Source organism: Heminiphilus faecis (assembly GCF_008728965.1).
Taxonomy (GTDB): Bacteria; Bacteroidota; Bacteroidia; order Bacteroidales; family Muribaculaceae; genus Muribaculum; species Muribaculum faecis.
In genome coordinates, this window is sequence record NZ_VSMC01000008.1 from 1 (window position 1) to 57,671 (window position 57,671).

Consider the following 57,671-nt stretch of genomic DNA (forward strand, 5'->3'; position numbering starts at 1 on the left):
TGGAACGCCTCGCCACCCTTGACTTTGTACATAAGGGGCAGAACCTCTTCATTACCGGCTCTTCAGGTACAGGGAAAAGCTATCTGGCATGTGCCCTTGGCCACGAGGCATGCAAAAGGGGGTTCCGTACTTTTTATGCCAATGCGCCAAAACTACTTGGCGCACTGAAGGTTGCCAAAGTCAAAGGTACACTTGAGACTGAGCTCAAGAAGATTGAGCGTTGTCAGTTGCTCATCCTTGATGACCTGTTCCTTGTACCTCTTGATACCAAGGAACGTCCAATCCTGCTCGAAATTATAGAGGACAGGCATGAAAGGAAATCCACTATCATAACCTCGCAGTACCCATCGTCCAACTGGTATGACATGGTTGGTGACCCGACAATAGCCGACGCCATCCTTGACCGAATCATTCATACGGCACATACCATAGAGTTGTACGGTGAAAGTATGCGCAAGTTAAGATCTAATAAAAAATAGAGAATTAAAAGGGTAAAATAAAATTGACCCCTAACACCAGGACTTTAAAGGGTCAATCATATTATGGCCAAGGTGGGTAAATTCTGTTTGGCCAAAAGGGTCAAAGTAGAGTGGCTTTTCCATATGGGCGAAACTTTACTTTTACAGAAGCCATTAGAGTATTGGTTTTGTTTGAATATGATAAGAGTCTAAAAAAGCGCGTCACAGCTTAATCTGGAGATTTTTCATGCCAAAACCGACAGAATATCCCTCCGCCACGCGTCAGGTTATGGCAAGCAACTCGTGCTGACCCACTAATTACAGGTAAGCCTTCAGGAAAAATCGTCATGCGATCAATATATGCATCAATATGCAGCCATTATTTTCAGGCTTGCCATATCGGCTTTTTCAACTCCGTAAATATCCGATATCGATTACCCCATTACTATACAATACTTATTAATATGATATAGAAAAAGCATCGGCCGCTAAAATACGGTTGTTCTGCCAAAAAGTCTTATTACTCCTCATTTCCACGCACTAATCACCTTATAGCAGCACCTGAACCCGTAAGTTATGAGGAATTCAAATAATTGTAACATTTTAATTGGCAGCATAACTTTTAATCACTATCTTTGTACGATTTTTTAGAACACTGACTAACTATTTTATGGCAAAACCTATTAAGAAAACCATCGAGCTCGGTGACGGACGTACCATCACCCTTGAGACAGGCAAGCTGGCCAAGCAAGCCGATGGAGCGGTAGAGTTGCGCATGGGCAATACAATGCTCCTCGCAACTGTTGTTTCGGCAAAGGAAGCCGGAGAAGGGGTTGACTTCATGCCCCTGCAAGTTGAATACAAAGAGAAATTTTCGTCTAACGGACGTTTCCCCGGCGGATTCCTAAAACGCGAAGGCCGTGCTTCGGATTATGAAATCCTTACGTCACGACTCGTTGACCGCGTACTCCGCCCTCTCTTCCCTGACAACTATCACGCCGACACGTTTGTGAACATCATCATGTTCTCGGCCGACGGCGAAGACATGCCCGATGCACTGGCCGGTCTGGCTGCTTCAGCAGCTCTCGCCGTCAGCGACATACCTTTCAACGGCCCCATCTCAGAGGTACGTGTGGCCCGCGTTGACGGACAATTCGTCATCAACCCCACTTTCGCACAGCTCGAGAAGGCCGATATGGAGCTTATGGTCGGCGCCACATATGACAACATCATGATGGTGGAAGGCGAAATGAAAGAAGTATCGGAAGCCGATCTTCTCGCCGCCCTCAAAGCCGCTCACGAAGCTATCAAAATTCAGTGCAAGGCTCAGATGGAGCTTGCCGAAGAAGCCGGCACTACCGTAAAACGTGAATATTGCCATGAAGTAAACGACGAAGACCTGCGCAAGGATGTGCATGACAAGTGCTACGACAAAGCTTATGCAGTAGCCAAGGCCGGATGTGCCGACAAGCACTGGCGTCAGGACTCGTTTGACGCCATATGCGACGAGTACATCGAGTCTATCCCCGAAGAGGAACGCGAGGCAAAGGCTCCTCTCGTAAAACGCTACTATCATGACGTAGAGCGCGAAGCCGTACGCCGATGCATCCTAGACGAAGGTGTGCGTCTTGACGGCCGCAAGACCACCGACATACGCCCCATCTGGATCGAGACCGACTACGTTCCCGGACCTCACGGATCGGCGGTGTTCACCCGCGGCGAGACACAAGCCCTTGCCACTGTGACACTCGGCACAAAGCTCGATGAAAAGATACTCGACGATGTGCTCAACCAAGGACGCGAACGCTTCCTCCTCCACTATAACTTCCCTCCTTTCTCTACCGGTGAGGCCAAACCGCAGCGCGGAGTAGGACGTCGCGAAGTAGGACACGGCAATCTTGCTCACCGCGCCCTCAAGAGCATGCTCCCCGACAATTTCCCCTACGTATGCCGCATAGTAAGCGACATTCTTGAGTCCAACGGCTCTTCCTCAATGGCCACAGTATGTGCCGGCACACTGGCACTTCTTGACGCCGGCGTGAAAATGAAGAAACCCGTCAGCGGTATAGCCATGGGGCTTATTACCGACACTGACGGAGCTAAATATGCCGTTCTTTCCGACATACTCGGCGACGAGGACCACCTCGGCGACATGGACTTCAAGGTTACCGGCACACGCGACGGTATCACTGCTACACAGATGGATATCAAGGTCGACGGACTCTCTTATGAAGTGCTTGAGAAGGCTCTTCTTCAGGCTCGCGACGGTCGCATGCACATACTTGACAAGATTCAGGAAGCGATCGCCGAACCGCGCGAAGACTATAAGCCTCACGTACCGCGGATAGTCACCATGACAATACCCAAAGACCTCATCGGCGCTGTCATCGGCCCGGGCGGAAAAATCATTCAAGGTATTCAGGAAGCCAGCGGCGCTACAGTATCAATCGATGAAATCGACAATGCCGGTTACATCGAAGTCGCAGCCAACAACCGCGAAGCCATGGACAAAGCTCTCGAACTCATCAACGCCATCGTGGAACTTCCCGAAGAGGGCAAAGTATACACCGGTACCGTGCGTTCTATCCTTGATTTCGGTGCGTTTGTCGAGTTCATGCCCAACCGCGACGGCTTGCTTCATATATCTGAAATCAGCTGGGAGCGTCTTGAGAACATGGAGGCTTCGGGCCTGAAAGAAGGTGACACGGTAGAGGTCAAGCTTATCGAAATCGACAAGAAGACCGGCAAGTACCGCCTGTCCATGCGCGCCTTGATGGAGAAGCCCGAAGGATACGTAGAGCCCCAGCGTGCTCCCCGAGGTGACCGCGGACCCCGTCGTGACGACCGTCGTCGCGATGACCGCCGCCGTGATGACCGTCGTGGCCCCCGCCGTGACGACCGCCGTCGTGATGACCGCAACGAAGACTGAAATTTGCCATAAAATGACAATCTGATACGAAAAGGACTGCGCTGTGCGCAGTCCTTTCTATTTATCTATAATATACTCCGGCAGCAAAAGCCCGGCAAATATGTTAAAGCATAATCATACGGTATTAAAGCGTCAGCAATACCGACAACGCTCCCGCAACCGATGACACGGCAACGAGCCATGCCGCACGATACGACAGTCGCAACCCGTACCTGCCGAAATACACCGCGCCTACTATGCACATATATATAGCATACCATATGATATAGGCGTAACCGGCACCGTCAAGGCCGTAACGACCATACAGCACCACACTCGCGAAAAAGTACACCAAAGCACTCGTAACCTCGGTCAGCATATATACAAGACCGTCGCCACGCGCCACTATAACGTAAGCCATACACCACCCTACCGCACGAAACGGCATTCCGGCCACAGCCCAAGAAATATAGGTCTCTATGCAATAAAAATCGGGAGTATAAAGCAACCATATTATCATATGGCGAAAAACGATAAATAAAACCACTGCCGGAACGAGCAATACCGAAATAACCGCAATCTCATGACTGACATAAACCGATGTGGTCCTGCCCGACCGTACCGACGATGCTATACGAGGATAAAACTCCATGCCTATAGCTGCAAAAAGAACAGCCACATAACGGTTGACCAGAGTATATCCGGCCTGAAAATATCCGGTCTCCGCCATGCCTCCTCTTGTATTTATATAAGCTACTATGGCATATTGCGCAAGCACCGCCATAAAAGACGACACTGTCATCCATGCACCGAGCTTTATGAATCCGGCGCCCGCCATCATCGTATCACGACAAGACATATGTACTTTTTCAGGCCGCTCGCGTATAAATAAAGCTGCTACAAGGGTAGCGAGAGAATACACTGCAATCGACGGCACGACAGAGTCTAATCTGAAAAAATAAAACAGCGGCACCGACAGCACAAGGCCGCCCACGCCTCCCCACAGCGAAGCACGGGCAAGACGCCGCAACAGACCGCTTCCCTGCATAATAGCAAGCTCACCGCCAGCAAGCGACGATATCAACAGCACCACCGACAGCCACATGAAACCACCGCAATGGGCATCGTCGCCAAATGTCCACCGACTAAGCATCGGAGCCGACACAAGCGTCAGCAATGCTCCCGAAAGTCCCAGAAACCAAGCCCAGCGGCGCACGACCGCAAATATGTGCGCACGGTCCGTCAGTCGAGCCAAAGCGATGTCGCGCACAGCAGTACTGCGCATGTTAAATTGCGTAACTGCTGCTATAAGCTCTACGGCGGCGTTATAAAGGCCAAACAGTCCCACTCCTGCCGCGCCTATCCACAGCGCTACAAGTTTTATTCTAATAAGTGAGCAGAATATTGTCACGGCCTGCGCTCCTCCAAAAACACCGATGGTCGAAAGCACACGCTTCGACATGGAGTGCCGTGCTACAGGTCTCATCATCTTACCCAAGCCGACGGATTGAGTTTCTGTGTCTCTTTTCGGAGTTCGAAGTGCAGTATCGAGCGGTTATCGTCATCAGGATCGGAGTATATGCGCCCTATAGTCTGTCCCTGTTTAAGCGCATCGCCCTTCTTGACAAGTATGTCGGTAAGATTGGCATAGATTGTCAGATAGCTTCCGTGGCGTACCATGACTATGGTATTGAAACCGGGCTGACGGAATATAGCCGACACAGTGCCTCCGAATACAACGCGTGCATTGCCTCCAGCCGGAACTTCTATATCAATGCCGCTGTTGTCAGTCACCACATGAGGCAGGTCGGGATGCTTGTGCCGTCCGAAAGGACGTACTATCTTATATTTACCGCTTACCGGAAAGAGCAACCGTCCTTTGTTGCTTTCAAAACTGCCGGTCAGCTTACGGTCGGCCTCTGCCGTGGCGTAATTGGCGGCCGGTGATGCTTTAGGCTTCGGCGCAGTCTTGGCGGTACTGCTTTTGGTCTCGCTCTCTTTAGCCTTATCTTTCTTGGACTTTTCTTGCGCAAGCTGCTTCTCCTGCTGCCGGCGTCGTTCTTCCTCGGCCTTACGCCTTTCAGCTTCCTGACGCCGCTGTTCCTCGGCTATCAGCCTGTCAAGTTCGGCATCAAGCGCACGGGCCTGCGCCTCTTTTTCCTTAAGTACTTTTTTAAGGCTCGCTCCCTCTTTCTTTAGCTGCGCCACCAGTACCGATGTCTCTTTCTGCTTTTTCTCAAGATCAGCCTTGGCCGACGTCATCTTAGCCATAGCCGCACTTTTGTCAGCCTGTAGCGCAGAGTATTGCTTGCGTTGACCGTCAAGCTGTGCCTGAGCCTCCTTTATATCAGCACTTTTTTTATCTTTCCACGCTGAAAATTCACGCAGATATCTCACCCTCCTGTAGGCTTGGGTAAAAGAGTCTGATGCAAATATAAAAGCCAGTGCCGACATAGAACCGCTGTTGGCTTTGTGCATGCTCTTTATCGAGTTGGCATAGCTTGCGCGCATCATCTCAAGACGCTCGTCAAGTATTCTTATCGAGTCACTGATAACCGCTATTGAAGCATCTATAGAGTCGATCTGCACTGATATCTCGGTTATCGACCTGTTATGTTGCGTTATCTCGGCATTGAGGGCATTAAGAGCGCTAAGTGTACGTCCGGTCTTTTTAGCATTGGCTTCTATCTGCTCCGCCGTGAGTTTTATCGCTCTCTGCGTAGCTTTCTGCTCTTTTTTCACACTGCTCATATTGCGCTGTTTCTTGCGCGCGGCCGAAGCGTCGCCGCCCGCGAGCAGCAATGCCAGCATGAATATCATCAAATGCCTCAACATACCTTTTTTCCTCTTACTCCGAAATACCCTTTTTCAATATATCAGCCACTTTCACGCGCCGGTATCCCGACGGAGCGGTCCATCGGGCATCGACACCTTCATTCCATTTGGCACTCGCCCACTTCCACTGAAGCGACACCTGCACCCGGTTCTTTCCGGCAACGTTTACATCAACCGCCGACGCAAGCTCTCCAGCCGAAGCCCAATATCCGCAATCATCGTATTTTACCGTGCACATAACATCGGAACCGGTCACGGCTATCATCAGCGTCCTCACTATGTCATCATAACCCACGGCAAAACCGTAATGAGCCTTTGACGGCTGAGTTTTCGGTATGGCGAGCCATTCACGCGCCTCCCCTCCCGATGCCTCGATATCGAAACTACCGTAGCCGGCTCCGCCGGGCTTATCATCGCCCAGCATAAACATGCGCCCTATCAGCATGTCCTGAACATTCTCTATCGACAGCGGCACATGAGAGGAGACTATGGAATACGGCTCAGCCATGTAGGTCTTGCCCGGCTTAACCTTCATAAACATTGAGTCAGGAGTTATATATATACGCCCCACCTCGAATCCGAACATACGCATACTTATGTCGATCAACTTGCCGCGCACCATAATGACCCGCCCCGACACCGACACATTCTGTGGCGAAGATATAGCCATACTTACCGGTACACTCACGTCGGTCCACTCTCCGTATGACTTCACCAGCCGCTCGTAATGCTTACGCAATGAGGCGCCCTCGGGAAGCTCTGACGATGACTCGACGCGCATCGCTTCACGCGAAGAACGGCATCCCGACGCAACCGCGGCCAAGAGTATAGCAATAAATATTAAATGTGATGATTTTTTCATTTACAGTTTCGTTGATCCGCAGTCGGTTATTCGTAAAAGTATGCTTTATGCTTCACCTTCTTTTTAAGAAGCTCGTTATCGGGATCAAGGGCAAGAGCTTTTTTCCAGAATTCTATAGCGCCCTCATACTCCTTGTTCATAAAATAGATGTCGCCTGCATGATGAAACAGCTCCTCTGACGGCTCCGGTGAATACTCGATAGCCTTGTCAATATAAGCCATAGCCTCCACATAGTTGTTTTTCTTGAACATTATCCAAGCATAAGTGTCAAGAGATGTGGCATTTTCCGGATCCTCCTTTATTGTCACGGCACTCATGCGCTCGGCTTTATCAAGGTCTTTGCCAGCTTCGGCAAGGTAGTAGGCGCAATTGTTCAAGGCCAGAAGATTGGACGGATTGATAGCTATAGCCTTGTCGTAGCACACAAACGCAGAGTCGGCATCGCCTTTGGCATAATATGCGTCGCCTATTGATGACAGAACTTGCGACACGGCTTCATAGTCGGCCGAGTCAGTATACTCCAGCGACCTGTTTAATGCAGCCAGCCCTTTGTCATACTCCTTAAGCTGCGTATAGGCTGACCCGAGCACAAGATTGATAAGAGGACTTTGCGGATGATAGCGCACGGCACGTACTCCCTCTTTCACCGCTTTCTGAAAATCATTGTTCTGTATGTCAAGACTCATAAGCGTACGCCAACGGTCCTCCGACGCCGGATCTATATCCACGGCATAACCCATCTGCTCAGCCGCCTGCTCATAGTCCTCTATCGCTATCAGGTAAGAACAGTACAGGTCGTGTATGGCCACCTCATGTGGATGCTGTTCAAGAAGAGTGGCAAACAGCTCCTGAATGCGTGGCTGTTGCGCCGGGTCCTCATACAGAGCACGTATGTATCCGGTAAGCAGTTCAAGTTTAGTGTCGAGTTCAAGGCTTTCCTGTTTAAGGGCCTGAAACACCTCACGGTCATAGCTCACACTGTCATCGATTGACTTGTAAAAGTTGGCGCGCGAGTAATAGGCAAGCCCCGATGTAGGGTCTATCTCACACGCACGGTTATAGTACTTCAGGGCCGAGTCACGCTCTGAAAACATGGCATATATGTCGCCGGCAAAAACATTGTTTTCAGAGCTTCGCGGTGAGGATGCCAGAAGCTCCTTCACCTCGCCGAATATAGAGGCTGTATCCTGCGACACGAAGTAAGCTCTGATCTTCCTTGTGGATATAGGTATGTTTTTACCCTGAGCTTTCTCTATGCGCCTATAAACATCGATTGATTTGGCCACATTGGATGAATCCTGCGACGCCACCAGCGCCTCGGCCAGCTTATAGGCCACATCGGGTTTTGCAGGAAACACACTGTCCATCACCGACCACACCCGCAGAGCCTCGTCGCGACGCCCGAGCTGGTCATTGATAGAACCGTATACATAATTACAATAAAAATCCGCTGGATTGCTGTCAAAGTGGCTTTTCATCATATCATAGCCGCGTTGAAATGTCACAGAGTCCTCACGGGCTATCATGACGCTGTAGTAACCGAGATAAAATGCCACATCGGTATTGGACGGGTCAAGTTCGTAGGCTCTGCGAAGCAAATCATAGTAAGCGTCATCATCATCCTTTTCGTGATGGCGCAAAGCCTCCATAAACAGATAGTCGGCTTTCAACTCGTCGGCACGGTGATTGAACGCCACATTCTTGGCCGTGCCCGAAAGCACCGAAAAGAGCATCATTACCGCAGCCGGCAAAATAAGTATGTTTCGCAGTCCGGAAGTCATATTGCAAATGTATAAAGTCAGTTAACACCGGTATGTCCGAACGCTCCGTCACCACGTTTTGTCTCGTCAAGGCGCTCCACGGGTTCCCAGTCGACACGGGTATATTCTTTTATGACCATCTGGCATATGCGTTCTCCGTTATTGATTACAAAAGGCTCGTCGCTAAGATTTATCACTATCACGCCAATCTCTCCGCGATAGTCGGAGTCGACGGTACCGGGAGTGTTGACGAGCGATATGCCGTGCTTCAGAGCCAGTCCTGAACGGGGACGTATCTGACATTCGTAGCCGTGAGGCAACTGTATGTACAGTCCTGTAGGTATAAGAGCTCGCTGCAGCGGCTTCAACGTCACAGGCTCCTTAAGGGCCGCCCTGACATCCATACCCGCCGACGAAGGGGTCTCATAAGCGGGCAATTCGTTACCCGACCTGTTTATTATTTTAACCTTTATAGTATCCATTTTCTCAATAAATAAACCGTTATGCGAAAATAATCAAAAAGCGGCATTAACCCGCCCTTTTATCGCGTTTTTTATTTAAACGCCATGAACCGGCGTTAAGTTTACCCGTAAATGCACGCAAGGACACACCGTAAAGGGTGTGTCCTTGTATTGTTATGTAGCGTGCGGTTACTTATTTTTCGCTTACCTTGTTGTAGCGTGCGTTAAGTCCCTTGATGACTTCGTCGGTGATGTCAAGTTCGGGGTTGAAATATACGCCGGCAGCCTTATAGAGTATCATGTCATAGTGCATTTTGGCGTTATATTCCTTTATGAAAGCTGCTATTGAGTCGCTGAGCTGCATCTGCTGCTGAAGCATCTCCTGCTGGGCCTCGCGCTGAAGGCTGGCAAGGTAATTTTCGGCATCGGCCTGCTTCTTGTTGAGGTTTTTCATGTCTTCCTCATAGCTTGCCTGCGACAGGTAGCCGTTGCTGTTCACTTTCTGCTGGATGGAGTTGGCAAGCTTCTGCAACTCGGCTCCGCGTGTACGCTGGGCATTGTCTATTTTGCTTATCGAGCGCAACTGTGCTTCGCTGAAGTCCTTTGCAAGATTATAGTGAGCCGCGATAGAATCGGCATCAATATAACGTATGTTTAACGAACCTGTTTTTTCAGAAGATGCCGGTGTTGCGTTCTGTTTGTCGGCGGGGGCGTTGTTGGAGCATGACATAGCTACTACTGCCAACATGAGCATAAGTGACTTGGCACAAAGTGCGAGTTTCTTCATTGTAATATGTTAATGTAATTTTTAGTTTATTTTTCTTTCTTGTCACGTAAAGCCGGTATATCGTGGGCGTGCCCTGACGGAAACCGTCCGCCTTTAACAAATAATACTTTTACTCCTAAAAGCACCATTGCAAGAGCAAGCAATATTATTGACAATACTACGAGTTTCACTATGTCTTTACGTTTTTACGGTGCAAATATAAGAAAGGAAAATAAATTTTGGTAATATCTAAATTTTATTTTGTAACTTAGGGTGCGAAATGTGAATTATTTAACAATTTTATACACATTCCGGCCGAGATTTAAAGCATCATCTTAAACAATAAGTATATTTTTTATGACAATCAAGGATCTGAAACCGACTCTCATCTGGTCGATATTTGACCAGATAACAAAAGTTCCCCGTCCATCGAAAAAGGAGGAAAAGATACGCGAATTCCTGCTCGATTTCGCAAGCAAACATAATATCGCCGTAAAGACCGATACCGTAGGAAACGTGGTCATGAGCAAGCCCGCCACTCCGGGCTACGAAAACGCCCCCACAGTGATTCTGCAGGGCCACATGGACATGGTATGCGAATCCAACGATAAGAACTTCGACTTTGAAAACAACCCCATCACCACCATCATAGAAGGCGACTGGGTACACGCCGACGGCACCACTCTCGGAGCCGACAACGGCATAGGCATGGCTGCATCGCTCGCCGTAATGGCCGACGATTCACTTGAGCACGGACCTGTGGAGGCTCTGTTCACTGTCGATGAAGAGACCGGCATGACCGGAGCCAACAATCTTGGCGCCGACATGATGAACGGCACAATACTGCTGAACCTCGACTCGGAAGATGACGGCGAGGTATTTATCGGATGCGCCGGCGGAGTTGACACAACGGTAACGTTTGAATACAAGCGCGAAATGGCTCCGGCCGACAATCACTGGTTCCACATCGACCTGTCAAACCTCAGCGGAGGACACTCCGGAGGCGACATTCACGAAGGACGCGCCAACTCCAACAAGCTCCTCGCCCGCTTCCTCTTCAGACTTACATGCGACGAAACCGTGACCCTCGCCGAGATTAGCGGCGGTAACCTGCGCAACGCCATACCGCGCGCGGCACATGCCGTGTTTGGCGTACCCTCATCCAAGAAAGAAAACGTCATCGTGGCCTTCAACGAGTTTGTGGCCGCCGTTGAAAACGAGTACAAAGCCACCGACCCCGGCATGAAGATCACCATCGAAAGTGTCGACAAACCGCAGTACGCCATCGACAGCACCACAAGCCTCAATCTTATACGCGCACTCTACGCATGTCCTCATGGCGTAATCTCGATGAGCCATGACCTTGAAGGCCTCGTGGAGACTTCGACCAATCTTGCCGCTGTCAAGATGCAGCCCGACTCCACCATCCTCGTCACCACAAGCCAGCGCAGTTCGGTAGAGTCGCGCAAATGGGACATTGCCCGTCAGGTAGAGTCAGTCTTCCTTCTCGCAGGCGCAAAAGTCACCCACGGCGACGGATACCCCGGCTGGACCCCCAACATGAACTCGACCATCATGAAGATCGCGAGCGACGCATACGAGGAGCTGTATGGAGTCAAACCTGCCATAAAGGCCATTCATGCAGGTCTTGAGTGCGGTCTTTTCCTCACCAAGTATCCTCACCTCGACATGGTATCGTTCGGTCCCACTCTGCGTGGCGTACACTCTCCGTCAGAGAAGATGCACATACCGGCAGTAGAAAAGTTCTGGAACCAGCTCACCCTTATACTTAAAAAAGTAGCCGAGCTCGGCAAATAACAATTAACATAAAGCGCCACAGCTCCGGCCATTACGTGGCTGAAAGTTGTGGCGTTTTTTATATGGATACAGGCCATGCCACACTTCATAGCCAGCCTTGCCGTCATATCGGCGTTATCGCTACAAGCCGACCCCGACACATCGGTTGTGTCAGGCATGCCCGACAGTATGGCCGTAACCGCCTGCTCAAAGGCAAAGCCACAGAACGACTGCTCCGGCCTGCGGCTGTCGGAAGAGGACTACCGCAAAGCAGCCGAAAAGCTCGGTGTCGAGACAGCCGTCATAAAAGCCGTAGTGGAGATAGAGGCCGGGCGTAGCCATAACGGCTTTCACGCTCCCGGCATGCCGCTCATCAATTTTGATCTCGCCATGTTCAAGAGAGCGGCGGCAAGAAGAAGCATAAAACTGTCAAAGTATTCACGCAGCCATCGCGAGGTTTTCGCCCGTCCCAACGCCCGCCGTTACGGTTCACGCCAAGCCGCCCAGCACGCACGGCTGGCAGGAGCTATGTCAATCGACTCGACAGCTGCCATTGACGGCACTTTCTGGGGCATGTTTCAGATTGGAGGCTTCAACTGGAAGAAGTGCGGAGCCTCGTCACGCGAGGATTTCGTCATGCGCATGTCGCGGTCAGAGCACGACCAGCTCGACATGTTTGTCAATTTCGTCATGAGCGAAGGCATAGACCGCTTTCTCCGCAAAAAAGACTGGGCCGGCTTCGCCCGACGGTACAACGGGCCATCTTATAAAAAACGCCGCTATCATACACGCATGGCCAACGCTTACAAACGCATACGTAAAAATAGCGCAGACTGATAAATCATAATAAACCAATATAACAACGCAATGAAACCTGATTCAAAAATTTATTTCACGACAGCAATGTGTGTGCTGCTCGGCATAGTGCTTATACTCGGCGCATTCATAGCCATACCGTACTACAATGTATGGCAACAGGAGATGTCGGGACGTGCCGAATTTGCCAAAGCCGAGCAAAACCGTAAAATAAAAATCGAAGAGGCCAAAGCCAATCTCGAAGCCGAGAAGCTAAACGCACAGGCCGAAATCGAACGTGCGCGAGGTGCGGCCGAAGCCATACGCATCGAGAACGGAAGCCTCACACCCACGTATATACAGTACCTATGGGTACGGCAGCAGAACGACCTAAACAACAAGACGGTCATATACGTGCCCACCGAGACCAATCTGCCTATACTGGAAGCATCAAGGCTGCCTAAGCCCTGACACGCTCACACCCGCGGAAGAAACTTAGCCATATCATCCTCCGACATGCCGCGACGCCTCATGTAGTCGTCGCGCTGTCGCGAGTCGATGTCTCCTGTCACAAAATAGCGGCTGTCAGGGTGCGACAGCATAAGTCCTGTCGTAGAAGCGGCTGGTGACATGGCCCCGTTTTCAGTCAGGGTTATGCCCATAGCGGCATAATCAATTATGCGGTCAGCAACAAATACAAGCGACTGATCGGGCAATGACGGATATCCGATGGCCGGACGTATGCCTTTATAGTACTGACGAAGACGATTGCCTTCATTGTCATCCTCGTCAACGGCATACCCCCAGAGCGTTCTGCGTACAGTAAGGTGCATAAGCTCTGTGGCGGCTTCGACAAGACGGTCGGCCACAGTCTGCATAAGTATAGCCTTGTAGTCGTCGCCATCGTCGCGATAACGTCTTATACAATCGGCTATCACAGGTCCGGAAGTGACGGCAAACACGCCTGCAAAGTCTTTCAGCTCACCGCCATCCCCCACAGGACATATGTAATCGGACAACGCCACACACTCTCCTCCGGCACCGGGGCGTTGCTGACGCAAAACCGGCATCCCGATTCTCTCGCCGTTATAATCCACAAATATCGTATCATCGGAAGAGCCGGCCGGCAATAGCACCACTTTGGCCGACAGCTTCACATCGTCACGCTCCAGCACATCAAGCATACGCCCGGCCTCTTTCAGCAACTGCATGGCTTCGGCGGCCTTGTTTACCTTATCGGCGGGAACCGACGCAAGCCACTGCGCGCGGCAATGATCGCAGCCCTCGATATCCATGACAGACGCATAGGAAGCATCAAGCTTCCACGCCGACAGAAACGGCCTCCAGTTTATAAACCGACGCACCTCACCAATACCGAACGTCAGTTCATGCACACCCGGCATAACGGGACGACAGCACGGATAATCAAGTTCAGGCTTACGCCGACGCGCCTCATCAAGTGACAGCAGCGGTTCATGAACACCGTACTCCTCTCGCAGCCGCGACTGTTCGGAACGGACCTCCTCCATCATGGCTCCGCGTGTATGAGGATTAAGAAGACGCTGTACTACCGACGGCATCATGGCGGCATCGCGCGTGTAAATGACCGGACCGCTGTAGCACGGCGCTATCTTGACCGCCGTATGAAGGGCCGAAGCCGTGGCCCCCCCTATGAGCAGCGGTATCCGGAGTCCGCGAGCTTCCATCAGACGGGCCACGTGACACATCTCGTCAAGCGACGGAGTTATAAGTCCGCTGAGTCCCACGAAGTCGGCATTCTCCTCGACGGCACGCGCCACGATATCCTCACCGGGCACCATGACCCCCATATCGACCATGTCAACCCCGTTGCAACTCATTATCACACTCACTATGTTCTTGCCTATATCATGTACATCGCCCTTAACGGTGGCTATGACCATGCGCCCCGACGACGACACCCCCGAACGGCTCTTCTCCTCTTCTATAAAGGGAGTAAGCCATGTCACGGCCAGCTTCATCGTACGGGCGCTCTTTACCACCTGCGGCAGAAACAGTTTTCCTTTGCCAAACAGGTCACCGACTCTGTTCATACCGGCCATAAGCGGACCGTCAATCACACCTACCGCCGATCCGCACTCTTTCATAGCCTCGTCAAGATAACGCTCCATGCCTTCATAAATACCGGCGACAAGCATGCGTTCTATTCTGTCGGCAGCGCATATATTCTCATCAGCCACCGGTGCGGTTTTACTGCCGGTGATTTTTTCGTCTTTCAGTTTTTCGGCCTCGGCAATCAGGCGGTCGGTAGCCTCGGCATCGGTGTTGAACAGCACATCGTCGACAGCCTTGCGTAAAGACGGATCTATATCCTCGACATTCATGATGGCGGCCGGATTCACAATAGCCATATCCATACCCCGCCCTATGGCGTGATAGAGAAACAGCGAGTGCATGGCCTCACGCACATAATTGTTACCGCGGAATGAAAACGACAGATTGCTGACGCCGCCGCTCACCTTGGCACCGGGAAGATGGCTTTTTATCCATGCCACACTGTCGAGAAAGTCGGCGGCATAGGAGTTGTGGGCCTCTATGCCTGTGGCCACGGCAAGTACATTGGGGTCAAACACGATATCGCATCCGCTGAATCCGATAACCTCAGTAAGCAGACGATATGCGCGGCCACAGACCTCCACACGCCGTTGATACGTGTCGGCCTGACCGGCCTCGTCAAAAGCCATAACCACCACGGCAGCTCCCATCTCCTTTATGTGGCGCGCCTTTTGCAGAAATGCGGCCTCGCCCTCTTTTAGGCTTATAGAGTTGACTATCGGGCGTCCTTGCACACACTTCAGCGCCGCGGTTATGGTGTTCCAGTCCGAAGAGTCTATCATCACCGGCACCTTCGCCACGTCGGGTTCGACTCCGAGCCGGCTTATAAACCGGGTCATCTCATGAGGTGCATCAAGCATGGCATCGTCCATGTTCACGTCAACGATGGCGGCACCGTCATCGACCTGACGACAGGCTATGCCTACCGCTTCATCCATACCGTTCTCTTTAATCAGCCGCAGGAACTTACGGCTGCCGGCCACATTGCACCGCTCGCCCACGTTTACGAAATTGCGCGACGGCGTCACTGCCAGCGGCTCAAGGCCGGCAAGCAGCATCTCGCTCTCTCCCCGGGGTATAGCGCGAGGTTTATGGCGCGATGCCGCTCCGGCTATCGCCGCTATGTGGGCCGGAGTGGTACCGCAGCATCCGCCTGCTATGTTGACGAGGCCTCCTGCCAGCATAGGCTCTATCATCTTCGCCATATCGGAAGGAGTCTGGTCATACTCTCCCATTTCATTCGGCAGTCCCGCATTGGGATATACAATCACCGCATAAGGTACCGAAGCGAGCGCCTCTACATACTTGCCCATGCTGTCGGCGCCGAAACTGCAGTTGAGCCCTACAGCAAGCGGTTCGGCATGCGATACGGTGGCGACAAAGGCCTCCGGAGTCTGACCGGCAAGAGTGCGGCCCGACTCAGTAAGCGTCATCGACACAATGACCGGCACACGGCGCCCGACAGCCTCCATGGCCCGACGTGCGCTCCACAGTGCGGCCTTGGCATTCAGGCCGTCGTAAGAAGTCTCCATGAGCAGAAGATCGACACCGCCCTCTATGAGAGCGCCACACTGCACAAAATAGGCATCGGCGATAACGTCCCATGTCAAAGCTTCACAACTGTCATTAAAACCCTGCGACAGAGTAAGCGACTTGCTCGTAGGCCCGACACTACCGGCTACCCAACACCGTTCTCCCCCATTATCAGACATCCAGCTGTCTGCGACCTTGCGTGCCACCAGAGCGGCACAACGGTTAAGCTCCCCTGCATAATCCGATAATCCGTAGTCGGCAAGCGACACGGCATTGGCATTGAACGAATCGGTCGCTATAATCCTCGCGCCGGCGTCAAGATACTCCCTGTGTATCGACTCGACCAGCTCAGGACGCGTAAGCGCCAAAAGGTCATTGCAGCCTTTAAGCCGGCACTCCCACGTGGCAAAACGCTCGCCGCGAAACTCCTCTTCACTAAGGCCGTGGCGCTGTATCATAGTGCCCATTGCTCCGTCGAGCACTACAATACGCTCTTCCAAAGCCGCCGACAAAGCATGCGCACTCTCATCATATGGTAATTTCTCAATATCCGTCATCAGAAAAAAAATGATTGTAACTTTCCTTATGCAAATTTATAAAATCCGGTGTATTATAATCCTGTTTTTAACGCTTCCGGGCAAAAAAAGCACGCATCAGCGATGCACATTCGTCAGCCAATACACCGGTCACAACCACCGCTTTGGGATGAAACGGAGGCCGCGACACAACCGTGGAATAACCGCGTTTCGGATCAGATGCGCCCACCACTATGCGTCTTATCTGGCTCCACCCTATGGCTCCGGCACACATGACACACGGTTCGACGGTGACATACAGAGTACTGTCGGGCAGATATTTGCCCCCGAGCGTATTGGCTGCGGCGGTGATAGCCTGCATCTCGGCGTGAGCGGTGACGTCATTAAGCGTCTCCGTCAGATTATGGCCGCGTCCTATGACACGACCCTTGTTTACCACAACCGCGCCTACAGGCACCTCATCCATATCAAATGCCGTACGCGCCTCCATCAGGGCAAGTTCCATGAAGCGCCGGTCATCTTCGTTATAGTTCATAATAAGTTAAGTTTCATGCCTTCAGAGGCAATAATCGTATCGGGAAATATGGCTTGCGCCTCTTCAAGATGTCCGGCCTCGTCAGTATAGCGTTTCGAAAAGTGTCCGAGCACAAGTTGGCGAGTACCTGCAAGCCGGGCTATGCGCGCAGCTTCGGCAGCGGTCGAATGGCCGCGTCCATGAGCCTTGTCGGCATACTCCGAAGTGTATGTAGCCTCATGATAGAGTGTATGAACACCCTCCACCGACTTTGCCACACGTTCGTCATAGACCGTGTCAGAACAGTAGGCATAGCTCACCGACGGATCGGCCGGTGTGGTAAGCAGTTCATTGGCTATAGTGCGTCCGTCGGGAGTCACATAAGGGCTACCCTCCTTAATAGCACGGTATTCCTTTACGGGTACATTGTGGAAACGCACCATGTCGCCCCGAAGATGACGCAGTTTAGGCTTCTCGGCAAACATGAATCCGCAGCACGGTATTCTGTGATAAAGCGGAAAAGAGGTCACCGTAAGAGCATCGTTGTCAATAAGCACAGATGTAGCTTTAGGATCAATTATGTCATATCTTATGTCAAACGGCATCTCTTTACAGAAAAAACCGAGCATACGCCGAAATATCTCCATGCCCTCCTTAAATGTATGGATTACAATCTCACCTCCGTCCTTGCCTGTAAGCGCCAGTGTCGATATAAAACCCGGAAGTCCGAGGCAGTGGTCGCCATGCAGGTGCGAGATGAAGATATGGTTCAGGCGTGTGAACTTCAGCCGCTGACGCCTTACTGACAACTGCGCGCACTCGCCACAGTCGATCATAAACAGATTGTCGCGAAAATCCACAACCTGACAACTCGGCAAATGCCGCAGTGTAGGTGTAGCCGAACCGCAGCCAAGATAATTTATTCTAAATTGTGCCATATCGCAAAGTTAATGTTTTATTTTAACAATGCAACATTGATGAGAGTCAAATGGTTGCAACCCGCTTTAGATAAGGAGTTTTCGACAAATCGAACCTTATTTCAACTGCGCGCACTCAAAATATATTAACATTATTTAGGTTAAACTTCGAGAATTTTCAAGTTAATCATTTGCATGATTACAACAAAAGCCTTACCTTTGTTACGTTTTTTCATAGGATTAGATTTTTAAGGTTTACAGCGCTACGGACGTCGTGAGATGACCGTAGCGTAATTTTTTCCCGGGACTCCTGCCAACATATAGGAAACGGACCGGCGGATTCATCCGGTTGGTAAGGCAGAAAGACCGGTCGAAATATAAAAACAAGCCACGCAGACTGCCATACGTATCATACGGCCAACGGACCTTGAGCCGAGGGAGGCCCGGACTCCATGGGCGCCGTATTGCCGGCTATGTACTGTTCTAGGTACTCCTTGTACAGGAAGAGCGGTATGCGGTCTATGCCGTTGCAGGCAAGCAGCGACGACACTCGGTCGACCTCCGACTTGAGCTGACCGTGCGTAAGGCTGCAGCGCTTGGCAAGATGGCGTATGTACTTACGGTCCTGCTTCACAAGACGACCTGCTTCGACGACGGAGGGTGCCCGGTACACCCCAGCAGCGGCCTCGCGGCGACGGCGCTGATAGGATGCGGCCTTGGCCCGGCGGTCTATCACCGGTTTAAGAAGATTGAACACGCATTGTGCTATCGGATGCAGCCCGGCAGGACCGGCACCAGTCTTCTGATACTCCCTGATGGCATCGGTAAGCGGCTGATGAAGTTCTGCGGGAAGCATGGCTATGGACTCGCTCCATGCCTTGTCAAATTTAGGTGTGCGTTTCATAATATGATGATTGGTTAAAGTGTTGTTTTCCCGCAAAGATAATATGACAGGCCACCGTTTTTATGCACAATCGGGTATTAACACTTTGTCCCGGGCCCAAACGACTGTCATGAGGCATATTAAACCGTCATTTAACGCATGTTAATGCAGAAAAAACTCAATAACAATTAATATACTGTATTAACGGCTTTTCACGTAAACGAATTACGTATTTTTTGGCGATTAACGGATTAATATGTAATTTTGCCGTAATAACATTTATATTATTGAATAGAGAGAATTAAATTTATATTTCCCTATAAAATAGATTACACAATTATGAGTAAAGAAAAGAAATTCTTGACCTGTGATGGTAATCAGGCTGCAGCCCATGTGAGCTACATGTTCTCGGAAGTTGCCGCTATATACCCCATCACTCCGTCGTCGACAATGGCTGAATATGTCGACGAGTGGGCTGCCGCAGGCCGCAAAAACATCTTCGGTGAAACTGTACTGGTTCAGGAGATGCAGTCTGAAGGCGGAGCCGCCGGTGCCGTTCACGGTTCACTTCAGGCCGGTGCTCTCACCACTACTTACACGGCATCGCAGGGTCTTCTTCTTATGATCCCCAACATGTACAAGATCGCGGGCGAACTGCTCCCCTGCGTATTCCATGTTTCGGCTCGTACATTGGCTTCTCACGCGCTCAGCATCTTCGGTGACCATCAAGACGTAATGTCGGTGCGTCAGACCGGATTTGCCATGCTTGCCGAGGGTTCCGTACAGGAAGTTATGGACCTCTCAGGCGTAGCACACCTCGCCACATTGAAATCACGCGTGCCTTTCGTCAACTTCTTTGACGGTTTCCGCACATCGCACGAAATACAGAAAATCGAAATGCTCGATAACGACGATCTTGCTCCTCTGGTTGACCATGAAGCAATCGCCGACTTCCGCGCACGCGCCCTTAGCCCCTCCAACCCCGTGGCCCGCGGTATGGCTGAAAACGGCGACGTATTCTTCCAGCACCGCGAAGCGTGCAACAAGTACTACGACGCGGTGCCCGCCATCGTCGAAGAGTACATGGACAAGATATCCGAAATCACCGGTCGCAAATACGGCTTGTTCAACTACTACGGAGCTCCCGATGCCGAACGCGTCATCATAGCCATGGGTTCTGTCACCCAGTCGGCTCAGGAAGCTATCGACTACCTCGTTGAGCAAGGCGAAAAAGTAGGTCTTGTATCGGTACACCTCTACCGCCCGTTCTCGGCAAAGCACTTCCTCGCGGCAGTACCCAAGACTGCAAAGCGCATAGCCGTGCTTGACCGCACCAAAGAACCCGGAGCACAGGGCGAACCCCTGTACCTTGACGTGGTAGACTGCTTCAAGGGTGTTGAAAACGCGCCCGTTATAGTAGGCGGCCGCTACGGTCTCGCTTCAAAGGACACAACTCCGGCCCAGATACTTTCCGTATACGAAAACCTCAGCCTCCCCGAACCCAAAAACGGCTTCACCCTCGGCATCGTGGACGACGTGACATACCTGTCACTCCCGATGAAGGCCGAAGTAGCTCTCGGCGACAAGAGCACTTACGAAGCCAAGTTCTTCGGTCTCGGAGCCGACGGTACGGTAGGAGCCAACAAGAACTCCGTAAAAATCATCGGAGACAACACCAACAAGTATTGTCAGGCTTACTTCGCTTACGACTCCAAGAAGTCGGGCGGCTTCACCTGCTCACACCTGCGTTTCGGCGACAAGCCTATCCGCTCCACTTACTTGGTGACAACCCCCAACTTCGTGGCATGTCATGTACAGGCTTATCTGCACATGTATGACGTGACCCGTGGTCTGCGCGACGGCGGCACATTCCTCCTCAACACCATCTGGGAAGGCGACGAACTCGCCAAGAACCTACCCAACAAGGTTAAGCGCTACTTCGCCGAGCACAACATAACGGTATACTATATCAACGCCACCAAGATAGCTCAGGAGATAGGTCTGGGCAACCGCACCAACACCATACTCCAGTCGGCATTCTTCCGCATCACAGAAGTGATACCCGTTGACCTCGCCATCGAGCAGATGAAGAAATTCATCGTAAAGAGCTACGGCAAGAAAGGTCAGGATGTCGTTGACAAGAACTACGCTGCCGTAGACCGCGGAGGAGAGTACAAGGTACTTCCCGTAGATCCCGCATGGGCACAGCTCCCCAACGATCCGGAAGTGGCCAACAACGACCCCGAATTCATAAACAAGGTAGTACGCCCCATCAACGCTCAGGACGGCGATCTGCTCCCTGTATCGGCATTTACAGAAGCCGACGGCACATGGCAGCAGGGCACAGCCAAGTACGAGAAGCGCGGTGTGGCCGCTTTCGTTCCCGAATGGAAAGAGGAAAACTGTATACAGTGCAACAAGTGTGCCTATGTTTGTCCTCACGCCGCCATACGCCCGTTCGTCCTCACTCCCGAGGAGATGCAGGCCGCACCTTTCGGCGAAGATGCCACTATACCGGCTATCGGCAAGACATTTACCGGCATGCGCTTCATGCAGGCCGTCGACGTGCTTGACTGTCTCGGATGCAGCAACTGCGTTGACGTATGTCCCGGCAAGAAGGGCGTGAAAGCTCTTGAGATGAAGCCCCTCGAGACACAACTCGACATCCAGAAAAACTGGGATTACTGCGTTGAGTCTGTTAAATCAAAGGCTCACCTCGTCGACGTTAAAGCCAACGTCAAGAACTCGCAGTTTGCCACTCCGCTCTTCGAATTCTCGGGAGCATGCTCCGGCTGCGGCGAAACTCCGTACGTAAAACTTATAACCCAGCTCTTCGGCGATCGCGAGGTAGTGGCCAACGCTACCGGATGTAGCTCAATCTACTCAGGCTCGGTGCCCTCGACTCCCTACACAAAGGACGAGAACGGACGCGGTCCGGCATGGGCCAACTCCCTCTTCGAGGACTTCTGCGAATTCGGCCTCGGTATGACCATCGCCAACGAAAAGATGCGTGCCCGTCTTGACAACGACGTGCGTGCTCTGCTCGACTGCCCCAACTGCAGCGACGCCATCAAGTCGCTCGCCACTCAGTGGCTCGACGAAAAGGATAACGCCGACCGCAGCCGCGAGATAGCCGACGCTCTCGTGCCCCTGATGGAGCAGTGCGGTTGCGACGCCTGCAAGAAGGTACTCCAGCTCAAACACTACCTCATCAAGCGCAGCCAGTGGATCATCGGCGGTGACGGTGCATCATACGACATAGGCTTCGGCGGTCTTGACCACGTCATAGCATCAGGCAAAGATGTCAACATCCTCGTACTCGACACCGAAGTATACTCCAACACCGGCGGTCAGGCCTCTAAAGCCACTCCTATCGGCGCAATCGCCAAATTTGCCGCATCGGGCAAGCGTATCCGCAAAAAAGACCTCGGTCTTATAGCCACAACCTACGGCTATGTTTACGTAGCACAGGTGGCTATGGGCGCCGATCAGGCCCAGACCCTCAAAGCCATACGCGAGGCTGAGGCTTACGACGGACCTTCGCTGGTCATCGCTTACGCACCCTGTATCAACCACGGCATCAAAGCCGGCATGGGCAAAGCACAGCAGGAAGAGGCCAACGCAGTAGCATGCGGTTACTGGCAGCTCTGGCGCTATAACCCCGCCGCCGAGCTTGAAGGCAAGAACCCCTTCACTCTCGACAGCAAGGAACCTAACTGGGATGCCTTTGAAGACTTCCTCAAAGGCGAGGTACGCTACGCTTCCGTAATGAAGCAGTATCCCGCCGAAGCAGCCGAGCTCTTCGCTGCCGCCAAGTCCAACGCCCAGTGGCGCTACAACAACTACCGCCGTCTCGCCCTCCAGCAGTGGGGAGTCGACCCGGAAGTAGAAACCCTTGAAAACAAATAAGCCATACAGCTTACCCAACTCCGACAGCGAGGCAGTGCCGACTCCGGCACTGCCTCGCTCCGTTTTACACCCAACGCATCACCAACCGTCCACTACCGTATAAAACATGCTTTAAAAGCATATTGAACATAATCAAAAATACAACCCGTATTCATTCGGAATCATAATTTAAAAGTAAGAGGATTTTTTAATTTACCTTAATAATATATTGCGCGTATTAAAATTTGTCATTATCTTTGCGATTACAGATCGCATCACAGAAGCCCTGATCCGGGGTTAAGCGAGGCGGGAAGTAATTGACATAATAAAGCGTTTATCCGCGCTGATTCTTGACGGACAGAAATTCTCGCAAAATTTCATTATCAAAGTCAAGTGTCGAGCAACGGTAGATGCCCGTGGATATGTAATTATCTTGTATTCGGTAAATACATCTCGCGAGAGATGCTACCGGATTCTTTGATTGCATATATTGGCGTGGGCTTCTGCGTTGCCGTCCGACTTTGATAGGGCAATGCGAGAAGCCTCTGTTCGTAGGACGGTAACTGATACAGACTCTCACGCTTTTTTTGTAACCGGTTGGACCGTGAGTCTTCCAACAAAATTTTCATAATCCTCTATGAGAACGATTATTTGGGGACTGCTGTCAATAGTGATGGTACTTGCATCAGACAACTGTTATGCACAGTCATCAAAGGAGCAACGCAAAGAACGTCAGGAATTGGCAAAAGCATCAAAGAAAGAGCTTAACGAAAAGGCAAGCAAGGCAGCACGCAAAGAGGCCAAACGCCTCTCGAAAGAAGGCTGGAAAACCGCTCCCGGAGCGCTACCTCTGGAAAAACAGTTAGACAAATCGTATATGATGCAGTATCAATATGATCCCGACGGTTTTCCGCAGTTCATAATGGCCGAGGCCATGAGTGTAGGAGGAAACTACGATGCTGCAAAAATGCAGGCTCTCGAGCTCGCCAAGCAGAATCTCGCAGGCCAGATACAAACCGAGATAACCGGACTGATCGAGAACACGGTAGCCAATGAGCAGATGGACCAGAGCGAGGCCTCATCAGTTACCCGCAGCGTAATGGCAAGTAAGAATCTGATATCGCAGAGCATAGGCAGGGTTGTTCCGGTAACGGAGACCTATCGTGTAGTAAACGGCAATAACCGGGAGGTCCTCATACGTATAGCCTACAGTCAGGCTATGGCAAAAGCAGCAGCCAAAAAGGCTGTCAAAAAGGATCTTGAAGAACGTGGCGACTCGCTCCACAACAAACTGGACGAACTGTTAGGCTGGTAATTCAGGAGTATGAAACGCGTCGTCATTTACTCATTATTCATGGCGTTGTCATTTCTACCGGCCATTGCCGGACGTACAGCCACCGTGTCAGTAGAATACATCTACCACATACCCGAGAACGTGTCTCCGACAGAGGCCCGCGAAATTGCTTTCCAGCGTGCCCAAATTCAAGCCATCGCCGATGAGTTTGGCACAACAGTCACTCAAACGACATCCGTGACAATCGATACAAGCAACGAGGAAACCACTTCGGAATTCCTGTCGATAGGCGGCAGCGACCTTAAAGGAGAATGGGTTGAAACCATAGGCGAGCCCGTCTACGAGTATATTACCGACGGAGATGCACTGGCTGTCCGGGTAAAAGCCAAAGGACGCATACGTGAATTGAAGGATTTCCGCATTCCTTTCGACGTAAAGATACTCCGCAACGGCATAGAAGACAGTCATGAAAGTGATAATTTCTTGTCAGGCGACGATATGTTTATGTCATTCAACGCGTCAGCGCCGGGTTATCTGAGCATATATCTTATTGACGCAAACAGACAGGCTTTCTGTCTGCTGCCGTACTCACAACAGGAAAACGGACTGTTTCAGGTAAAAGGCAATAAGAAATACCTGTTTTTTCATCCCGACTATTCGGCCGACATCGAAAAAATGGTGGTCGACCAGTTGACTTTGGATACTTCGGTGGAGCGTGAGCGGAATAAAATCGTCGTATTGTTTTCACCGAATAAATTCTATAAAGCCGCCGACAGCGCCACATCTGCCGATGTTCCGAGAAATTTAGGTTATGACGATTTCAAGAAATGGCTTGTAAACCTGAAAAAACGCGATGTCGACCTATCTGTTACAGAAAAATCCATTGTCATATGCCGTCATTGACGTAACAAGCCTTATCCTGTCAAAAACAACCGGCATATGTGCAAGTAAAAGGCTCATTGCAATATGTCGGACATTACTTCAAACAATCCTGAGCCTCCATTTAATCAATCATTATCAGTCATGAAAAAAATGATGAAATTTGCGTTTGCCTGCATTCTTGCACTTGGTGCGGCAAGCTGCGCCACAACAACACCCGTCGCCGCCACATCAAACCCCGTAGGCAACAAATGCGGTATCGCCAAAACCACCACCGTTCTGTCCATATTCGGCGGTTCAGCCGACTGCGGCATAAACAAAGCGGCCAAGAATGGCGGCATCACACGCATATCGCACGTCGACGCGTTCCAAAAAAACTACCTCGGCATCGTCACCATCTACGGTGTTAGAGTTTATGGCGAATAATTACAAATAATCATACAGATAAAGATATGGCCTGATTACAAAAATGGCCATGTCTTTATCTGAATCTTTTTCCTTTCCATAGCCCATATGCTGATTAAGTTACTACCGCTGCTGGTTTCCGTAATGGTATGCCTCAATATGCAAGCACAGTCGGCCGACGGCCGCTATATCAGCCGCATGACTCAAGACGGCACTTTATATTTCATCAATCCGCAAAAACTGTCCAAAACCGAAGGGATAAAAAACTTTGAATATGACATGACTTTGCTGAGCTGGACCGACTCTGCTACCGTTAATTTCACATTCCGCTCCGGACTGATGGCAAAACCTGAAAACCTTGCAATACGTTCGGGAAATAATGTATTCAGATGTGATGCTTTCAAACCTTTATTTATAGATATAAAAAAGAACAAATACGAAATACGTATCACATCCAGATTTCCGATATCCGTACTGGCCACGATACTCGACAATCCCGACCCTCCGATATTCGACTTCACACAGGATGGCATACATAGACATGCCGCATATTCCGAAGGAGCATGGCGCAAAGACAGAAAAAAACTTAATGACATCTACCGTATTTATCTATACTCAAAATGAAACATTGTACTATAACCGGACTGATACTGACTGTTCTTGCCATCTGTCTAACGCAAATAGACGCACAGGCGGCAAAAACAGTCAAAATCAAACTGACAGGCACAGCCTTTGAAAACATACTGATGACAGTAGGACAATCAGGACGCACCGAAGTCATTTCACAGATGCCGTACATACTGGAAGTGCCCAAAAGCGAATTGCCGCTAAAACTCAAATTCCAGTCGGAACATTATCTTTATTTCGACATAGATGTACCCAAAAAACCTTATGACACGACAGGTCATGTATATCTGGTAAAGGTCAACGAAACAGCCACCAACTGGAACTACAATAATCTCGCCGCGAATTCTGCAAACGCACCGCATAATGCACCTGTCATGGGCCAGACAATTCTCGACGGACCGGTAAAAGGTCTCGACTTGAGCCGGAAAATAAACGTAGCCCCCGTGACCGGAGCAATAAATGACAAGACCGTAGCTGTAATAATTTGCAATGAAGAATATGAAATGGCGGAAAATGTCGATAACGCCACAAACGACGGTCTTGCATTTAAAGAATACTGCATAAAGACCCTCGGCATACCGAGCCGGAATATAAAGTATGGCGAAAATCTCTCATTCGGCAAAATGAGAAAGAACATCAACGACGCTCTCGACTTAGCCGGGTTGTTTAACGACGAGGCCAAACTTATAGTATACTATGCCGGTCACGGTATTCCCGACAACAAGACCAAAGACGCATTTCTTATGCCGGTGGATGCCGATGGCACGGACACAGACATATGCCTTTCGCTTAAAGGGCTCTATGACAAGCTCAACGCCTCTGACCTGAAGCAGTGTGTGGTTTTCCTCGATGCATGCTTCAGCGGGGAGCAGCGCGACGGCAGCATGATTGTAGCCGCACGTGGAGTTAAAATCAAGCCAAAGGAGGCCGAGCCACAAGGCAAGACCGTTGTTTTCAGCGCCACTTCCGGTAACGAGACAGCCTTCTCCTATAAACAGGAGAACCACGGGCTCTTTACCTATTATCTGCTGGACAAACTTCAGTCAAGCAAGGGTAAGGCTTCTTTAGGCGAACTTGCCGAACACCTAAAGGAAAAGGTCTCCATAGCCTCGCGCCAGATAAACAATATGCCTCAGACTCCTACCGTATCGGTAGCCGCCGGAGTATCGGACAACTGGAAATCGTTAAAGCTGAACAAATGATCCGGTCCTGTTCTCGCCTTATAGTATGCCTCTGTTCTATTTTTTCGATATGCTCCTGCTCCGATACGCAGCATATCGACAGAAACCTCTGGGATGAAGAGACATCGACATACCATATACCGGCGGCTTCGCTAAAGATTTCCGTCGACAGCCTGAGCGACTGGATAGTGGCCGAGCCGGACAGTCTGCCTCCTAACGTAGAGTTCTGCGCAGTCAATGGCTCGACCGGAGCATGCGCCATGCTTCTACATCCCTACTTCAAGAATCGCTCGGCAGGAATACAAACCCTGACCTCGTCAGACGTGGATTATTTTATCAAATCCATGGCTATTGACCAACAGAACAATTTCGTCGGGTCTTCATGCCTTAAAATGCGCTCCGGAGTGCATAACGGCACTCCTTACAAACAATTCAGGAAAGACCTGCGTCTATATGACTCGGCCAGCGGTGACACTTTAAACATATCATATTCAGGGTATCTGTTCAACCGCAACCAATCAGTATACAGCCTCACCACCATAACACTGTCATCGGATTTTGACTCTATCGGCGAGGTCGCTCTTTTTGGCAATATATATACCAATATATCACACCGATGAAGCACTCGTGTCTGCGTATTTCCGCTGTCCTTTCAGTGATAGCTTTACAAGCCAATGTATCGGCACAAAGTTTTGCCGATAAATATAACGATTTCCGAAATGAGGCCAGAAACCGACATCAGTCGTTTAAAGACGAGAGCAACCGGAAATATATCGAATTCCTGAAATACGCTTGGGACCGGTATGAAGGCAAAGCACCCATGCAAATGCCGAATGACGACACACCGGTGCCTCCGCAGCCATACAAAAACAATGACAGCGTGAAGCCGGTCTCCATCGCTCCGATTATAGTAAATCCTCTTGATGACAACCCGCAGCCAAAACCCGTGGAACCCGTCAGGGAAACACCGTTGCACGACACACCTTATTTCACCACTGATTTCTACGGTATAGAATGCAGCGTAAGGCTTCCGGAAAACGCACGCCTTAAAGTAAACGCCAATTCATCTGACGCTATATCCGACGGATGGAAACGCTTATCAGGAGAAACCATGAATAATGCCATACGCGATTGTCTTGAGATAAGAATACGCCATAACCTGTGTGACTGGGCTTATCTGTCGTTTCTTGACAAATTATGTCATGATTTTTGCTCCGACACAAACGGTGCGACATTGCTTACCGCCTTTATTTACTGCCGGTCGGGTTATCAGATGCGTCTGGCAAAAGATGCCACGAAACTATACCTGCTGTACAGCAGCCGCCATCAGATATATGGCAAACCGTATTTTGTGGTCGACGGCATATATTTCTATCCTCTGAACAGCACGTCATCCTCAATAAACATCTGCAATGCCACTTTCAAGGGAGAAACACCTATGTCGCTATATATAGGCAAGGAGCAGCTGCTGGGCGAGCAATTGACCTCGAAGCGCAAGATCAAGTCGGGAAAATATCCGTCCGTGATTGCCGAATCCCAAATCCCTCAAAAACTGATCGACTTCTTCAACCGGTATCCTGCATCGGCCATTGACGGCAACCCCATGACACGATGGGCCATGTATGCCAACACGCCATTGGCGTCTTCAACAAAAGAAATCCTTTATCCTTCGCTCAAAGAAGCTATCAGAGATTGCGATGAAGCTACATCGGCCAATAAACTGCTGGACTGGGTACAGACCGGTTTCGTATACGAATATGACGACAAGGTGTGGGGGCAGGACAGAGCTTTCTTTGCAGAGGAAAGCCTGTATTATCCATATTGCGACTGTGAAGACAGAGCCATACTCTTTTCACGGCTTGTAAGAGACCTCCTTGATCTTGATGTAGCCCTTGTATACTACCCCGGTCACCTTGCCACAGCGGTAAAGTTCAACGAGAGTGTAGGCGGCGATGCCATGATAATCGGTGAAGAGAAGTTTATTGTATGCGACCCGACTTATATAGGAGCGCCTGTCGGAGCACAGATGCCGGGCCTGAAGCACGACAAAGTCCAAGCCATAGTATTGGAAAGATAGCGCTGTAGACAAAACGGATACGCGGCGCTATCCTCACGGAGGGCGCCGCGTACTGTATAAAACAATAGCTTTAAGAATAAAATAGATTACTCCGGTCAAGCCGGTTTTATATTTAATTCGTATAATTATCTGGATGCAAAATTACTTCAACGGGCCAAACCTTACCATACCGAAAAACAAGTATTTTGAGGTCCCCGGCTGCAACCTGCGTAATCATTATTGATTATCGGAGCGCATAATCCTGAACTCGGAACCCGTATATATGAACTCCAGAACCCCGGCGGCACAGAGCCTGACTATTATCTCTTCGGCCGCGGCCCGGCTTATATGGGCGCCGCGCATGTAGTCCTCGACTGTCGTCATCGACCATTCGTCAAGATAATTAAGCAGCGCCGCCTCCGCCTCGGAGAGCGACAGCACAAGCCCCTCATCGGCAGCCATACGCCTCCATGCCTTGACCATTACGGGATGGGCCGCAATATTTTCATCCTTAACACGGTAATAGGCACGCATAGTACCGTCGGGTTCGCGAGAATACACCGGACGCTTCGAAGCCTTCGCAATATCCACACGCAGCACCACGGCCCCTCCGTCGACGGTAAAAGCCGATACTTTCACATCCTGCGGCGGCCGGCAATACATCTGCGCGGCCTGTTCGACGACAAATATATCCTCCTCGTTGCGTATACCGGCTATACGCCCGTTATCCTTAACTCCCACAAGAAGACGGCCGCCGTCATTGTTGGCAAAAGCCGATATAGAGCGAGCAATTTTCGCCGCATCCGTTATGGCAAACTTGAAGTCCTGATGTTCATGCTCGCCCTCGCTAATAAGGTTATGTATATAGAATGTGCCCTTTATCGCCTTCAGGTCTTTCATTGCGGATACACCAGTTGCTGCGGCGTTATACATTCAAGCACCTCATGCAGATAGCGTCGTGCGGCATCGCAGGCCCCGTCAAGGTCCATGTAAGAATAGTTGCCGCAGTCGCGCGGAGTGGCTCCGGGTATTTCGCCCTCAAAATCAGCGATAAACCGGAAAGTCTCACATAGCAGCGGCACAACATCGCCGCTCTCATAGTCACCGCTCAACAGCAGGTAGTTGCCTGTAAGACAGCCCATCGGCCCCCAGTATATCACTTTGTCGCGCCACACTGGATGATTGCGCAGATAAGTGGCGGCAAGATGCTCTATGGCATGCAGTGCGCGTCCGCTCAATGGCGGCTGACGGTTGGGCTCAGTCATGCGCACGTCAAAAGTCGTTATGACATCGCCCGAAGGTGTGACATCCTTGCGTGATACATATACGCCACGCAACAGCGTGATATGATTGACGGTAAAACTCGCTATTTTTTCCATAAATCCTTATTGTCATATTCAAATTCAGGCTAAAGCGCCTCGATAAGCTGAGTGAGCACATGGAATGTCTGAAGCGGAGCATCATCCCAGAAGTGCTGGTACTGCGACGTATTGTCGGCCTCACCCGGAGTGTCGCTGACAACGCGTATGCTTGTAAACGGCACGCCCTTTATGTGGCAAACCTGCGCTATGGCAGCCGACTCCATGTCCACGGCAAGCACATCGTGATAAAGTGTTTTAATGCGAGCCAGTTCGCCGGCATTGTCTACAAACTGGTCACCAGAGGCAATAAGTCCTTTCTTGACATGGCCCGATTCATCAATCTTCGCAAGCACCTCGGCCGGAGCCTCGAAGTACATGGGCATACCCTGTATGCGGCCGCGCTCGGCACAGGGTCCGCACCATACGTCATGATAAGCCACCCGATCGCCTACAACCACATCAAGTATCTTGGCTTCAGAACCGGTACCGCCTGCTACTCCGGAGTTTATGACAATATCAGGATGAAAGGCCTCAATCAGCGCAAACGCGCCCACCGCGGCATTTACCTTGCCGATGCCACACTGCATCACGGCCACCTCCTTGCCGGCCATGAGTCCTTCATAATATGAAAAGCCGTTGGCCGATGACACTTCCTTACACGAATTTATAAGAGGCAACAACAGATTAAGTTCCTTCGTCATTGCCACAATTATGGCTATCTTCATTGTCTGTATTTTATATGGAGCGCTAAGTTACGAATTTTTTTCAAGACAGTAAGACATAAACCAAGACCTCTGCCGAAATATGACTATCGGCAGAGGTCTGTATTTAAGAACGGGATGAGAATCAGACCGTCATTCGTCAACAGGACTGAATTGATCCTTTCCGACACCGCATACGGGGCATACCCAATCGTCGGGTATATCTTCAAAAGCGGTTCCGGGAGCTATGCCTCCCTCGGGGTCACCTGTTGCCGGATCATATACCCAGTCACATACGTCACATACATACTTCTTCATAATCAGTAATTTTATTTAGTTAATAAATCATATACTACTATGGCATTGTTGTGCAGCTCGTCGTGTGACGAATAAACAAGCGTCACCACCGGTTTCTGCGCCAACAGATGACGAAGAGCGTTAAACGAAGAATTATCATTCAATTCAGCGGTGTAACGCCGTTCAAATTCAGTCCAACGTTTTTCGGGGTCGGCATGAAACCACTCACGAAGTTCAGAAGAAGGAGCGATATCCTTGTCCCATAAGTCGTAATGAAATGTCTCGTGCGAAAGACCTCTTGGCCATAAACGATCTATATACACCCGAAAACCGTCACCGTCAGATGACGGTTCATAAGCTCTTTTCAATCGATATTGCGTCATAGTCAAAACTTTCATTTTAACATATAACACATTTATCTTATTACTGTTCAGGAGTCATTGACAATTCTTCGTCATCAGAATTGTCAATGAACCACGCATAAGCCATAGCTACCTAAAACGGAAGTGGCATCTATATCACATAGATGCCACTTCATGCTTACATTTCAGGACTGTCAATACCGCCCTTTTAAACCTAAATTAATCCCTTAAACATTAATATCCCTGATTTTGATGTAGCTTACTGTTAGTCAGCAGCACCTTATTTGGTATCGGATATAAATTCTTGTCAGCGTCACTCCTGTCGTGAGAGAACCATGACTTTGTTGTAAATGCGTTGAAACGTATCATATCCTGACGACGACGTCCTTCCTGACAGAATTCCCATCCAAGTTCATCAAGAAATCGTCCATAAACAATGTCGGCTCCACCTTCATTAGTGATTGTATACTCATCGCAGCGTCCATATTCATACACACTGCCGCCCCGGAGCTGCTCGTCTGTCACAATTGCCTTTTCCGGCTTTTCCGGAAATGCTCGCGAGCGGACCATCGTGACAAGTTCTCCCGCGCCGGGTTTACCGTCACGCATAAGAGCCTCCGCCTTCATCATAAGAATATCGGCATAACGGAACAGCGGAAAGTCATTGCTCAGACGATTCGTTATACCATGGGCATACTCAAACTTTCCCCACCGGAAACCGTCATCAACATCAAACGCATCAATTGACGGGACTTCCACTTCATAAACAAGAGGTTTGCCATCAGAACTTCGCAGCAAGACATTTCCCGATGCATCATATTGCTGACCCTGAATATACCACTCTGCAAGTCGTTTGTCATCAGGATCAAATGATTTTATAAACTGCGGTATAGCGCATACGCCACCCCACGGACGGTCGGTAAAACCATAAGTTGCCTGATTTTCCGGGGCAAGTGTATAAAGGTGAAAATCAAAGGCATTCCAGTCTGTCACATATATCTCATCAAAAGGCAGTGCGAAAATAATCTCTTTTGAATTTTCATTGGCAGTGATAAAAGGAGCGTTTACATCTGCCTCAAGTCCATAATCGCCGCTGGCCTCAGCATGTGCTATAACGGCATTGCAATGAGTCACGCACTCATTCCACATCGCCTGTCCTGTCCAGACTTCCGCATTAAGATACATCTTGGCGAGAAGAGTATGGGCGGCCCATTTGTTGAAACGGGCATAATAATAACCGCGAGCCTCTTCCGAGAGTAACGGCAGATTGTCATTTACCTCACTGACAATAAAGTCAAACACCTGCTTACGCGTAGACTGCTCAGGTAAATCGACATTTTTGAAATCGGTTATAACAGGCACATTACCGTAAAGGTCAATAAGCACATAATAGTACGATGCACGAAGTACTTTAAGTTCGGCTATCAGGCGTTGACGTGCGTCACCTTGAATATCTATAACATTGTCCTCGATCTGCGAAAGCACCCTGTTACATGCCGTAACGCCATTGAAAGTCCTTTCCCAGCCAACGAGCACACCTTCATCCTCAGTAGTCCATGTGTGCTGATGCCAACGTTTGTAAATATAGCCGTCAACCCATCCGATACCTAATCGGGCAGGTATCACGTCTTGGTCAGCCGATAATTCCTGCGACCTGAGCACTCCCTGCCACAGCAACATCGTCTCTCTCCACGGGATGTATGCGGCATTTACCAGATAACTTATATCGGCCTCGGTCTTGGGTATATATTGCGATGACACTACCGAACCAAAACTGTCATCTTTCAAGTCAGTGCATGATACCGATGCCAGCATCACAATCATGCCAATGATATAATTAAGTATATTATGTATTTTCATCTTCATTTTAATTTATCAAGTTAGAAACTTACATTGACTCCTATTGTATAAGAGCGTACCTGTGGATAACGGTCACGAGTATCATAGCCGGGAGTCAGACCATCTGTGGACACTTCAGGATCTATACCTTTGTATTTTGTAAATGTAAATGCATTCAATACGGATGCATATATACGCAACGACTTGACGTATTTACCTATCTCACCGAAAGAATATCCGAGCGTTATATTGTCGATCTTCCAATAGTCGCCATCCTCAACATAATAACTGTTAAACTCAGGTTCTACTTCCTTGCTCAGAGTGTGCTTGCCGAATACGGGATCGAATACCGACTTCAGGCGGTTTTCGAAACGGCTGTTCTTAGTATTTTCATAATTAAGACGCGCGCCGTTGATGACTTGAAAATCAAATGCGCCACGCATCGTCACATTGAGGTCCCAGCGACGGTAGCGTAATGTATTGTTCCATCCGGCATACCATCGCGGCAAACCATTGCCTATCACATGCTTGTCTTCGGGAGCATGAGTGAAATCTTTGTAGTTTACAAGGTCACCGTTGCGGTCTTCGTAAATCCATCGTCCCTCGTCGTCCACATCTACGACTTTGAAACCATAGAAGTTGCCTATACTCTCTCCTACCTGTACACGATGAGACGAAGCGACCTGTCCTGAATATTCAACCGTACCGGTGTCAAAGAAATCATACTCAGTTTTAAATATGCTACCCGACAGACTCTTCAATTTATTGGAATTAACGGAGAAACTTGCCGTAGTGGTCCACTCAAAGTCGTGAAGCTGAATTGGTATAACATTTACAAGGACTTCAAGGCCACGATTTTCCATTGTACCTCCGTTAGCGGTAGTGACATTATACAAATTAGGGGGCGTGGGCACAGAATAGTCATATATCAGGCCGTCTATGCGACGGTTATAGAAGTCGACAGAACCACTGACGCGATTGTTCCACGACACAAAATCAATCCCCGCATTAAACTCTTTCTTTTCCTCCCACTTCAAGTCAGGGTTAGGATTGGACGCAGGTACGATGGTCTGTATCCATTGTCCGTCAAAATAAGCGTACGAACCATAACGAAGCATCGCCACACCAAGAAACGATGCGCGTGGTTGTGAACCGGTAACTCCATAACCTACACGAAGTTTGAGATCGTCAAATAGCTTTTGAGCCTGCATGAACTTTTCTTGAGTGATGCGCCAGCCGACCGATACAGAAGGAAACAATCCCCAAGCATTGTCTGTACCCCATAACTGACTTGCGCCTTCATAACGAAGCGCAGCCATAAGAAGATAACGGTTGTCATAAGAATAGGTCGCTCGTCCAAAGAAACCAATAAGATTGGTTATCGACTTATTTGACCCGACATTAGCTTTACCGTTTTTGAGTGCGGAGCCTATGCCGATATTATGCCATCCGCCGAAATTATCATCCTGAAAACCCCAATTGTCTATCCAGATACCTTCATAATCATTTTCATTATAGCTATAACCGCCAAGTACGGTAAATTTATTGGCACCAAACGAACCGTCATACTGAGCAGTGACTTCAAGCAGTTTTTCAATTGATATCGACGAACCCACAGAGGACCAGCCGTTATAACCGTCACGACGGGCTGAGATATGATTAAGAGTCTCACTATACCCTCTGTTGGAAGTGAAACGACTGTATGAATAGTTAGCTTGCAATGTCACATCTCGCACAGGATTGTATGTAACACCGGCAATCCACTGAAAATGAGTATTTTTAACATCGCCATCACACTCGGTCAGCAAAGCTACCGGATTTTCGTACTCAAACTTGCTCAGATTCTCATACCACGTGCCATCTTCGTTGCGTACCGGCTCGGTAGGATTACGGCGAGTGGCCTGACTGTATGCGACTCCGCGGAAACTTCCGCCGTTAACTGTCGACTCGCGCCAGTCAGAGCGTCCAAGCAGACCGAGACGCAGACGTACCTTGTCATCAAACAACCTCTGCGTAACCTCTATACGGGCACGAAGGTTCTCGAAATTAGAACGCTTCATTATACCCTGACGGGAGGCATAATTAAGATTGGCCACGTAATTGGAGCGGCTTGTGCCTCCGGTGAGTGAGACATTATGCACATGGCTTACAGGAGTACGGGTTATCTCATCAACCCAATCGGTATCGTAGCCATAGTCATAGTCAGGGTAAAGCTGAGCAAACTCAGCGGCGCTGAGCATTTCATGCTTTCTTGAAATCTTGGATGTGCTTATATATCCGCTATAGTCAACCTTGAGCATCTCTGCTCCCCGGGCCTGTTTGGTAGTTATAAGTATAACTCCGTTGGTGCCGCGCGTACCATAAATAGCGGCGGCAGAACCGTCTTTCAGCACATCAATACTCTCCACATCTTCAGGTGCCACCGTATTAAAGTCACCCGGTACTCCATCAATAAGTATAAGAGGTGCTGTATTGGCACCTCCTATCGTACTGGTGCCACGCAAACGTATCTGCGTATTGCCTGTCGGATCCCCTGAAGGATTGGTAATAGAAAGGCCGGCAACTTTGCCTTGAATGAGCTGTCCTATATCTTTTACAGCTCCTTTAACAAAATTTTCCGCTTTGACACTTGCAACAGAACTTGTAACATCAGATTTACGCTGTGTACCATAGCCGATTACAACGACTTCTTCAAGATTTTTGCTGTCTTCAACCAGTTTGATGACAAGCGGATCAGCGGATTTTAAGGTTATGCGCTGAGAAACATAGCCTATATAGCTTATTTTAAGAGACTTACCGCTAACGGGGGGGGTAATGTCAACGAAAACAGGCCATTAATATCGGTTGAGGTACCGATTGACATTCCATCTACCATTACTGTTACTCCGGGCAGCGGCTCACCCGACCCAGCATCCACGACCTCACCTTTTAAACTTTGTTGAGCATATGATGACAACGCAATGCTCAACGAAAACAGAAGTTGATACAATTTTTTCATGTACGAATTTTTAGGTTAAAAATTTAAAATGATTGTGATATGCAAATTTATGTAATAGCAACGTTTAACGACAACAACTATGTTGAAAAAAAGGACACTCATGTTGATTCTGCAATATATATTATACTGTTTTTTTGTACATTTGCATATTGAACTTGAACATTATCAATGAACATAACGATTGAGGATATAGTCAGGGAGGCAGCTCCCGAACTCAAAGTGGTGACTATCGAGGCCGATGTCACCAATGCGGCGACATCGCCCGAATTACGCGACGAATTGCTACGTCTTGGTGAAAACATAAAGGCAACTTACCGCCTTGACGAAATCAACAAAAGACCCGGCATAGCCGCCACACGCAAAGCCTACAAAGCTCTCGGCAAGGAGCCCAACCGCTATCGCCCGTCGAGCGAGGCTCTCTGCCGCCGCATAGTCAAAGACATGGGGCTGTACTTTATCAATAATCTTGTGGACCTGATCAATGTCGTGTCGATAGCCTCGGGCTACTCCATAGGCGGCTTCGACGCCGATAAAATAGAAGGTGACACACTGTCGCTCGGCGCAGGCCGCGAGGGTGAACCGTTCGAAGCCATAGGACGCGGCATACTCAACATAGCGCATATGCCGGTGTACCGCGACGCCATAGGCGGCATAGGCACCCCCACAAGCGACAACGAGCGCACCAAAATCGACCTCGACACCCGCAGGCTGCTCATGTGCATAAACATATACGGCGAGGAGATGCTTGCCGACGACACCATCGAACTCGCACTACGGCTGCTCAGTCAATACTGCGACGCCCGCAACATAATAGTTAAAAGCTATTGGGCTTCGGGCGTTTTTTAGTAATTTTGCAAGTGTATACAATAAAAACCTCAAAAACGGATATGAAACATTATATAACGGCCATAGCCATGGCCCTGCTCTGCGTGTTCACAGCCGGCGCCTCATCGGCTGAATTCAAAAGGATATGGATTGAGACCAACGCCCCGCATGACGGAGAAAAAGGAGTGATGATACATGCCGACTTCGACCTGAAAGGAGTCAAAGACAAAGGTGTGCAGTGTCAGGCCATATTTTATGCCGTGCCCGGCAAAAGAGCGCTCCACGACATAAACGGACGCTACCGCCTGTCACCGTCGCTGAACTATATCGCCTCATACTCTTACTTCAAACCAAAGAAAGACAATATGGACGTGGAGGACTGCACCATCTTCATACCCACCGAGGAGCTGCACTTGAAAAATTCACGTAAGTACCGCATATTCGTCAAAGTATCGGTATTTGCCAATCCGGGAAAAGACGGCGAATTTCTGGCAGAGAGCGACTACATACCTTTTGTAGTGGACATGAGCGACCTCAACGGCGACGCCAAGCGCTTCGACTACGACCCGTCGAATCCGGTCAAGATAGAGCCGTCCGTTCCGGGCACACAGCCGGGAGTACAGCCGGCGGCTCCGGCCGAAGACAAATTCGTGCCATCGGTAGGCGAACCCGAACGTGACAAGAAAGGCCGTCCCAAGCGCAAAAAAGCCAAAGTATTCATCTCCTGACACAGTGTACCGGCAAATGACGCGCATCGAACGAGAAAAAACTGTCATAGGCCAGATGATAGCCATTTATTGCCGGAAGCATCACAATTGCGCCGGCGGACAGTTATGCAACGATTGCGCGGAGTTGCTCGCCTATGCAAACAACCGTCTTGACCGTTGTCCGAAAGGCAACGACAAGTCTAATTGCCGCAAATGCGAGATTCACTGCTATTCGCCCGCCAACAGGGACAAGATAAGAGCCGTAATGCGATACGTGGGTCCACGAATGATATTTCATCATCCGCTGTCGGCCATACGTCACATCATCAACGAGATGAAATGATATGGCCACGAACATTACGTGTGAACAAATCACTATAACGATATTGTCATATCGCTGCTCTCAATCGTAGCTACCGCTACAGTCGCAGGGTCAAGACCGTCGGCTTCAGCAGTCACCGTGACTTTGCCGGGCAGGCCGGTCGAACGCAGAATCACAACAGCCGTGCCATTATAAAGGCGCCTCTTATCGCCTACGGAGAGTTCATCGCTTGCTATGTCGCCGTTTATGACCCCTGCAATCTCGGCAGGGCCGTCGACAATAAACGTCACCTGCGCGTCGGCACTGCGGACACGGCGTCCTCTGTCATCGACAGCCATAACCTTTATGTGCTGCAGGTCACAGCCGTCGGCTTTCCAATGCCGGTTATCGAAATCCATCACAAGCTTTTGTGGCCGTCCGGCGGTTTCGATACGATGACGGGCCACAGGCTTCCTCTTTCCTTTATCATATGCGACAGCCTCAATGTATCCCGGCTTATAAGGTATGCTGTCCCACAGGATGCGGTTACGCGTTTTTGAGTCCTTCCGGTCATTGAGACGGCGTCCCATGCTCCGGCCATTGACCTTCAGCTCGACTTCGTCGGCATTGGTGTAGGTATATAGCGACACGACGCTTCCTGACGGCAGGTTCCAGTGCTCCGACATACGGGTTGAGCCGACCTTGATACCGTTCCATTCGGTACCGTAATACCGGTCCACTATGCCGATATGCACCAATGGCTCGTCAGGCTTGAAAAAACTGCGCAGGAAGTAAGCGTTGGGCTTCGGCTCCAACGATATGTCAAACACACCCTCGTTCCATCCTTTTGCAGGCCATCCATGTGACTCGCCGAGATAATCGATCATGCCCCAGTAAGCCAATCCGATGACACGGTCGAGATCCATATCGAAATAATTGGGTCCCATGTTGGAAGTGTTGGCCTCGCTTTGGTAAAATATCATCCACGGAAAGCGCCGGCTGTCGCCGGGGAAGTACATGTACCGGTAATTATAGGCGGCTATGTCGGTCTCCATAGCGAGCGGAGCCGGCAGGGAGTCGGTAGCCTGATTGCGTCCACGGGGATGCATGGCCACCGTAACGGGCCTTGTGGCGTCATAACGCCGCAGCAGTTCGCGCTGCATCCTGTAAGGCGTTACGCCCCAATCGGCATACGGTATCTCCCAAAGTGTCTGCAACTCGTTGCCGAGACTCCACATTATGACCGACGGATGATTGCGATCACGCTTTATGAACTCCGGAAGATCGCGAGGCCACTGTTCCACCCACTCTTTACGACCGCCGGCATACTGCGTAAGCCACTTGTCATAAAGCTCATCGACGACAAGGATGCCATAGCGGTCACACAGATCGAGAAACGACGTGCTGTAAGGATTATGGGACGTACGCACATGATTGAAACCAAACTCTTTCAACAACTCTATGCGCTTCTCGATAGCGCGCTCGTAGGCAGCCGCACCGAGTGCGCCTAGAGTATGGTGATTGGCGATACCTTTCAACAGCACTTTACGGCCATTGAGTCTGAAGCCGAATTCGGGGGAATACTCTATGCTGCGTATACCGAAAGTAGCCTCCGCTCTGTCGGCAACGGAGCCGTCACCGTCATATACCGAAGCTACGGCTTTGTACAGAGCCGGACTTTCACAACTCCACAACTCCGGCACCTTAACCTCAATGCTATCTATGAGGTATTCCCTGATTTGCCGGCGTCGGTCGACTGCAAGCCTTACTACGCGGCCATATATCGTGTCGCCACGCGGATTTATTACATCAAGCCTTACGTCCATAGCCTTGTCGGCTGAAAAACATGCTATTTCCCCCTCGATCTTAACCGTGGCGAGAGTATCGCTCACCACCGGAGTGGTTATATACAGCGGATGACGCGTAAAATACCGTGTGGCATCGGTCACAACCAGCTTCACGTCACGATACAGACCACCCCCAGTATACCAGCGCGAGTTTTCGGGCCGGCCCGTATCGGCTCTGACTGCAATGATGTTAGACTCGCCCCATTTCAACCGGTCGGTTATGTCAATCTCCGTGCCGAGATATCCGTAATCGGTAACGCCCACAAGTTGGCCGTTAAGATAAATGTCGCCTGTAAGCATAATACCTTCAAAATCGAGCAATACACGGCGTCCGCGCCAGTCTTCCAGCGGAATAAAACGCTTGCGGTACCATCCGGTACCCATCTCCTTGAAACCACGCGCGCTAAGACGGCTTTTAACGTTGGCCACCGGATTGTCGAGGTCGGGCATCTCGTCGGGCGACGGCTCCACCCACGGTTGAGATATCTGGAAGTCGTGAGGCACATTCACAATCGACCAGCCACGGTCATCGACACCGGGCGACTGCAGCCCGGCGGCATCGCCCCGGTAAAACCGCCAGCCACGGTTCAGGTCAATCACCTCGCGGGCATCAGGCGCCCCTGTAGTCATCAAGGCCAATACAAATGCTATTGCAGAAATTTTCCGGATCATGGTTTCATTATTATTTGACTAAAAGCTCAACAAACAGGCTGTTGAACGGTTAATGTGATTGTAGGCAGACGGAAATACGCGGGACAGCGATTAGAGAACCAGCTCGGTGAACAGGCGGCAGAAAGCAGCATCGAGGTCGTCGGTAAGGCCGGGATGCGGGCGCGATGTGGCGATGCAGCAACTTTTAACCGCAGTAAGCCATCGGAAACGCTCCTCAACAGGAAGCGCCGCCATAGGTCCGCCCGACGGGTGCCCCTCCCCTATCAGTTTATAGGCCGACAACTGATGTTCTATCTCATCGATTGTCAATGCACCACCAAATACCCCTATTTTGACCGGATCAACAAGCAGCTCCACACGGGCCCAGCGACGCCGCTTGCACATCATGACAAGCCCGACGTTGACAAACTCCTCACGCTCGACACGCGGCACGTAACGGATCACGGCATATTCATACAAGTGCTTTTCGGGCATCGGCAATCTGTTTTACAAAGTTTGCGGAATGTTTAAGCCGTTCGGTCAGAAACAGTTTGTATACGCCCCTTATTTCATCGGGCGTCTGCTCTGAGCCTTCCCAATCAAGCCACCCGTCGGGTATAAGATCTACGATCTTCTCCAGAGTACGCGGCGTGATCTTCTGCCGCAAAGCCTTGTCGGCATCTTCAATATTTACGGCTTTATGAAGGAGAGCATGGTCCTTAATGTAAGGAAACGGCGACAAGGCGGCTTTCGCGGCATCGCCCCACGAGTGGTGAAAAATGAGCGATGCTCCTTGGTCTATGAGCCACAGTTCATTGCGCCAAAGGAGCATGTTGGTGTTGCGCACGGTACGGTCGACATTTGTCAAAAAAGCATCGAGCCACACTATCTTTGATGCCGTATCCTCATCTACAGGATTGACATAAGGGTCAAGGGTCAGCGCTCCTGAAAGGAAATGAAGGCCGAGGTTCAGCCCCTCGCTGGCACGGAGCAGATCCTGCACCTCCTCATCGCCCTCGGTACGACCGAAGTCTGCGTCAAGATCAACAAATACGAGTTCAGGCACGCGAAAACCGAGTGCCCGCGCCACCTCACCGCCTATAAGTTCGGCTATAAGCGCTTTTTTGCCGTGTCCGGCTCCGCGAAATTTCACCACATACTTAAAGCCGTCATCGGCCTCGGCCAATGCCGGCAATGACCCGCCTTCACGAAGGGGAGCCACATAGCGTGTCAACTGTTGTCGTCGTAATTCCATAATGAGCAGATTTTACAAAGATAACAGATTACAAAGCAACTTGTCAATATCCAACCGTGATTTTTGATCGAATCAGTCTAATTAATCCAATTAGTCCAATATGCGAATCAGTCGATTTTTTCGTAGATGTATAGTTCGTGGACTTCGCCGGTGTAGCCTTCATCGGAAATCGGCCCCTGCGACATGCCGAGCACAATGCGTGTGCCTCGGTTATTAAGCACCACAAGGTCATCATTGACCGGATCTATCGACAGGCCTTCGATCTCTCCGGCACGGAGAAAGTCGTTCATCTCGCGAAACAGCCTCACACGCCCGGCCTTGGCACCGGCAGCAATCTTACCGGAACGCATGACCGGCTTACCGTCCTTGTCGAGTTTAACACTGAACGGAGTGTCCTTCACGACTTCTTCACCGTCGACCAGCCCCGTATAAGGCACGTCGCTCACATCGGCGACATATATATTGTCGGGTATGCCGTATTGGGCCTCCCCGTCATCGGCGGTAAACAGCATCATACCGTCGGCCACAAATATGCCCTGACACCAATAAGGAGCGGGGCGGCACTGCATCTTGCTATGATAGCGCCCTGTAGCAAGGTCATAGGCATACACATAACGGCTGTCGACCCAGTCAGACATCCATACAAGACCATTGTCACGATCGACAGCCAGCCCCGACACTTCAACCTGTCCAGACTCCGGCGCCCAAGGAAAGTCGCGCTTCCACTGCAGTGTGGAGGCGTCATAAACCGATATGGCGATGTTGTAGCCGCGTCCGTACTCGAAACGCTCTATACCGCAATAAATCTCACCGTCATAAACATCGATATCGCCAAAATGATTAGCCCTCTCGGGATGCATAAAAGGGTGGTCATTGCGAGCCACGATGCGGCCCTTCTTATCATATTTGTACAGTACTTTCGTATCTGACACATAATAATAACCGCTGTCAACAGCAACTCCTTGACGGCCCTCTACCGGAATGATTTTTTTCAACCGATAATTACGCCCCGGATGTTGAGCACACAGGGGCGCCACAAATGCCGTAGTCAACAACACCGTGAGCGCCCCCGCCACACATTTACAAAAATTCATAGTCAATCGCGCGATTGTATCAGCAACTTACCGAACTCCATAATATCGACAGCCGTAATGGGGGGCTGCGGATCGGAGTTGACGGCAGTGTCAAGGGTTGTCTCGCCTGATAATACAAGCACTCCCAAAGCACCTGCATTGCGGGCCATGGCCACATCGGTATATATACGGTCGCCGCACATGGCTATCTCGTCGGCTTCAAGCCCGTAACGATGACGTATGCCTGCAAGCATGTCGGGATTAGGCTTTCCGATAACGATATCCGGAGTACGTCCGGTGGCATGCTCTATGCACTTGCACAATGACCCGCAGTCGACCAAGACCGTAGGACGGTCGGTAGGACATACCCTGTCGGGATTGGTGGCGATATAAGGAATGCCCTGCGACGCCCACCATGAAGCATGGCAAAGGCGGTCATATGTGAGAGTGGTGTCAAACGCCACCACGAGTGCGTCGGGGCGGTCATCGGCATCCACATCAGCCATCTCAAAGCCGGCCTGCTGAAACTCATTTATCATACTCGGCGTACCGAGCACAAACAGACGCTTCGCTTCAGGCATATGAATCTTCAGATACTCGATTGCAGCAACGGCTGTAGTGTACATCTCCTCACGCGATGCCTCTATGCCGAGCCCCTTGAGCTTCTTGAGATAATCATCGATGCTCCTTGTAGGATTATTGGTAAGGAATGAGTATCCTATGCCGTTGTCACGCAGAAGTTTCAAGAAATCCATCGTAAAGGGAAACAACCGCGAACCCAGATATATGGTGCCGTCCATGTCGAGAGCGACATGCTTTATGCGCGAACACACTTCTTTAAGCCGGGTGGACGACATAGGAGAAATATAACTGTCTATCGTATTCATAATCACTGTCGTTTTTAATTGTCAGACTTAGTATCCTGCTCCGCATAGAACTTCTGAGAACGGGCATAGCCGTCACGCGGCGCGGCCCACATGGTCACAAAAGTTACGGCTCCAAGAACGCCTATGCCAATTATAAGATAGAACACCACATTCCATCCATAATGGTCGGCAACGATACCGACACCTATAGCAGACAGGAACGAGCCTACATAACCGAATATGCCTGCAAGTCCGTTGGCAGTAGCCGAGGCCTCTTTTGTGGCATGGTTGGCTGAAGCGATACCGATCAGAGCCTGAGGACCGTATATAAAGAAGCCGGCCATGGCCAGAGCGAGTATAGACACCAGTATCGGAAGCCCCGGGAAGAAAATGAATATAGCCATAAAGAGAGCCGCCAGCACCATACAGCAGAAACACATGCGGTGGGCCTTGCCCTTGAATATGCGGTCAGTGGCCCAACCTGCAAAGATAGTACCGACGATGGCAAAAATCTCAAAAGCTGCCACAGACCAAGCGGCATCCTCAATAGTCATGCCACGAGCCTCGGTAAGGAACTTGGGTCCCCAGTCAAGAATGCCCATGCGCATCACGTAAACAAACACATTTGCCACACACAGCGTCCAGATCCAGCGGTTGGTCCATACCATAACACGGAGAAAAGCTGAATGCGACGGCGCCTTGGCACCCTTGGACTCACCCTTGCCGGTCTTCGTACCGGGCAATTCGGGCAAACCCACCGAGCGGGGATCGTCGCGGAGTCCGAAGTAGAGCCACGCCGCACCAAGCACGGCAAGACATGCCGGCAACCAGAAACACCACTTCCAAGCACCCCAGTGCTTGGCATACTGAAGAATCTGGTTCATGCCGTCGGCAGTAGAGGCATCAACCTTGAGATTGGCGGCGATAGTCCTTATTATTTCAGGATTGGAGCTCATGTCATCACCCATAGACCCCATTATATAGCCGCATGCCACAACCGCGGCAGCCGCTCCTATTGAGTGAGAGGTATTCCATATCGACATCTTCGTCGCCAGCTCGGACGGATGTATCCAGCAGGGCAGCAGACGTGCACACGGAGGATAACCCACTCCTTGAAACATCTGATTGAGCACAATGGTTATAGCCATCACAAGCACCAGCATGTTGATAAGGTCAGGTGTGTTCTGAGCCACAGACGATGTAGGATCGACACCCACCAGCCATGCGCTGATGTTGTAGCCGAAACCAAACGCGAAGTTGGACAACGCGCACAGCAACAGGCCTATAGCCATCACGGCACGCGCACTGTAACGGTCAACGACAAATCCGTTGACAAAGCGAGAAAGTCCGTATACGAGCGAGCCAATGCCGATGACGATACCGAAATCGGTATTGGATATGCCGTACTGCGCGGTAAGCCCCGGCATTGCCAACGAGAAGTTTTTCCTAACGAAATAATATATGGCATAGCCGATCATCGACACCAGTATGGTACGAAACTGCCATGTCTTATACTGTTTAATCACCTCCGGCTTCCAAGAGCCGTATATATTGTCTTTTGCCATTACAAGAAATAGTGATGAATGATTGGTTTTAGGGAAATAATTTGTTATATCGTCTTGTTGAGTTCTATTGTTTTCTCTATGTCAAGCGCTTCGGCTATGATTGAAACAGGATTGGCTACCGGCACACCGGCCGACATCTCGATCTGCCACTTGCAAGTCTCGCAATCAGTGGCCACGACATCGACATGCTCGCGTTTTATCTGATCGAAAAGCGGCTGTCCTATGGCCTGAGAATATTTGTAATTCTCTTTCTTGAAGCCGTATGTGCCGGCTATGCCGCAGCACTGCGAGTCAAGCTGAACAAAATCAAGACCCGGTATCATCTTCAGCAACGACACAGAGTATATGGTCCATCCGAGTTTTTCCATATGACAGGGGGTATGATAAGCCACTCTCTTGCGATAAGAGCTTTTGAACGCGAGTTTCACCTTACCTTCGTCAACAAGCCTATAGAGGAATCTTGTGGCGAGCATAATCTCGTCACGGACATCGGCATTGTCAATGTCAAGCAGATGGGGATACTCGTCGCGCATGGTAAACGTACATGTCGAACTCGTAGCTATGACGGGACGGTTTTCATCGACCACCGATCTGCGTATAGACGCCATATTTATGTCGGCATCGCGCTTGGCCTCCTTTATGAGCCGGTTGGCAATCTTGGCCACGCCGCAGCACTTTTCTTTTTCAAGCAACTGTACTCCGTAGCCCACGGCATTCATGACCGTAACAAGATCCTTGCCGAGCTGCGGAAAATTGTACTGTACGTAACAACCGTGGAAATAAGAGACCTGATGAGGATAATCGTTCTGACGGGCGGCGGCATTTTTACGATACCACGACGTAAACACCTGCCCGGCATAAGATGGGAAAGTGCGGTGGTCGTCAATCTTAAGCACGCAATCCATGATCTTCTTCACGGGTTTGAAGCGCAAAGTAGCGTTCACGACAGGGGCAAACGGCGTAGCCATAGTGCCTACGAAATCGGTACTTGCCAGCAAGCGGTCGCGCAGAGCCGGAGAGTGGGCACTGTACTTTATACGCGCCGACTGAATTATGTCGCCTATTTTCACATTGGACGGACAAGCCACCTCGCAGCGCTTGCAATTAAGACAATACTTAAGCGCCTCATCGTAGAAAAACGGTTTTTTAAGGCGATAACGCTCACCGTCGGGTCCGGCCTGCTTTGGCCCGGGATAATCGGGGTTCACGGCAGTGACAGGACAATACACCGTACAGATAGTGCACTTTATGCACTCCTCAAAGTTATTGTTGCTTGTAGTATTTTGTTGATAATCCATAGTCACCGCATTATTTTCCGTTAATAATATCATTTGCGACCTTAAGCGCCGACAGTATCGACACCCCCGCACCCGACTCCTCCTTAAGCGCATCGTGAGCGCCTACAACAGCGCCTATAGCGCGGAAATTGAGTATGGGACTCTGCTCCTTGAATACGTGGAAATCCTCGTCGGTGACGACACCGAACTTCATGTAGTTCTGTGCGTTATACATGTCCGTGTCATACCAGTCGGGGCGTGAATGCGAAGCATTGACGTCAAGACCGAATATAGGTTCATAAATGGTATCGGGAGTAGCCTTGAGCCCGTGGCTGAAGAAACTGCCGGTAGCGAGTATAAAATTGTCGGCCTCAAGAGGCATGTCGTCGAGATTGACCGTGTAAACACTCTTCAGCCGGTTATCCTCCATAACTCCGTAGCTCACGCTGTCGCCGATAAGATATGTGCCGCCGAGTTTCTGAAAGTGGTTGCGCAGCCGCATCTGGGCCCTCATGCCGCCGAGCGACATAGGCATAGTCGACACATAACGCAACGGACGCTTCACCAGCCCGCTCAACCGCTTCACAGGCTCTTCGTCAAACAGGCCCACGACAGCGGGCATGAGCACTGTATCGGCTTGAGTATCGTCGATGATACGGTTTATGTCACGGGCAAAATCATCAAGAACGCGTCCGGTAATAACACGCGCTATATTGGTGGCGCGCATCTCGGTCGAGCTCTTGCGCAATACCTCGAGTTCGACATGAGTGAACTCACGGGTAACGCAGTCAAGACCGCACGCATTCAGCCCCCGGGCTATAAAATCGGGATAGAAATCAAGATAGCCCTTGAGATTGACGATAGCCACCTTGCCCCACGGAATATTGTCGGGAGAGTCAACCGTAGCATAATCAAGCATCGACAGCCATGCGGGCTTAAACGCTCCCACAGGTGTGAGACGGAAATGATTTTTCTCCTCGGTACCGTTGAGCGTTATACCCGCCTCGGCAAAAAGAGGCTTCACCTCCGGCAGCATACGTTTTACCGCATCGGGCCCTATCTTGGAGTACGGATGTGTAGCAGGCAACTCGGCGATAGCTTCCAGCGGATGCAATATATCGCCTCCGGCATCATGTCCGAAAAGAGCCATCGAACCTGAACTGAAATGCAGAGCACTCTGACCGGCCGACACAATGGCCACTTTAGAGCCGCTCTTGGCAAGTTTTATACCGCTTACCAAGCCGCTTATGCCTCCACCTATTATAATAGTATCGTATTTCATGGGTTCCTTTTATTTTTCATCAATTTTATCTTCAGGCTTAGCTATACGGTCAAGGCCGCATACGCTTTCATACAACCACGACATGAACTGGGCCTCCACGAGCGACTCACCCCACGCCACAGGATACATGCCCTTCCACCGCTCGTTGATAAACGCCGACAGATCGCGAAGCGTACGGTCAACACAACTGTTGGACTTCACAAGAATGCCGGCCGCCCTGCATGCACAAAGTTCGCCCTGACAGGTGCCCATGCCCATGCGTGTACGACGACGCAGGTTGATAAGGTTCTCGCAGTGCAGACTGTCGATGGCATACTTTATCTCGCCCACCGATACCTGCTCGCACTCACACACAAGCGCCTCGTCCTCCTCAGACCTGTATTCGATTTCGGCACTTAGCGAACCGTGACGTCCTTCAGCGGCTTTCTGATCGGTACTAAGTGCTATAACATGCGATTTGCGTTCCATGTCGGTCTGCGGCTCCTTTCGGTCAAGCTCCGATCCGGGAAGCGGAATATCGGCCGTACGGCACTTTACATTCACTCCGAGCTTCTTGCAGGCAAGATCGGTGGCCCACTCGGCCATAAGCCTGTAAGTCATAAGCTTGCCTCCGGTAATGGTAATAAAGCCTTCGAGCCCGTCGCGTGTGGCATGGTCGAGACATACTATACCGCGGCTGATGCTTCGCCCCGACGGGTCATTATCGGCAGCGACAAGCGGTCTTACTCCGGCATAGGCGCGCAAAATACGAGTATATGCGAGAGACGGAGCTATCTTAGTGCCCTCCCTCATAAGCACATCCACCTCTTCGGGAGTGACTTCCATATTGTCTATACCGTCATAAGGGATGCGACTCGAAGTGGTGCCTATCAGCGATATGGTATCGCCCGGCACGAGAATATCAGCGTCGGCAGGCTTGCGGCACCTGTTGATGACAACATTGTTTATACGGTGCCCGAATATAAGCAGAGCACCTTTTGCAGGAAACATATTGACCTTCACGCCGGCAAGCCCGGCTATATGATGGCCCCATATACCTCCGGCATTTATCACTAAGTCGGCATACTCTACGCTGCGCTCACCGGTCTTTGTATCAAGCAGTTCGACCCCCGTCACCCGGTTCTGGTCCTTGATAAATCCGACTACCTCGTGATAGGTAAGCACGTGTGCTCCGTGACGACGCGCATCGACCACATTGGCCACCGTAAGGCGGAACGGATCGATAGCCCCGTCGGGCACCTTCACCGCACCTATTATATTATGATTGACGGCAGGTTCGATTCTTATCGCCTCTTCAGGACTTATGGGCTCGGCCCCGATACCTGCCTTGCGACAGCAGTCCACAAAGTTATTCTGATATGCGAGGTCATCCTCGGGAAGTGTCACAAACAGGCCTCCGGTCTCCTCCACGCAATGTCGCGCAATACGCCGCAGAATCATGTTTTCCTTGATGCACTCCGAAGCCGATTCCTGATCGGTCACCGCATAACGCGCTCCACTATGCAACAGTCCATGATTGCGTCCTGTAGCACCGGCGGTAAAATCAAATCGTTCGACAAGCAAGGTTTTCAAACCCCTCATCGAACAATCACGGGCTGTGCCGGCTCCGGTGGCTCCTCCACCTATTACGATCACATCGTAATGTTGTCTGTTTTCAATATTCATGGCGCATCACTTTCAGTTAGATTCAGAAAAATATTAATTTTCTTTCGAACAAAAGTATATAGATTTTGTTTACAAACAAAACATTTTAACAATAATTTTCATGACAAATTCAAACAATTCTAAACTTTCTCTGATTATCAGTTACTTAGAAATCAATTAAATTTACACTTAACATAATTTCAAAAGTCAAGAATTGCTTTTCTGCGCTCTTCTACTTTCGCTTTGAAAGCAATACACTTTCGTTTCATGCAAACAAAATAAATACAATTCATTATTATGTATAAACACGCCATACGGTCATTTGTTTAATTACATAAAGTTATATATATTTGCAGCAATTCATTATCACTTTCTCATGACCAAAGAAGAACGACACCAGCTCATCATCGACACACTGATGAAACATGAGTCAATTCAGGTATCAGACCTGTCATCACTGCTTGACGTATCGACCGTCACAATACGCAAGGACCTTACGGAACTGGAAAAAGGCAATAAACTTTATAGAAGCCACGGCAAGGCCATCCTTATAAATCCTTATGTAAACAACCGTTCAGTCAACGAAAAAGAGAAGTTGTGCCCCGACGAAAAGAAGCTTATAGGCAAACGCGCGGCATCGCTCATAACCAAAGACGACTCCATCATCATAGCATCAGGCACTACCGTGAGGGCTTTCGCAAGATGCATACGCCCCATCAATCGTCTGACAGTAATCTCTGCCTCGCTTCAGGTGTCGGAAATATTGGCCGGCAACGAAGCCATTGACATCGTGCAACTCGGCGGATCGCTACGCATGAGCAGCCTGTCGGTAGTGGGCAAGTATGCAGAGTCGCCGCTATCTGAATTTTCATGCAGCAAACTTTTTCTGGGTGTCGACGGCATAGACCTCGACTTCGGCATAACGACAACCGACATCCGAGAGGCCGACCTCAACAAAGTCATGATGCACACAGCACAAAAAACCATAGTACTTGCCGACTCCACAAAATTTCGCCGCCGCGGATTCAGCAAAATCGCCAACATGGAGGAGATAGACCTCGTCATAACCGACGCCAATATACCCGACAAGATAGCACAACGCATAGAAGAACTCGGCATCGAACTGGTGATAGCCGGAGTCGACTCACCGGCCGGTCATGACATATGAGCCACGGCAAGGGTAAGTACAGATACCCTGCATGACGGCGCCGCCGACTTTATGGCATTGCAGCATGCGAGCAGAGTGGCGCCGGTCGTAATCACATCATCTACAACAAGCAGATGCAGTCCGTCAAGTTCTCGCGGACGGCGTACGTCATATACGTTTCCCGCATTCAGCCATCGGGCAAAAACACCCGATGAGGTCTGCGACGCATGACCTCTTGAAGCTACCAGATTGTCAACCACGGGAAGCGGCACAATACTACAGATACCGGCAGCTATATAGCGGCTCTGATTATATCCCCTGCGCCACTGCTTCAACCGGTGGAGCGGCACTGGGGCTATGGCGTCGATACCGTCAAAGAATCCGGTATCGGCAAGTTCGCGGGCATAGCGTCGCGCCATCTTCTCAATCAATTCGGGGCGTCCGCCATACTTGGCGCGATGTATTATATCCACATAAGGGCTCTCACGGTAATAGTGGAAATATCCGGCGGCTTTCTCTACAGGTGTGGTAGAAGCAAGCCGTTTGTGAAGGAGATTGAATTCATGTCCATGCGCTCCGGTACGCGGCAGCGAGTCAAGACAATGCAGACACAGCACCTCCTCTCCGCTGACAAGCGAGCGCCCGCACACCTCGCACAAGTCAGGATAGACAAGGCCAAGCAGATATTTGCCTAATCCTTTCATTCTGCAATACCGACAAGCGCTTTTTTCACCAGTTCCCACTCGAAACCACGCTGTACGGCAAACCGCGCGAGTTTCATTTTGTTCTCATAGCTCAACGGACGCTCCATGTCACGCGCATGAGCACGCAACGTCTTCACGAGCGCCTCCATGTAAGCATCTTCGTCTATTTCCGACTCAATAGCTTCAGCTGACGACGAACGGCCAATACGCTTACCGGCCAGTCCACAGAGTATCTTCCTGCGTCCCCAGCCATTGAACAGAAACTTAGAGCGCACATAAGCCCGGGCATAACGGTCATCGTCAACAAAACGCCGTTCGACAAGACGCTCAAGTATACGCAGCCTGTCGTCGGCTGGCAGGCCCCAGCGCATCATCTTGGACAAGACCTCCGACGAGCACTGCTCCGAGCGCGCACACAATGCCTCAAGACGGGCCAGCGCATCCTGAGGCGACACATTCTTTTTCATGACTCGGGCGACTTTGCGGTTACAAAACGCTGACGGCCCGTCATGTCGGCCAAAGAGTAGACATCGCGCAATCCCATGTCGCGCAACATTGTCTTCAATTCATCGGCAAAAAGCGGATTTATTTCAAAGTAAAGCATACCCTCGGGCTTTAACGCGGAGCAGGCATAACGGCCTATGGCCCTATAGAACCGCAGCGGATCATCATCGGGGACAAATAGAGCCATGTGAGGCTCATAGTCCAGAACGTTCGGCGCCATGGCGCTCTTCTCTCGTTCGGTGATGTAGGGAGGATTGCTGACAATTATGTCATACGCGGCCCCGGCGTCAGTTGAAAGCTCCAACGCGTCTGCTACCTTAAAACCGACATTCACCCGAAGCCGCGAAGCATTTTCCTTGGCGACAGATATAGCCTCGGGCGACAGATCGACACCCGACACATCGGCAAACTTAAGCGTCCGGGCAAGCGACACGGCTATACAGCCCGACCCGGTACATATGTCGAGAACGGCAAGATCACTGCGGCCGCCCCAATCTTTGACCACAATATCCACAAGCTCCTCTGTTTCGGGCCTCGGGATAAGCACCGCAGGCGTGACCACAAGCTCATTGCCGTAAAAGCGCGTCTTACCGAGTATATACTGCAGAGGCTCGTCATCAAGAAGACGCGACACCACTTTCATGAGCTTATCGTGCATAAACCCGGAAATTATCGTATCTTTGCGTAACACGATGTCTACAGCAGTGCGATGAAGCAGCTCATCAAAGATGACACGGGCCATGGCGTCAGCCTCGGCAACGCCATAATGAGATGCCAAAACAGCTCTTACGGCATCATAACTGTTTTTTAACGTCATATCGGTTGTCATACACAACAAAATTAACCAAATAGATTCAAATTCAAAAACAAAACAGCTATGAATATTGACGAGCGCTTCATGTACCGCGCGATACAACTTGCCAAAAACGGGAAAGGCAATACCTCGCCCAACCCCATCGTGGGAGCGGTCATAGTACATGACGGCACCATCATAGGCGAAGGCTATCACCGGCGTTGCGGCGAAGGGCACGCAGAAGTCAATGCCGTGGCGTCGGTCACAAACCGCTCTCTTCTTAAAGACTCCACAATATATGTCACGCTTGAACCGTGCTCTCACTACGGCAGGACCCCGCCCTGCGCCGAACTCATCATAGACAGCGGCATACGGCGTGTGGTCATAGGAAGCCCTGACCCTTCTGACAAAGTGAACGGCCGCGGCATCAATATGCTCCGTAAAGCCGGCATAGATGTGACCACCGGAATACTTGAACGCGAATGCCGCAAGCTGAACCCGGCGTTTATGACATGTCATACACTCGGTCGACCGCTTGTGACCCTCAAGTGGGCACAAAGCGCCGACGGCTACATAGACCGCAAGCGCACGGCGGAAGATACGCCATCAATATTCTCAACACCTGTCACCGCCGCCCTATCTCACCGGCTGCGCACACTTAATGACGCCATAATGGTAGGTAGCGGCACCATGCTGTATGACCGTCCGAGCCTCACCGCACGGCTGTGGCCCGGACACAACCCGCTGCGCGTGACAACCGACCGCAGCGGCGTCATACACTCGCCCGACAACAAATTCACCATATTGGGACGTGAAGACGACGGCTCGACAGCATCATATCTCAAAGCGCTGCACGACAAAGGCATAACCTCGGTACTCGTAGAGGGAGGCGCACGATTGCTCCAATCGTTTATCGACTCGGGAATGTGGGATACGGCAAGAGTCGAAGTGGCACCGACAGCCCTCGGCGACGGCGTTAAAGCGCCACTTCTATGTATACGACCCACAGAATCATTAACAGTAGGCAACAACTGCATATATTATTACGACAATCCTGACAAGCAGTCGTTAAAAACAACTAAAAACATTAAATAAGCGGCTAAATGTCGATAACACCGCTTCAGTTTTAACGGATTAATTGTAATTTTACGTCGATTATCGCATTTACTTATAGAAATTGTTAGTAAATTTGCAACTTGAAAATTAATGTCTGAAAAGTATGATTAAAAGATTTGCAGCATCATATCTGATCGCCGGGGCTCTCTTTGCCGCAGCGATGACCGCATGCAACGAAAACGACAACAACTATCAGGATGACTACGGCTACACACCCGAGACAATGTACTCGAGCACAGCCGTGACCTCATTCAATATAAAGCCCAACAGCAAGCTACTTGCCAATCTTGACTCGGTATTTTTCACCATCGACCTTAACCGCGGTCTGATATTCAATGCCGATTCACTGCCTAAAGACACAAAAATAACCAAGCTTGTTCCAAACATCGGCACAAGCGGCAGTTCTAAGATAGAACTTATCGTCAAGGGATCAAAGGTCATGAAAGACACCACATTTGTCTACACGACCAGCTTTACCGACAGTATCGACTTCTCGGCAAACGTGATGGTGCGCGTAACCTCGCTGAACGAGAAATACACCGGCAACTATCAGATAAAAGTAAACGTACACAAACTAAAGCCCGACTCGCTTCACTGGAGTGAAATAGCATGGAAAGGGATGCCCGGCAACCCCATAGCACAAAAGACCGTAGTGAATGACGAGCGCGTATATACGTTCATGGAGACAGCCGACGGCTACAAAGTATGGATACAAGACACCCCCGGAGCAGACGGAGAGGTAAAGCAGCTGACGTTCACCTCGTCGCTTGACGTAAAATCGGTAGTGGCCGGTGAAGACATGTTCTATGCGCTTAATACAAACGGCGTGCTCCACTCGTCGCATGACGGCATAGACTGGACAGCCCAAGGAGAACAGCTACACCACATCTATGGAGTATATGACGGACATGTCATTGCTGTCAGAAAAGACGGAGCAAAATACTTCCATACGACATATCCTCATACCGGAACCGACACGGAGGTAAGCGCCGACTGCCCGATAAGCGGCACAAGCCCGCTTATTCAATTTGAAAACAAATGGATGGAAAAACCGCTTGCATTGACAGTGGGCGGACGCACAGCCAACGGCACTCTCACCGGAGCCGCTTGGGGCTATGACGGCGCACACTGGGCCAAGGTAAGCGCGACTCCTATCAAAGGAGCCTATCAAGGCATGACTCTGTTTCCCTACTTCACCTTCCGCACCTCTTCCTCCTCATGGAAGGTTACCGAATACTCCACTATTTTCGCGATGGGAGGCGTAAACCAGCAGGGCTATAACACCCGCAGAGTGTTCATATCTCGTGACCAAGGACTTAACTGGAGCGAAGCCGACGACTTGCTCTCGTTACCCGATTATATACCCGAAACGGCCTTCGCACAGGCCATAGTATGGACTTCCGAACTGCATTCGCGCTCGCTCGCGGCATCATCGGACTGGAATGAAACAGCGGCCCGCCCGTTGCCAGCTTGGTGGATAGAGACTCCCGGCTACGGCCGCGCTACCAAGCCCGTGACATCATGGGAGTGCCCTTACATATATCTTTACGGCGGAATACTGCCCAACGGACAGCTCAATCCTCAAGTGTGGCGCGGTGTCATCAACCGCCTCACCTTCAAGCCTCTTGAATGAGACGCATAGCGACAGCAGCGTTGATTTCGGCAATGACGGGCTTGGTCGGCCCGACATTGGGAGCACAGGAAGCGGCATATAAAATGGATCTCGGAGCATCGCTCGGCATGAGCGGCTATCTCGGTGACACCAATACAGCCAATTTTCTGAAGCATCCCGGCTTTGCAGGCAATGTGTCAATGCGCTACCTGATCGACACGAGATGGGCGGCGCGTGCCGTATTCTCGATAGCGGGACTTAGCGGCGACAGTGCCGATATGACTGACGTGTTTCCCGGAGGGGAAACATATAAATTCACCTCGACAGTCTATGACCTCGGGGGACGTATTGAATTTAACTTTTTTAATTACGGCATCGGAGAGCGATACAAGAAGCTGTGCCGGTGGACGCCCTACCTGTCACTCGGCGCCGGCGTCACCATAGCTTCCTGCGGAGGCACTTACACCGCATTCAATCTGCCGATGGGCGTAGGCGTGAAATACAAGTTGCAGCCGCGTATCAACCTCGGACTGGAATGGACAATGACCAAGGTGTTCGGCGACCATGTCGATGGAGAGAAACTACACGACCTTCAAGGCATCAAAAGCTCATTTATCAAGAATACCGACTGGTACTCCATGATAATGCTTTCGTTCAGTTTTGAGTTTGGCGAGCGATGCTCAAGTTGTTTTTACGTGGACTGAAATGATAATTAACCGACTATGTCGCTGACTGACAATATAGATACCGATCGCATTCCGCGTCATGTAGCCGTCATAATGGACGGAAACGGACGTTGGGCCAAATCTCACGGGCTGCCACGCTCCGCAGGACATGTGGAGGGCGTGAATACTGTGCGCAAGATTACCGAAATAGCCTCGGAACTTGGCATCGGATATCTCACGCTATACACGTTTTCGACTGAAAACTGGGGTCGTCCCAAGGAGGAAGTCGACGCACTCATGCATCTTATCGTGGCGGCTATCGAACGAGAAACCGCCGACTTGATAAAGAATAATGTACGGCTCAACATGATAGGTGACTTCTCGCGTATGCCCGACTTCGCCTACAACAGATTGTGCCGATGCATAGATGACACGTCGCACTGCACCGGCCTGACACTCGTGCTTGCCATCAGTTATTCTTCGCATTGGGAGATAACCGAAGCAGCCAGACGTATAGCCAGAGCTGTCAACGAAGGCATAATGTCAGCCGACGAAATAACTCCCGAAACCGTGAGTGCCAATCTTGCCACGGCCGGAATGCCTGATCCTGATCTGGTCATACGTACCGGCGGTGACTTCCGCATGAGCAACTTCTTGTTGTGGCAGGCTGCCTATGCGGAGATAACGGTCACCCCGACTTTCTGGCCCGACTTCACCAAAGAGGACTTCTACCACATAATAGCGGGGTACCAGTCACGAGAGCGAAGGTTCGGCAAAACAAGCGAGCAGATAGCTCATGACAATGAATAATTAAATACAACTGATATATA

52 protein-coding genes are annotated in these 57,671 nt (G+C 50.4%); 21 read left to right on the plus strand and 31 right to left on the minus strand.

All coding sequences use genetic code 11. The features are described from left to right. Nucleotides 1–479, plus strand: a 479-nt coding sequence (locus tag FW767_RS04670; protein ID WP_205523812.1) for an ATP-binding protein, incomplete at its 5' end; no start/stop codon positions are given. Nucleotides 480–1,128: 649 nt separating this feature from the next. Beyond that, on the plus strand, nt 1,129–3,387 hold the full coding sequence (gene pnp / locus FW767_RS04675; RefSeq protein WP_148464581.1) for a polyribonucleotide nucleotidyltransferase: 2,259 nt from the start codon (nt 1,129–1,131) through the stop codon (nt 3,385–3,387). Nucleotides 3,388–3,511: 124 nt separating this feature from the next. Here pnp and FW767_RS04680 read toward each other — a convergent pair whose 3' ends face one another. The 7 genes from FW767_RS04680 to FW767_RS13120 all read right to left on the minus strand — a co-directional run bounded on the left by FW767_RS04680 (nt 3,512) and on the right by FW767_RS13120 (nt 10,241). Then, on the minus strand, nt 3,512–4,855 hold the full coding sequence (locus FW767_RS04680) for an oligosaccharide flippase family protein (protein WP_121698610.1): 1,344 nt from the start codon (nt 4,853–4,855) through the stop codon (nt 3,512–3,514). After that, a complete protein-coding gene (locus FW767_RS04685; RefSeq protein WP_235898064.1) occupies nt 4,852–6,186 on the minus strand; it encodes a murein hydrolase activator EnvC family protein in 1,335 nt (444 codons plus the stop codon). Before FW767_RS04685 ends, FW767_RS04680 begins: the two co-directional genes overlap by 4 nt. 28 nt (nt 6,187–6,214) lie before the next feature. Further along, nucleotides 6,215–7,063, minus strand: a complete 849-nt coding sequence (locus FW767_RS04690) for a DUF4292 domain-containing protein (RefSeq protein ID WP_121698608.1) — start codon at nt 7,061–7,063, stop codon at nt 6,215–6,217. 26 nt (nt 7,064–7,089) lie between these two features. Next, entirely contained in the window at nt 7,090–8,844 is a 1,755-nt protein-coding gene (locus FW767_RS04695; protein WP_121698607.1) for a tetratricopeptide repeat protein, read from the minus strand. A gap of 17 nt (nt 8,845–8,861) precedes the next feature. After that, the gene (gene dut, locus FW767_RS04700) at nt 8,862–9,296 is read right to left on the minus strand and encodes a dUTP diphosphatase (RefSeq protein ID WP_121698621.1); all 435 of its coding nucleotides are present in this window, start codon (nt 9,294–9,296) and stop codon (nt 8,862–8,864) included. Between the two features lie 181 nt (nt 9,297–9,477). Continuing rightward, a complete protein-coding gene (locus tag FW767_RS04705) occupies nt 9,478–10,071 on the minus strand; it encodes an OmpH family outer membrane protein (protein ID WP_121698606.1) in 594 nt (197 codons plus the stop codon). Between the two features lie 26 nt (nt 10,072–10,097). Continuing rightward, the gene (locus FW767_RS13120) at nt 10,098–10,241 is read right to left on the minus strand and encodes a hypothetical protein (protein ID WP_205523814.1); all 144 of its coding nucleotides are present in this window, start codon (nt 10,239–10,241) and stop codon (nt 10,098–10,100) included. A 166-nt stretch (nt 10,242–10,407) separates the two neighbouring features. On the opposite strand from FW767_RS13120, the gene FW767_RS04710 reads away from it, so the two are divergent. The 3 genes from FW767_RS04710 (at nt 10,408) to FW767_RS04720 (ending at nt 13,113) form a co-directional block, all read left to right on the plus strand. Beyond that, complete coding sequence (locus FW767_RS04710; protein ID WP_121698605.1) at nt 10,408–11,868, plus strand: aminoacyl-histidine dipeptidase; 1,461 nt, start codon at nt 10,408–10,410, stop codon at nt 11,866–11,868. A gap of 48 nt (nt 11,869–11,916) precedes the next feature. Continuing rightward, nucleotides 11,917–12,684 carry an N-acetylmuramidase family protein gene (locus tag FW767_RS04715; protein WP_121698604.1) on the plus strand — a complete coding sequence of 256 codons (768 nt, stop codon included), beginning with the start codon at nt 11,917–11,919 and terminating at the stop codon, nt 12,682–12,684. 66 nt (nt 12,685–12,750) lie between these two features. Beyond that, nucleotides 12,751–13,113, plus strand: a complete 363-nt coding sequence (locus FW767_RS04720) for a hypothetical protein (RefSeq protein WP_121698603.1) — start codon at nt 12,751–12,753, stop codon at nt 13,111–13,113. A gap of 5 nt (nt 13,114–13,118) precedes the next feature. Here the strand turns inward: FW767_RS04720 and metH are convergent, their stop codons facing one another. From metH to FW767_RS04740, 4 genes are all read right to left on the minus strand, one after another. Beyond that, complete coding sequence (gene metH, locus FW767_RS04725) at nt 13,119–16,826, minus strand: methionine synthase (RefSeq protein WP_121698602.1); 3,708 nt, start codon at nt 16,824–16,826, stop codon at nt 13,119–13,121. Nucleotides 16,827–16,893: 67 nt separating this feature from the next. After that, nucleotides 16,894–17,340 (minus strand): nucleoside deaminase, encoded by a 447-nt coding sequence (locus FW767_RS04730; protein ID WP_121698601.1) that lies wholly within the window; start codon nt 17,338–17,340, stop codon nt 16,894–16,896. Continuing rightward, the gene (locus FW767_RS04735) at nt 17,337–18,257 is read right to left on the minus strand and encodes a ribonuclease Z (protein ID WP_150980379.1); all 921 of its coding nucleotides are present in this window, start codon (nt 18,255–18,257) and stop codon (nt 17,337–17,339) included. Before FW767_RS04735 ends, FW767_RS04730 begins: the two co-directional genes overlap by 4 nt. Nucleotides 18,258–18,645: 388 nt before the next feature. Next, nucleotides 18,646–19,140, minus strand: a complete 495-nt coding sequence (locus FW767_RS04740) for a DUF6291 domain-containing protein (RefSeq protein ID WP_121698599.1) — start codon at nt 19,138–19,140, stop codon at nt 18,646–18,648. Between the two features lie 318 nt (nt 19,141–19,458). On the opposite strand from FW767_RS04740, the gene nifJ reads away from it, so the two are divergent. The 8 genes from nifJ (at nt 19,459) to FW767_RS04780 (ending at nt 29,470) form a co-directional block, all read left to right on the plus strand. Next, a complete protein-coding gene (gene nifJ, locus FW767_RS04745; RefSeq protein WP_121698598.1) occupies nt 19,459–23,028 on the plus strand; it encodes a pyruvate:ferredoxin (flavodoxin) oxidoreductase in 3,570 nt (1,189 codons plus the stop codon). A 616-nt stretch (nt 23,029–23,644) separates the two neighbouring features. Then, complete coding sequence (locus FW767_RS04750) at nt 23,645–24,322, plus strand: hypothetical protein (protein WP_121698597.1); 678 nt, start codon at nt 23,645–23,647, stop codon at nt 24,320–24,322. 9 nt (nt 24,323–24,331) lie between these two features. Beyond that, the gene (locus FW767_RS04755; protein ID WP_147438720.1) at nt 24,332–25,204 is read left to right on the plus strand and encodes a DUF4384 domain-containing protein; all 873 of its coding nucleotides are present in this window, start codon (nt 24,332–24,334) and stop codon (nt 25,202–25,204) included. Nucleotides 25,205–25,324: 120 nt separating this feature from the next. Next, nucleotides 25,325–25,606, plus strand: coding sequence for a TRL domain-containing protein (locus FW767_RS04760; RefSeq protein WP_121698620.1), 282 nt, complete (start codon nt 25,325–25,327; stop codon nt 25,604–25,606). An 87-nt stretch (nt 25,607–25,693) separates the two neighbouring features. Then, on the plus strand, nt 25,694–26,209 hold the full coding sequence (locus FW767_RS04765; protein ID WP_121698595.1) for a hypothetical protein: 516 nt from the start codon (nt 25,694–25,696) through the stop codon (nt 26,207–26,209). After that, a complete protein-coding gene (locus FW767_RS04770) occupies nt 26,206–27,414 on the plus strand; it encodes a caspase family protein (protein ID WP_121698594.1) in 1,209 nt (402 codons plus the stop codon). Before FW767_RS04765 ends, FW767_RS04770 begins: the two co-directional genes overlap by 4 nt. Beyond that, a complete protein-coding gene (locus FW767_RS04775) occupies nt 27,411–28,013 on the plus strand; it encodes a hypothetical protein (RefSeq protein WP_147438719.1) in 603 nt (200 codons plus the stop codon). Before FW767_RS04770 ends, FW767_RS04775 begins: the two co-directional genes overlap by 4 nt. After that, nucleotides 28,010–29,470 (plus strand): hypothetical protein, encoded by a 1,461-nt coding sequence (locus FW767_RS04780; protein ID WP_121698592.1) that lies wholly within the window; start codon nt 28,010–28,012, stop codon nt 29,468–29,470. The genes FW767_RS04775 and FW767_RS04780 overlap by 4 nt, the downstream gene beginning before the upstream one ends. Nucleotides 29,471–29,686: 216 nt before the next feature. Here the strand turns inward: FW767_RS04780 and FW767_RS04785 are convergent, their stop codons facing one another. The 8 genes from FW767_RS04785 to FW767_RS13440 form a co-directional block, all read right to left on the minus strand. Continuing rightward, nucleotides 29,687–30,349, minus strand: coding sequence for an AlbA family DNA-binding domain-containing protein (locus FW767_RS04785; RefSeq protein ID WP_205523815.1), 663 nt, complete (start codon nt 30,347–30,349; stop codon nt 29,687–29,689). After that, nucleotides 30,346–30,828 (minus strand): S-ribosylhomocysteine lyase, encoded by a 483-nt coding sequence (locus FW767_RS04790; RefSeq protein WP_121698619.1) that lies wholly within the window; start codon nt 30,826–30,828, stop codon nt 30,346–30,348. Before FW767_RS04790 ends, FW767_RS04785 begins: the two co-directional genes overlap by 4 nt. A gap of 29 nt (nt 30,829–30,857) precedes the next feature. Beyond that, nucleotides 30,858–31,535 carry a 5'-methylthioadenosine/adenosylhomocysteine nucleosidase gene (locus tag FW767_RS04795; RefSeq protein ID WP_121698590.1) on the minus strand — a complete coding sequence of 226 codons (678 nt, stop codon included), beginning with the start codon at nt 31,533–31,535 and terminating at the stop codon, nt 30,858–30,860. 129 nt (nt 31,536–31,664) lie between these two features. Next, nucleotides 31,665–31,829 (minus strand): rubredoxin, encoded by a 165-nt coding sequence (gene rd, locus FW767_RS04800; RefSeq protein ID WP_121698589.1) that lies wholly within the window; start codon nt 31,827–31,829, stop codon nt 31,665–31,667. A gap of 11 nt (nt 31,830–31,840) precedes the next feature. Then, nucleotides 31,841–32,206, minus strand: coding sequence for a DUF488 domain-containing protein (locus tag FW767_RS04805; RefSeq protein ID WP_235898054.1), 366 nt, complete (start codon nt 32,204–32,206; stop codon nt 31,841–31,843). A 198-nt stretch (nt 32,207–32,404) separates the two neighbouring features. Beyond that, on the minus strand, nt 32,405–34,030 hold the full coding sequence (locus FW767_RS04810; RefSeq protein ID WP_121698618.1) for a RagB/SusD family nutrient uptake outer membrane protein: 1,626 nt from the start codon (nt 34,028–34,030) through the stop codon (nt 32,405–32,407). Between the two features lie 20 nt (nt 34,031–34,050). Continuing rightward, nucleotides 34,051–36,825 carry a SusC/RagA family TonB-linked outer membrane protein gene (locus FW767_RS04815; RefSeq protein WP_317133116.1) on the minus strand — a complete coding sequence of 925 codons (2,775 nt, stop codon included), beginning with the start codon at nt 36,823–36,825 and terminating at the stop codon, nt 34,051–34,053. Beyond that, nucleotides 36,789–37,007: a carboxypeptidase-like regulatory domain-containing protein gene (locus tag FW767_RS13440; protein ID WP_317133115.1), complete on the minus strand. Its 219-nt coding sequence runs from the start codon at nt 37,005–37,007 to the stop codon at nt 36,789–36,791. The genes FW767_RS04815 and FW767_RS13440 overlap by 37 nt, the downstream gene beginning before the upstream one ends. A gap of 168 nt (nt 37,008–37,175) precedes the next feature. On the opposite strand from FW767_RS13440, the gene FW767_RS04820 reads away from it, so the two are divergent. The 3 genes from FW767_RS04820 to FW767_RS04830 are packed head-to-tail and all read left to right on the plus strand — an operon-like array spanning nt 37,176 to nt 38,882. Continuing rightward, a complete protein-coding gene (locus tag FW767_RS04820) occupies nt 37,176–37,853 on the plus strand; it encodes a B3/B4 domain-containing protein (protein WP_121698587.1) in 678 nt (225 codons plus the stop codon). A gap of 41 nt (nt 37,854–37,894) precedes the next feature. Beyond that, a complete protein-coding gene (locus FW767_RS04825) occupies nt 37,895–38,560 on the plus strand; it encodes a hypothetical protein (RefSeq protein ID WP_121698586.1) in 666 nt (221 codons plus the stop codon). A gap of 16 nt (nt 38,561–38,576) precedes the next feature. Continuing rightward, on the plus strand, nt 38,577–38,882 hold the full coding sequence (locus tag FW767_RS04830) for a nitrous oxide-stimulated promoter family protein (protein WP_121698585.1): 306 nt from the start codon (nt 38,577–38,579) through the stop codon (nt 38,880–38,882). Nucleotides 38,883–38,914: 32 nt separating this feature from the next. Here the strand turns inward: FW767_RS04830 and FW767_RS04835 are convergent, their stop codons facing one another. From FW767_RS04835 to glpA, 9 genes are all read right to left on the minus strand, one after another. Then, nucleotides 38,915–41,359 carry a glycoside hydrolase family 2 TIM barrel-domain containing protein gene (locus tag FW767_RS04835; protein ID WP_121698584.1) on the minus strand — a complete coding sequence of 815 codons (2,445 nt, stop codon included), beginning with the start codon at nt 41,357–41,359 and terminating at the stop codon, nt 38,915–38,917. Between the two features lie 90 nt (nt 41,360–41,449). Beyond that, entirely contained in the window at nt 41,450–41,833 is a 384-nt protein-coding gene (locus tag FW767_RS04840) for a DUF3037 domain-containing protein (protein WP_121698583.1), read from the minus strand. Continuing rightward, nucleotides 41,811–42,593, minus strand: a complete 783-nt coding sequence (locus tag FW767_RS04845; protein ID WP_121698582.1) for a HipA family kinase — start codon at nt 42,591–42,593, stop codon at nt 41,811–41,813. Before FW767_RS04845 ends, FW767_RS04840 begins: the two co-directional genes overlap by 23 nt. A gap of 107 nt (nt 42,594–42,700) precedes the next feature. Continuing rightward, nucleotides 42,701–43,687 carry a YncE family protein gene (locus tag FW767_RS04850; protein WP_235898056.1) on the minus strand — a complete coding sequence of 329 codons (987 nt, stop codon included), beginning with the start codon at nt 43,685–43,687 and terminating at the stop codon, nt 42,701–42,703. Nucleotides 43,688–43,689: 2 nt separating this feature from the next. Next, nucleotides 43,690–44,553: an HAD-IIA family hydrolase gene (locus FW767_RS04855; protein ID WP_121698580.1), complete on the minus strand. Its 864-nt coding sequence runs from the start codon at nt 44,551–44,553 to the stop codon at nt 43,690–43,692. Nucleotides 44,554–44,567: 14 nt separating this feature from the next. Beyond that, nucleotides 44,568–46,097 carry an MFS transporter gene (locus FW767_RS04860; RefSeq protein ID WP_121698579.1) on the minus strand — a complete coding sequence of 510 codons (1,530 nt, stop codon included), beginning with the start codon at nt 46,095–46,097 and terminating at the stop codon, nt 44,568–44,570. Between the two features lie 44 nt (nt 46,098–46,141). Further along, on the minus strand, nt 46,142–47,395 hold the full coding sequence (gene glpC, locus FW767_RS04865; RefSeq protein ID WP_121698578.1) for an anaerobic glycerol-3-phosphate dehydrogenase subunit GlpC: 1,254 nt from the start codon (nt 47,393–47,395) through the stop codon (nt 46,142–46,144). 10 nt (nt 47,396–47,405) lie between these two features. Continuing rightward, nucleotides 47,406–48,656 carry a glycerol-3-phosphate dehydrogenase subunit GlpB gene (glpB, locus tag FW767_RS04870; RefSeq protein ID WP_121698577.1) on the minus strand — a complete coding sequence of 417 codons (1,251 nt, stop codon included), beginning with the start codon at nt 48,654–48,656 and terminating at the stop codon, nt 47,406–47,408. A 9-nt stretch (nt 48,657–48,665) separates the two neighbouring features. Beyond that, on the minus strand, nt 48,666–50,321 hold the full coding sequence (glpA, locus tag FW767_RS04875; protein WP_121698576.1) for an anaerobic glycerol-3-phosphate dehydrogenase subunit A: 1,656 nt from the start codon (nt 50,319–50,321) through the stop codon (nt 48,666–48,668). A 355-nt stretch (nt 50,322–50,676) separates the two neighbouring features. On the opposite strand from glpA, the gene FW767_RS04880 reads away from it, so the two are divergent. Further along, entirely contained in the window at nt 50,677–51,468 is a 792-nt protein-coding gene (locus FW767_RS04880; RefSeq protein WP_121698575.1) for a DeoR/GlpR family DNA-binding transcription regulator, read from the plus strand. Here the strand turns inward: FW767_RS04880 and FW767_RS04885 are convergent. Genes FW767_RS04885 through prmC form a run of 3 tightly spaced genes read right to left on the minus strand, consistent with a single transcriptional unit; the run spans nt 51,456 to nt 53,484 of the window. Continuing rightward, nucleotides 51,456–52,151, minus strand: coding sequence for a ComF family protein (locus FW767_RS04885; protein ID WP_121698574.1), 696 nt, complete (start codon nt 52,149–52,151; stop codon nt 51,456–51,458). The genes FW767_RS04880 and FW767_RS04885 overlap by 13 nt on opposite strands. Beyond that, nucleotides 52,148–52,618 carry a regulatory protein RecX gene (locus FW767_RS04890; protein ID WP_121698573.1) on the minus strand — a complete coding sequence of 157 codons (471 nt, stop codon included), beginning with the start codon at nt 52,616–52,618 and terminating at the stop codon, nt 52,148–52,150. The genes FW767_RS04885 and FW767_RS04890 overlap by 4 nt, the downstream gene beginning before the upstream one ends. Beyond that, a complete protein-coding gene (gene prmC / locus FW767_RS04895; RefSeq protein ID WP_205523816.1) occupies nt 52,615–53,484 on the minus strand; it encodes a peptide chain release factor N(5)-glutamine methyltransferase in 870 nt (289 codons plus the stop codon). The genes FW767_RS04890 and prmC overlap by 4 nt, the downstream gene beginning before the upstream one ends. A 48-nt stretch (nt 53,485–53,532) precedes the next feature. Here prmC and ribD point away from each other — a divergent pair, with 48 nt between their 5' ends. The 4 genes from ribD to FW767_RS04915 all read left to right on the plus strand — a co-directional run bounded on the left by ribD (nt 53,533) and on the right by FW767_RS04915 (nt 57,651). Continuing rightward, nucleotides 53,533–54,543, plus strand: a complete 1,011-nt coding sequence (ribD, locus tag FW767_RS04900; RefSeq protein WP_121698571.1) for a bifunctional diaminohydroxyphosphoribosylaminopyrimidine deaminase/5-amino-6-(5-phosphoribosylamino)uracil reductase RibD — start codon at nt 53,533–53,535, stop codon at nt 54,541–54,543. 124 nt (nt 54,544–54,667) lie between these two features. Beyond that, nucleotides 54,668–56,197, plus strand: a complete 1,530-nt coding sequence (locus FW767_RS04905) for a DUF6242 domain-containing protein (RefSeq protein WP_121698570.1) — start codon at nt 54,668–54,670, stop codon at nt 56,195–56,197. Beyond that, nucleotides 56,194–56,880, plus strand: a complete 687-nt coding sequence (gene porG / locus FW767_RS04910) for a type IX secretion system protein PorG (RefSeq protein ID WP_121698569.1) — start codon at nt 56,194–56,196, stop codon at nt 56,878–56,880. Before FW767_RS04905 ends, porG begins: the two co-directional genes overlap by 4 nt. A gap of 18 nt (nt 56,881–56,898) precedes the next feature. Continuing rightward, entirely contained in the window at nt 56,899–57,651 is a 753-nt protein-coding gene (locus FW767_RS04915; RefSeq protein ID WP_121698568.1) for an isoprenyl transferase, read from the plus strand. Nucleotides 57,652–57,671: the final 20 nt, after the last annotated feature.

What these genes read in the sequence shown, in the direction of transcription:
- FW767_RS13440 (WP_317133115.1), bottom strand. Translation starts at nt 37,007, where the DNA reads ATGAAAAAATTGTATCAACTTCTGTTTTCGTTGAGCATTGCGTTGTCA.
- FW767_RS04710 (WP_121698605.1), top strand. Translation starts at nt 10,408, where the DNA reads ATGACAATCAAGGATCTGAAACCGACTCTCATCTGGTCGATATTTGAC.
- metH (WP_121698602.1), bottom strand. Translation starts at nt 16,826, where the DNA reads ATGACGGATATTGAGAAATTACCATATGATGAGAGTGCGCATGCTTTG.
- FW767_RS04855 (WP_121698580.1), bottom strand. Translation starts at nt 44,553, where the DNA reads ATGAATACGATAGACAGTTATATTTCTCCTATGTCGTCCACCCGGCTT.
- FW767_RS04740 (WP_121698599.1), bottom strand. Translation starts at nt 19,140, where the DNA reads ATGAAACGCACACCTAAATTTGACAAGGCATGGAGCGAGTCCATAGCC.
- glpB (WP_121698577.1), bottom strand. Translation starts at nt 48,656, where the DNA reads ATGAAATACGATACTATTATAATAGGTGGAGGCATAAGCGGCTTGGTA.
- FW767_RS04730 (WP_121698601.1), bottom strand. Translation starts at nt 17,340, where the DNA reads ATGAACTATAACGAAGATGACCGGCGCTTCATGGAACTTGCCCTGATG.
- FW767_RS04885 (WP_121698574.1), bottom strand. Translation starts at nt 52,151, where the DNA reads ATGAAAGGATTAGGCAAATATCTGCTTGGCCTTGTCTATCCTGACTTG.
- FW767_RS04720 (WP_121698603.1), top strand. Translation starts at nt 12,751, where the DNA reads ATGTGTGTGCTGCTCGGCATAGTGCTTATACTCGGCGCATTCATAGCC.
- nifJ (WP_121698598.1), top strand. Translation starts at nt 19,459, where the DNA reads ATGAGTAAAGAAAAGAAATTCTTGACCTGTGATGGTAATCAGGCTGCA.
- prmC (WP_205523816.1), bottom strand. Translation starts at nt 53,484, where the DNA reads ATGACAACCGATATGACGTTAAAAAACAGTTATGATGCCGTAAGAGCT.
- FW767_RS04780 (WP_121698592.1), top strand. Translation starts at nt 28,010, where the DNA reads ATGAAGCACTCGTGTCTGCGTATTTCCGCTGTCCTTTCAGTGATAGCT.
- FW767_RS04880 (WP_121698575.1), top strand. Translation starts at nt 50,677, where the DNA reads ATGACCAAAGAAGAACGACACCAGCTCATCATCGACACACTGATGAAA.
- FW767_RS04760 (WP_121698620.1), top strand. Translation starts at nt 25,325, where the DNA reads ATGAAAAAAATGATGAAATTTGCGTTTGCCTGCATTCTTGCACTTGGT.
- glpA (WP_121698576.1), bottom strand. Translation starts at nt 50,321, where the DNA reads ATGAATATTGAAAACAGACAACATTACGATGTGATCGTAATAGGTGGA.
- FW767_RS04695 (WP_121698607.1), bottom strand. Translation starts at nt 8,844, where the DNA reads ATGACTTCCGGACTGCGAAACATACTTATTTTGCCGGCTGCGGTAATG.
- FW767_RS04810 (WP_121698618.1), bottom strand. Translation starts at nt 34,030, where the DNA reads ATGAAAATACATAATATACTTAATTATATCATTGGCATGATTGTGATG.
- glpC (WP_121698578.1), bottom strand. Translation starts at nt 47,395, where the DNA reads ATGGATTATCAACAAAATACTACAAGCAACAATAACTTTGAGGAGTGC.
- FW767_RS04680 (WP_121698610.1), bottom strand. Translation starts at nt 4,855, where the DNA reads ATGATGAGACCTGTAGCACGGCACTCCATGTCGAAGCGTGTGCTTTCG.
- ribD (WP_121698571.1), top strand. Translation starts at nt 53,533, where the DNA reads ATGAATATTGACGAGCGCTTCATGTACCGCGCGATACAACTTGCCAAA.
- FW767_RS04915 (WP_121698568.1), top strand. Translation starts at nt 56,899, where the DNA reads ATGTCGCTGACTGACAATATAGATACCGATCGCATTCCGCGTCATGTA.
- FW767_RS04890 (WP_121698573.1), bottom strand. Translation starts at nt 52,618, where the DNA reads ATGAAAAAGAATGTGTCGCCTCAGGATGCGCTGGCCCGTCTTGAGGCA.
- FW767_RS04765 (WP_121698595.1), top strand. Translation starts at nt 25,694, where the DNA reads ATGCTGATTAAGTTACTACCGCTGCTGGTTTCCGTAATGGTATGCCTC.
- FW767_RS04790 (WP_121698619.1), bottom strand. Translation starts at nt 30,828, where the DNA reads ATGGAAAAAATAGCGAGTTTTACCGTCAATCATATCACGCTGTTGCGT.
- FW767_RS04735 (WP_150980379.1), bottom strand. Translation starts at nt 18,257, where the DNA reads ATGGCACAATTTAGAATAAATTATCTTGGCTGCGGTTCGGCTACACCT.
- FW767_RS04690 (WP_121698608.1), bottom strand. Translation starts at nt 7,063, where the DNA reads ATGAAAAAATCATCACATTTAATATTTATTGCTATACTCTTGGCCGCG.
- FW767_RS04795 (WP_121698590.1), bottom strand. Translation starts at nt 31,535, where the DNA reads ATGAAGATAGCCATAATTGTGGCAATGACGAAGGAACTTAATCTGTTG.
- FW767_RS04750 (WP_121698597.1), top strand. Translation starts at nt 23,645, where the DNA reads ATGAGAACGATTATTTGGGGACTGCTGTCAATAGTGATGGTACTTGCA.
- FW767_RS04755 (WP_147438720.1), top strand. Translation starts at nt 24,332, where the DNA reads ATGAAACGCGTCGTCATTTACTCATTATTCATGGCGTTGTCATTTCTA.
- FW767_RS04775 (WP_147438719.1), top strand. Translation starts at nt 27,411, where the DNA reads ATGATCCGGTCCTGTTCTCGCCTTATAGTATGCCTCTGTTCTATTTTT.
- pnp (WP_148464581.1), top strand. Translation starts at nt 1,129, where the DNA reads ATGGCAAAACCTATTAAGAAAACCATCGAGCTCGGTGACGGACGTACC.
- FW767_RS04845 (WP_121698582.1), bottom strand. Translation starts at nt 42,593, where the DNA reads ATGGAATTACGACGACAACAGTTGACACGCTATGTGGCTCCCCTTCGT.
- FW767_RS04850 (WP_235898056.1), bottom strand. Translation starts at nt 43,687, where the DNA reads ATGAATTTTTGTAAATGTGTGGCGGGGGCGCTCACGGTGTTGTTGACT.
- FW767_RS04840 (WP_121698583.1), bottom strand. Translation starts at nt 41,833, where the DNA reads ATGCCCGAAAAGCACTTGTATGAATATGCCGTGATCCGTTACGTGCCG.
- FW767_RS04835 (WP_121698584.1), bottom strand. Translation starts at nt 41,359, where the DNA reads ATGATCCGGAAAATTTCTGCAATAGCATTTGTATTGGCCTTGATGACT.
- FW767_RS04785 (WP_205523815.1), bottom strand. Translation starts at nt 30,349, where the DNA reads ATGAAAGACCTGAAGGCGATAAAGGGCACATTCTATATACATAACCTT.
- FW767_RS04805 (WP_235898054.1), bottom strand. Translation starts at nt 32,206, where the DNA reads ATGAAAGTTTTGACTATGACGCAATATCGATTGAAAAGAGCTTATGAA.
- FW767_RS04770 (WP_121698594.1), top strand. Translation starts at nt 26,206, where the DNA reads ATGAAACATTGTACTATAACCGGACTGATACTGACTGTTCTTGCCATC.
- FW767_RS04825 (WP_121698586.1), top strand. Translation starts at nt 37,895, where the DNA reads ATGAAACATTATATAACGGCCATAGCCATGGCCCTGCTCTGCGTGTTC.
- FW767_RS04685 (WP_235898064.1), bottom strand. Translation starts at nt 6,186, where the DNA reads ATGATATTCATGCTGGCATTGCTGCTCGCGGGCGGCGACGCTTCGGCC.
- FW767_RS04860 (WP_121698579.1), bottom strand. Translation starts at nt 46,097, where the DNA reads ATGGCAAAAGACAATATATACGGCTCTTGGAAGCCGGAGGTGATTAAA.
- FW767_RS04820 (WP_121698587.1), top strand. Translation starts at nt 37,176, where the DNA reads ATGAACATAACGATTGAGGATATAGTCAGGGAGGCAGCTCCCGAACTC.
- rd (WP_121698589.1), bottom strand. Translation starts at nt 31,829, where the DNA reads ATGAAGAAGTATGTATGTGACGTATGTGACTGGGTATATGATCCGGCA.
- FW767_RS04830 (WP_121698585.1), top strand. Translation starts at nt 38,577, where the DNA reads ATGACGCGCATCGAACGAGAAAAAACTGTCATAGGCCAGATGATAGCC.
- porG (WP_121698569.1), top strand. Translation starts at nt 56,194, where the DNA reads ATGAGACGCATAGCGACAGCAGCGTTGATTTCGGCAATGACGGGCTTG.
- FW767_RS04905 (WP_121698570.1), top strand. Translation starts at nt 54,668, where the DNA reads ATGATTAAAAGATTTGCAGCATCATATCTGATCGCCGGGGCTCTCTTT.
- FW767_RS04705 (WP_121698606.1), bottom strand. Translation starts at nt 10,071, where the DNA reads ATGAAGAAACTCGCACTTTGTGCCAAGTCACTTATGCTCATGTTGGCA.